This is a genomic window from Pseudodesulfovibrio mercurii (assembly GCF_000189295.2).
In the GTDB taxonomy this organism is placed as follows: domain Bacteria; phylum Desulfobacterota; class Desulfovibrionia; order Desulfovibrionales; family Desulfovibrionaceae; genus Pseudodesulfovibrio; species Pseudodesulfovibrio mercurii.
This window is the reverse complement of sequence record NC_016803.1, coordinates 170,594-228,264: the sequence shown is the minus strand read 5'-3', so window position 1 is coordinate 228,264 and position 57,671 is coordinate 170,594. Positions and strand designations below refer to the sequence as shown.

Annotated in this window: 51 protein-coding genes; 25 read left to right on the top strand and 26 right to left on the bottom strand. The window is 61.7% G+C overall.

The genetic code is table 11. The features are described 5' to 3' along the window. Window positions 1-44: 44 nt before the first annotated feature. The 4 genes from DND132_RS01030 (at window position 45) to DND132_RS01015 (ending at window position 4,135) form a co-directional block, all read left to right on the top strand. Window positions 45-782 (top strand): ABC transporter permease, encoded by a 738-nt coding sequence (locus DND132_RS01030; protein ID WP_041915650.1) that lies wholly within the window; start codon window positions 45-47, stop codon window positions 780-782. A 38-nt stretch (window positions 783-820) separates the two neighbouring features. After that, window positions 821-1,498, top strand: coding sequence for an ABC transporter ATP-binding protein (locus DND132_RS01025; RefSeq protein WP_190275294.1), 678 nt, complete (start codon window positions 821-823; stop codon window positions 1,496-1,498). Window positions 1,499-1,781: 283 nt separating this feature from the next. Continuing rightward, window positions 1,782-2,828 (top strand): glycosyltransferase family 4 protein, encoded by a 1,047-nt coding sequence (locus tag DND132_RS01020; RefSeq protein WP_420794995.1) that lies wholly within the window; start codon window positions 1,782-1,784, stop codon window positions 2,826-2,828. Window positions 2,829-2,929: 101 nt separating this feature from the next. After that, the gene (locus tag DND132_RS01015; RefSeq protein WP_014320848.1) at window positions 2,930-4,135 is read left to right on the top strand and encodes an FkbM family methyltransferase; all 1,206 of its coding nucleotides are present in this window, start codon (window positions 2,930-2,932) and stop codon (window positions 4,133-4,135) included. A 4-nt stretch (window positions 4,136-4,139) separates the two neighbouring features. On the opposite strand, the gene DND132_RS01010 is transcribed toward DND132_RS01015, so the two are convergent. From DND132_RS01010 to DND132_RS00995, 5 genes are all read right to left on the bottom strand, one after another. Next, the gene (locus tag DND132_RS01010) at window positions 4,140-5,072 is read right to left on the bottom strand and encodes a glycosyltransferase family 4 protein (protein ID WP_238528241.1); all 933 of its coding nucleotides are present in this window, start codon (window positions 5,070-5,072) and stop codon (window positions 4,140-4,142) included. A 200-nt stretch (window positions 5,073-5,272) separates the two neighbouring features. Then, complete coding sequence (locus DND132_RS18905) at window positions 5,273-5,746, bottom strand: integrase core domain-containing protein (protein WP_081475874.1); 474 nt, start codon at window positions 5,744-5,746, stop codon at window positions 5,273-5,275. Between the two features lie 340 nt (window positions 5,747-6,086). Then, on the bottom strand, window positions 6,087-7,082 hold the full coding sequence (locus tag DND132_RS01005; RefSeq protein WP_014320846.1) for a helix-turn-helix transcriptional regulator: 996 nt from the start codon (window positions 7,080-7,082) through the stop codon (window positions 6,087-6,089). 15 nt (window positions 7,083-7,097) lie between these two features. Next, window positions 7,098-8,351 carry an MBL fold metallo-hydrolase gene (locus DND132_RS01000; protein WP_014320845.1) on the bottom strand — a complete coding sequence of 418 codons (1,254 nt, stop codon included), beginning with the start codon at window positions 8,349-8,351 and terminating at the stop codon, window positions 7,098-7,100. Continuing rightward, window positions 8,351-9,316 (bottom strand): hypothetical protein, encoded by a 966-nt coding sequence (locus DND132_RS00995; RefSeq protein ID WP_014320844.1) that lies wholly within the window; start codon window positions 9,314-9,316, stop codon window positions 8,351-8,353. The genes DND132_RS01000 and DND132_RS00995 overlap by 1 nt, the downstream gene beginning before the upstream one ends. A gap of 424 nt (window positions 9,317-9,740) precedes the next feature. On the opposite strand from DND132_RS00995, the gene DND132_RS00990 reads away from it, so the two are divergent. The 11 genes from DND132_RS00990 (at window position 9,741) to DND132_RS00940 (ending at window position 21,804) form a co-directional block, all read left to right on the top strand. Next, window positions 9,741-11,102 (top strand): DnaB-like helicase C-terminal domain-containing protein, encoded by a 1,362-nt coding sequence (locus DND132_RS00990; RefSeq protein ID WP_014320843.1) that lies wholly within the window; start codon window positions 9,741-9,743, stop codon window positions 11,100-11,102. A 203-nt stretch (window positions 11,103-11,305) separates the two neighbouring features. Beyond that, on the top strand, window positions 11,306-12,898 hold the full coding sequence (locus DND132_RS00985; RefSeq protein ID WP_014320842.1) for an amino acid adenylation domain-containing protein: 1,593 nt from the start codon (window positions 11,306-11,308) through the stop codon (window positions 12,896-12,898). A gap of 763 nt (window positions 12,899-13,661) precedes the next feature. Further along, on the top strand, window positions 13,662-14,840 hold the full coding sequence (locus DND132_RS00980) for a hypothetical protein (RefSeq protein ID WP_148266918.1): 1,179 nt from the start codon (window positions 13,662-13,664) through the stop codon (window positions 14,838-14,840). Between the two features lie 5 nt (window positions 14,841-14,845). After that, entirely contained in the window at window positions 14,846-16,195 is a 1,350-nt protein-coding gene (locus tag DND132_RS00975; RefSeq protein ID WP_014320840.1) for a surface carbohydrate biosynthesis protein, read from the top strand. Then, window positions 16,185-16,931 carry a hypothetical protein gene (locus tag DND132_RS00970; RefSeq protein WP_014320839.1) on the top strand — a complete coding sequence of 249 codons (747 nt, stop codon included), beginning with the start codon at window positions 16,185-16,187 and terminating at the stop codon, window positions 16,929-16,931. The genes DND132_RS00975 and DND132_RS00970 overlap by 11 nt, the downstream gene beginning before the upstream one ends. Window positions 16,932-16,935: 4 nt before the next feature. Continuing rightward, the gene (locus tag DND132_RS17475) at window positions 16,936-17,739 is read left to right on the top strand and encodes an AAC(3) family N-acetyltransferase (protein WP_014320838.1); all 804 of its coding nucleotides are present in this window, start codon (window positions 16,936-16,938) and stop codon (window positions 17,737-17,739) included. Window positions 17,740-17,763: 24 nt separating this feature from the next. Next, window positions 17,764-18,357, top strand: a complete 594-nt coding sequence (locus DND132_RS00960) for a hypothetical protein (RefSeq protein WP_014320837.1) — start codon at window positions 17,764-17,766, stop codon at window positions 18,355-18,357. Further along, window positions 18,357-19,280, top strand: coding sequence for a ketoacyl-ACP synthase III (locus DND132_RS00955; RefSeq protein WP_014320836.1), 924 nt, complete (start codon window positions 18,357-18,359; stop codon window positions 19,278-19,280). Before DND132_RS00960 ends, DND132_RS00955 begins: the two co-directional genes overlap by 1 nt. After that, the gene (locus DND132_RS00950) at window positions 19,280-19,537 is read left to right on the top strand and encodes an acyl carrier protein (protein ID WP_014320835.1); all 258 of its coding nucleotides are present in this window, start codon (window positions 19,280-19,282) and stop codon (window positions 19,535-19,537) included. The genes DND132_RS00955 and DND132_RS00950 overlap by 1 nt, the downstream gene beginning before the upstream one ends. A gap of 726 nt (window positions 19,538-20,263) precedes the next feature. Beyond that, on the top strand, window positions 20,264-20,518 hold the full coding sequence (locus DND132_RS00945) for a hypothetical protein (RefSeq protein ID WP_014320834.1): 255 nt from the start codon (window positions 20,264-20,266) through the stop codon (window positions 20,516-20,518). 83 nt (window positions 20,519-20,601) lie between these two features. After that, complete coding sequence (locus DND132_RS00940) at window positions 20,602-21,804, top strand: hypothetical protein (RefSeq protein WP_014320833.1); 1,203 nt, start codon at window positions 20,602-20,604, stop codon at window positions 21,802-21,804. 208 nt (window positions 21,805-22,012) lie between these two features. Here DND132_RS00940 and DND132_RS00935 read toward each other — a convergent pair whose 3' ends face one another. From DND132_RS00935 to DND132_RS00920, 5 genes are all read right to left on the bottom strand, one after another. Next, window positions 22,013-23,128, bottom strand: coding sequence for a sensor histidine kinase (locus DND132_RS00935; protein WP_014320832.1), 1,116 nt, complete (start codon window positions 23,126-23,128; stop codon window positions 22,013-22,015). Then, entirely contained in the window at window positions 23,125-23,652 is a 528-nt protein-coding gene (locus DND132_RS00930; RefSeq protein ID WP_014320831.1) for a hypothetical protein, read from the bottom strand. The genes DND132_RS00935 and DND132_RS00930 overlap by 4 nt, the downstream gene beginning before the upstream one ends. Before the next feature lie 341 nt (window positions 23,653-23,993). After that, complete coding sequence (locus DND132_RS00925) at window positions 23,994-24,269, bottom strand: hypothetical protein (protein WP_014320830.1); 276 nt, start codon at window positions 24,267-24,269, stop codon at window positions 23,994-23,996. A gap of 57 nt (window positions 24,270-24,326) precedes the next feature. After that, a complete protein-coding gene (locus DND132_RS18405; protein WP_014320829.1) occupies window positions 24,327-24,497 on the bottom strand; it encodes a hypothetical protein in 171 nt (56 codons plus the stop codon). A 40-nt stretch (window positions 24,498-24,537) separates the two neighbouring features. Continuing rightward, window positions 24,538-25,980, bottom strand: a complete 1,443-nt coding sequence (locus DND132_RS00920) for a putative sulfate exporter family transporter (protein ID WP_014320828.1) — start codon at window positions 25,978-25,980, stop codon at window positions 24,538-24,540. A gap of 310 nt (window positions 25,981-26,290) precedes the next feature. Here DND132_RS00920 and DND132_RS00915 point away from each other — a divergent pair, with 310 nt between their 5' ends. The 3 genes from DND132_RS00915 (at window position 26,291) to speA (ending at window position 32,162) form a co-directional block, all read left to right on the top strand. Further along, window positions 26,291-28,687: a c-type heme family protein gene (locus DND132_RS00915; RefSeq protein WP_014320827.1), complete on the top strand. Its 2,397-nt coding sequence runs from the start codon at window positions 26,291-26,293 to the stop codon at window positions 28,685-28,687. Beyond that, window positions 28,684-30,087 (top strand): sigma-54-dependent transcriptional regulator, encoded by a 1,404-nt coding sequence (locus DND132_RS00910; protein ID WP_014320826.1) that lies wholly within the window; start codon window positions 28,684-28,686, stop codon window positions 30,085-30,087. Before DND132_RS00915 ends, DND132_RS00910 begins: the two co-directional genes overlap by 4 nt. 161 nt (window positions 30,088-30,248) lie before the next feature. Continuing rightward, entirely contained in the window at window positions 30,249-32,162 is a 1,914-nt protein-coding gene (gene speA / locus DND132_RS00905; RefSeq protein WP_014320825.1) for a biosynthetic arginine decarboxylase, read from the top strand. 159 nt (window positions 32,163-32,321) lie between these two features. Here the strand turns inward: speA and DND132_RS00900 are convergent, their stop codons facing one another. From DND132_RS00900 to DND132_RS00825, 16 genes are all read right to left on the bottom strand, one after another. Next, window positions 32,322-34,436: an FAD-dependent oxidoreductase gene (locus tag DND132_RS00900; RefSeq protein ID WP_014320824.1), complete on the bottom strand. Its 2,115-nt coding sequence runs from the start codon at window positions 34,434-34,436 to the stop codon at window positions 32,322-32,324. Between the two features lie 24 nt (window positions 34,437-34,460). Next, on the bottom strand, window positions 34,461-35,036 hold the full coding sequence (locus DND132_RS00895) for an electron transport complex protein RnfA (RefSeq protein WP_014320823.1): 576 nt from the start codon (window positions 35,034-35,036) through the stop codon (window positions 34,461-34,463). A 3-nt stretch (window positions 35,037-35,039) separates the two neighbouring features. Further along, window positions 35,040-35,732, bottom strand: a complete 693-nt coding sequence (rsxE, locus tag DND132_RS00890) for an electron transport complex subunit RsxE (protein WP_014320822.1) — start codon at window positions 35,730-35,732, stop codon at window positions 35,040-35,042. 13 nt (window positions 35,733-35,745) lie between these two features. Beyond that, window positions 35,746-36,315, bottom strand: coding sequence for an RnfABCDGE type electron transport complex subunit G (gene rnfG, locus DND132_RS00885; protein WP_014320821.1), 570 nt, complete (start codon window positions 36,313-36,315; stop codon window positions 35,746-35,748). A gap of 2 nt (window positions 36,316-36,317) precedes the next feature. Next, window positions 36,318-37,289, bottom strand: coding sequence for an RnfABCDGE type electron transport complex subunit D (locus tag DND132_RS00880; RefSeq protein ID WP_014320820.1), 972 nt, complete (start codon window positions 37,287-37,289; stop codon window positions 36,318-36,320). Window positions 37,290-37,341: 52 nt separating this feature from the next. Further along, a complete protein-coding gene (locus tag DND132_RS00875) occupies window positions 37,342-38,487 on the bottom strand; it encodes an electron transporter RnfC (protein ID WP_014320819.1) in 1,146 nt (381 codons plus the stop codon). Window positions 38,488-38,490: 3 nt separating this feature from the next. Then, window positions 38,491-38,967, bottom strand: coding sequence for a cytochrome c3 family protein (locus DND132_RS00870; RefSeq protein WP_041915643.1), 477 nt, complete (start codon window positions 38,965-38,967; stop codon window positions 38,491-38,493). 678 nt (window positions 38,968-39,645) lie between these two features. Beyond that, complete coding sequence (locus tag DND132_RS00865; RefSeq protein ID WP_014320817.1) at window positions 39,646-40,689, bottom strand: FUSC family protein; 1,044 nt, start codon at window positions 40,687-40,689, stop codon at window positions 39,646-39,648. Between the two features lie 130 nt (window positions 40,690-40,819). Further along, window positions 40,820-42,166 (bottom strand): sigma-54-dependent transcriptional regulator, encoded by a 1,347-nt coding sequence (locus tag DND132_RS00860; RefSeq protein WP_014320816.1) that lies wholly within the window; start codon window positions 42,164-42,166, stop codon window positions 40,820-40,822. Next, window positions 42,163-43,650 (bottom strand): PAS domain-containing sensor histidine kinase, encoded by a 1,488-nt coding sequence (locus DND132_RS00855; protein WP_014320815.1) that lies wholly within the window; start codon window positions 43,648-43,650, stop codon window positions 42,163-42,165. The genes DND132_RS00860 and DND132_RS00855 overlap by 4 nt, the downstream gene beginning before the upstream one ends. Before the next feature lie 132 nt (window positions 43,651-43,782). Next, on the bottom strand, window positions 43,783-44,469 hold the full coding sequence (locus tag DND132_RS00850; protein WP_014320814.1) for a hypothetical protein: 687 nt from the start codon (window positions 44,467-44,469) through the stop codon (window positions 43,783-43,785). Window positions 44,470-44,473: 4 nt separating this feature from the next. Beyond that, window positions 44,474-45,751, bottom strand: a complete 1,278-nt coding sequence (locus DND132_RS00845; RefSeq protein WP_014320813.1) for a sulfite exporter TauE/SafE family protein — start codon at window positions 45,749-45,751, stop codon at window positions 44,474-44,476. A gap of 60 nt (window positions 45,752-45,811) precedes the next feature. Next, window positions 45,812-46,195, bottom strand: a complete 384-nt coding sequence (locus DND132_RS00840; RefSeq protein ID WP_014320812.1) for a response regulator — start codon at window positions 46,193-46,195, stop codon at window positions 45,812-45,814. Continuing rightward, complete coding sequence (locus DND132_RS00835) at window positions 46,192-46,590, bottom strand: response regulator (RefSeq protein WP_014320811.1); 399 nt, start codon at window positions 46,588-46,590, stop codon at window positions 46,192-46,194. The genes DND132_RS00840 and DND132_RS00835 overlap by 4 nt, the downstream gene beginning before the upstream one ends. Before the next feature lie 16 nt (window positions 46,591-46,606). After that, on the bottom strand, window positions 46,607-47,038 hold the full coding sequence (locus DND132_RS00830) for a response regulator (RefSeq protein WP_014320810.1): 432 nt from the start codon (window positions 47,036-47,038) through the stop codon (window positions 46,607-46,609). Beyond that, window positions 47,031-48,746, bottom strand: coding sequence for a sensor histidine kinase (locus DND132_RS00825; RefSeq protein ID WP_014320809.1), 1,716 nt, complete (start codon window positions 48,744-48,746; stop codon window positions 47,031-47,033). Before DND132_RS00825 ends, DND132_RS00830 begins: the two co-directional genes overlap by 8 nt. 575 nt (window positions 48,747-49,321) lie before the next feature. Between DND132_RS00825 and DND132_RS00820 the strand changes: the two genes are divergently transcribed. The 7 genes from DND132_RS00820 (at window position 49,322) to DND132_RS00790 (ending at window position 57,659) form a co-directional block, all read left to right on the top strand. After that, the gene (locus tag DND132_RS00820; protein ID WP_014320808.1) at window positions 49,322-49,690 is read left to right on the top strand and encodes a response regulator; all 369 of its coding nucleotides are present in this window, start codon (window positions 49,322-49,324) and stop codon (window positions 49,688-49,690) included. A gap of 187 nt (window positions 49,691-49,877) precedes the next feature. Next, window positions 49,878-52,061, top strand: coding sequence for a malate synthase G (locus DND132_RS00815; protein ID WP_014320807.1), 2,184 nt, complete (start codon window positions 49,878-49,880; stop codon window positions 52,059-52,061). 23 nt (window positions 52,062-52,084) lie between these two features. Beyond that, window positions 52,085-53,446, top strand: coding sequence for an L-serine ammonia-lyase (locus tag DND132_RS00810; protein ID WP_014320806.1), 1,362 nt, complete (start codon window positions 52,085-52,087; stop codon window positions 53,444-53,446). Between the two features lie 166 nt (window positions 53,447-53,612). After that, the gene (locus DND132_RS00805) at window positions 53,613-54,341 is read left to right on the top strand and encodes an amino acid ABC transporter ATP-binding protein (RefSeq protein ID WP_014320805.1); all 729 of its coding nucleotides are present in this window, start codon (window positions 53,613-53,615) and stop codon (window positions 54,339-54,341) included. Between the two features lie 75 nt (window positions 54,342-54,416). Beyond that, window positions 54,417-55,241: an ABC transporter substrate-binding protein gene (locus tag DND132_RS00800; protein ID WP_014320804.1), complete on the top strand. Its 825-nt coding sequence runs from the start codon at window positions 54,417-54,419 to the stop codon at window positions 55,239-55,241. A 71-nt stretch (window positions 55,242-55,312) separates the two neighbouring features. Then, window positions 55,313-57,076 carry an amino acid ABC transporter permease gene (locus DND132_RS00795; RefSeq protein ID WP_014320803.1) on the top strand — a complete coding sequence of 588 codons (1,764 nt, stop codon included), beginning with the start codon at window positions 55,313-55,315 and terminating at the stop codon, window positions 57,074-57,076. Between the two features lie 196 nt (window positions 57,077-57,272). Continuing rightward, entirely contained in the window at window positions 57,273-57,659 is a 387-nt protein-coding gene (locus DND132_RS00790; RefSeq protein WP_014320802.1) for a cytochrome c3 family protein, read from the top strand. The last annotated feature ends 12 nt before the right edge of the window (window positions 57,660-57,671 follow it).

Here is a 57,671-nt window from a genome sequence, read left to right as displayed (position 1 = left end):
ATTGTTACATGAATTATACGGTTAGTCATTTCATTCGGGTCGTGATGGGACTGGCGAAGTGCCAGTTCATCCTGCGGTATCGCAACGCGATGCTGGGGTTCTTCTGGGCGGTCGGCGAACCGTTCATGTTCCTGGGTGTGCTCTCCATCGTCTTCGCGCAGATCAACAAACAGCCCTTGGCCGAGTATGCCCTGTACCTCTTCAGCGGCCTCATTCCATGGAAATTTCTGGAGAGCACCACGCTCAACGGGATGGAGTCCATCGTCGGCGGCCGCTGGCTGCTGACGCAGATGGATACGCCCGCTGTGACCTTCCCCTGCGTCAGCACCGTCATCGGGGTGTGGGACCTGCTGTGCACCTTCGCCGTGGGGTCCGTCTTCTTCCTCCTCCTCGGCACCCCGGCGGGCGGTCCGCTACTCGTCCTCCCCTTCGCCTTTCTCGTCTGGCTCGTGCTCGCCAACGGGCTGGCCATACTGTCGGCGACGATTTTCGTCTTTGTCCGCGACATAAAGCCGATAGTCCAGATGGGACTGATGCTGCTCTTCTTCTCCTCGATCATCCTGAACATGGAATCCAACATCGATCCGCATTCGCTGTACGGCCAGCTATTGCGGTTCCATCCGATGACGAGTTTCGCCCACCTTTTCCAGGACCCCCTTTATTGGAAACGATTCCCGAGCCGGGCCGACTGGCTGATCTCATCCGGCATTGCGGCAGGTGTATGGTTGTGCAGCGCGGCGTTTCTGCGCAGGGTCCGCTCGAAAATCTATTTTTACCTATGAGATATACACTCGATAACGTTTCCGTCAGATACTCTCTGGTGCGCAACAAGGGATGCGGCACACTTCTGTCGCGGGTGTTCCTGGGGAGGAAACCAGCCTACCACGAGGCGCTGAAGTCGCTGAGCCTTGAGATCGACGACCATGAGATCGTCGGCGTCATCGGCCGGAACGGGGCGGGGAAAAGCACCCTGCTACGGCTGTTGTCCGGGATCATCAACCCGACCTCCGGGACCATCCGCCGCCAGAAGGACGCCAAGGTCGTCCCCCTGCTCTCACTCGGCATCGGGTTCCACCCCGAGTTGACCGGGCTCGAGAATTGCCGGTTGTCCGGGCTGCTGATGGGGCTGGGCAAGGCCGAGCTGGCCCGGCGGATGGACGACATCATCGAATTCGCGGACATCGGCCGCTTCTTCCACGAGCCCGTGAAGACGTACTCGTCGGGCATGTACGCCCGGCTGGCCTTTTCCCTGGCCACGTCCGTAGACCCGGACGTCCTGCTGATCGACGAGGTGCTCGGCGTGGGCGACGCGGCCTTTGCCCAGAAATGCACCGGCCGGATCAACAAATTGCTCAAACAGGGGACCACGGCTATCATCGTCTCCCATGACCTCCATTTTCTCATGGGGAATTGCAGCCGGATGATCCTGCTGGACAAGGGGCAATGCGTCGCGGACGGCGATCCCGCCGACGTGGCCGGGCAATACGCGAAAATCTAGGAATCCGGCCGCACCAAGTGGATATCCCGCATGGCTGCACCATGGACTCGAAATGAAAATATTGGTGGACGGACATAAATTGGGCCAACCGGAGGGAACCGGAATCTCCACCTATGCCCGGAACCTGACGGCGTCCCTGACGGCCCTTGGGCACGACATGTCCGTCCTGTACGGCTACCACGCAACTCCGGGAAGCGGCGGACAAGGCGGCCCGCTTGATGAAATCTCCTTTCACGCCCCCCATGCGTACACGGGATTTTCCACTGCGACGCTCCGAGAGAAAATGGATATCCTGAAGATCTCGTTCAGGGACCTCGTTCGCGGTGCGACCTGCCATGAGATCAGGACGGACGGGTCCGCCGACAAGCGGCCCCATGAAGGCCGGGTGCCGCCGCATTGCCGAGTGCTGAGCAGCACGGCGGTGTACACGGCCGCCTGGGCCATCTTCTTTCTGACCGGGCGATTCCTGACCATCGACGTACCCGGCATCGATGTGGCCCACTGGACCTCCCCCCTGCCCATCAGGCTGGCCAACGGGCGCAACTACTACACCATCCACGACGTCATCCCGGCCAAGCTGCCGGACACGACCCTCGACGACAAGCCGCTGTACATGCGACTGCTGCGCAGGATCGTCAAAACGGCGGACAAGATCATCACGGTCTCCGAGAACTCGAAAAGGGACATCGCCGCCCTGTGCCCGGAGGCCGGGGCCAAGACGCACAATACGTACCAGGCCGTGGAGATACCGCCTTCCCTGATCCGGGAGGAAACGGCGCTGGCCCGGTTTCTCGACGGGACGCACGGCCTGTCTCCGGACGGATATTTCATCGCCGTCGGCGCGATCGAGCCCAAAAAGAACCACGGGACACTGATCGAGGCCTATCTGGCCGCGAACGTGCAAAGCCCGCTGGTCATTGTCGGGCCGTTCGGCTGGAAATATGAACGGGAGAAGCGGACAATGGAGGCGCATGCGCCGGGGCGGAAGATCATCCACCTCGAATACGTGCCCTTCGACGCCCTCGTCGCCCTGATCCAGGGGGCCAGGGGACTCGTTTTCCCGTCACTCTACGAAGGGTTCGGGCTGCCGGTGCTCGAGGCCATGTCCCTGGGCACGCCGGTGATCACCTCGAACACGAGTTCGTTACCAGAAGTCGGGGGCGACGCGCCGCTGTATGTCGATCCTTATCGGCCCCGGGAGATCACGGACGCCATTCTTGCCTTTGAAAACGACCGCGAGCTGCGGGAACGCTGCATCGCCAAAGGGAAAAAACAGGCCGGGCGGTTCGCTCCCGAACGATACCGGGAGCGGCTGGCGGCCCTGTACTGACGGCATGCGGCCCGTCGCCCGCCGCTTCGATGCGGTCGGGGCGATGGCTCCGGGCCGGGCATGACACAATAAACGAAAACCTTAAAGAACAGGAAGATGCGGTGAGTATTATTCAAACGATGTGGCAGAACGAAGTGGAACGGAAGCTCGACCGGATATTGAACGACGTCGATTTCATCAAGAACCGGACGTCGTCCTATCTGGGCAGGAATGAATCGCTGACCTACCTGAAGGATGAGACGCCGATCTTCGTGAACACGGACGACATCGGCTGCCCGCTCAACTTCATCAACGGCGGCATGTATGAAGAGGAAGAATGGGGAGTATTTCTTTCCTACCGCACGCCCGACGGGATCGCCCTGGACGTGGGGGCGAACCTCGGGGTCTACTCTCTCCGGCTGGCGCCGTATCTCCGCCAGGGCAGGATTCACGCCTTTGAGCCCAACGACAGGATCCGGCAGCTGTTTTCGCGCTCCGTCTTTCTGAATGGGTACACGCACATCATCGACATCAACAGCTGCGCCATCTCCAACCGCGACGGCGAAGCCAGCCTGTCGCTGCCCAAGGACCACGCCGGCGGGGGAAGTCTCGAAGGCGGCGACGGCAACGGCGACGTGGTCCAGGTCCGCACCCTCGACAGCGTCCTGCCCGAAGGCACGAGCGTCAGCATGATCAAACTCGACGTCGAAGGCCATGAGCTCAAGGCCCTGACCGGCATGCTCCCCGTGCTTGAAAGATCCCCGAAAGCGGTTCTCCTCTTCGAAAAGCTGGCGGCCGACAGCGACATCGCCGACGATCTGTTCGAGCTGCTCGGTTCCCTCGGCTACCAGATCTACGCCATTGCGGGGACGACCATCCGGCGGACCGACCACGCCGAGTTCACGACCACCGGAGGGTATTTCCTGGCCGGACGCCCGGAACGGATCGAGGAAGGCGGGCTCGAAAGAAACTTCGTTGATATTTTCCCGTGCGATTTCAACATCCTCAATGGCGGCATGGAAAACGGAGCATACCGTTCGCAGGCCAGGGACCGCCGCGAGGGCGATATACTCTTCCACGGTCCGTACTGGTATCTGCCCAGGGGAGCCTATCGGCTGACCATCGACGGCGAAATCAACGGCTCCTTTGATCTCGATATCAGCGAACGCTTCGGCTACAAGGTCGAATCGCTGCACCTGACCCCGGGCCGGAACGAATACGACTTCATCGCCTACCGCGACCTGACGAAGTTCGAGTTTGTCCTGCGGACCGGCAACAAGAGCGGAGAGTTCTCGCTGAACAAGATGCGCTTGCGAAGGATGGGGTAGACCGTCACGGGTGCTTCGCCCTGTAGGCGGCCAGGATGGCCTCCTTGGTCAGCAGCGCTGTCCGCTCCCAGGAGAAGAGTTCGGCCCGTTCCAGGGACGCGGCCGACTTCTCCCGGCGGAACGCTTCATCCGTCCCGAGCCGCTCCATGATGGAGACGAGCTCCTCCACGGCGCGGGGGCCGCTCAGGTAGCAACCGGCCTCCCCGGCCACCTCGGGCAGGCTGGCCTCCCGGGTCAGGACAACGGGACAGCCGCAGGACATGGCCTCCAGCACCGGCAGGCCGAACCCCTCGTAGAGGCTGGGATAGACCAGGGCCGTGGCCCCGCTGTAGAGGCAGGCAAGGGTCTGGTCGGAGACATAGCCCACATCGCGAACTCCCCCGGGGAGCTTTCCGCCCCAACCGGACCAGCCCGCGATGACCATCTGCGTGTCCGGGCTCCCGTGAACGGCCTCGAAGATGAGGGGGAGGTTCTTCCTGGGGTCGTTCGTGCCGACGGACAGGAAGTAGTCCCCGCGTATGCCGAGCTCCCGCTTGACCGCCTCGACTTCTTCCCCCTGACGGTGGTGGAACAGGTCCTTGTCGCAGGCCAGCGGCGTCACCGCGACGGTCCTCGAATCCAGGTCGTGCGCGGACAGCAGCTCATGGCGGGTAAAGTCCGAAACCGACACGAACGCGTCGGCCAGGCGCAGCCGTTTGCCGAAAAATCTGTTGAAATAGCGAACCCGCTCGGCGGGATGGAACTGCGGATATCGCTCCAGGGAAAGATCATGCACGGTCAGCAGCGTGGCCACGCCATCCTGCACGCGAAAGGGGAACATGGCCGTCTCGTGGTAGACGTCGAACTTCCTTGACAGGGACAGCAGCCTGCGTTCGCGCACGTGGTGCAGGGCCAGCCGGATCAGAAACGATAGCGACGGCGGCAGTTTCCAGAACAAGGCGGCCTTCGAGGACCAGTGGTCAAGGTCCCGTGCCCCGGAGGGAAGGGAACTTGCGGCACCGACGCCGTCGAAATAGCGGAACTCGAACAGATCCGAATACTGTCTCTCCATCGTCGAGTACAGCGATTCAACGTACCGTCCGATCCCCGTCTTCACGTTCATCAATGGGATCGCGTTCACAATGACACGAATCTTCTTCACAGACAAAAACCGTCCACATGTTGACCTGTCCCCGGTTTATGGTCCGGGCTTATGCCAGTCTGCACTCTTCCTGCCGAGGTTGTCCAGCCCGAGCCCAACTCCACCCCGAGGGGCGCGACCGACGCTGGGGGTTGGTATTCCAATGAGCCGTGAGGCCTTATCGTGTCGTATTCCCGCCGCCGATTTTCGATCACGATCTGTGCTTCTTTCAACGAACAGAGAAGCTCTCCGTGAATCCATCCCTCCGGCAATTTGCCATTGAAGCTTTCGCTATAGCCATTCTCCCCAGGGCTACCGGGTTTAATGGATGCAGTATTGACTCCGACATCCTTCAACCATCCGCAGAGGGCTTCAGCCGCGAACTCGGAGCCGTTGTCGGATCGCAGATAGTCTGGCTGTTCTCTCGTCGTAAACAGAGCAGCCAGAACATGCGTTACATCTTCATTCGTTAGGCTTCTCGCAATGGGCATCCCGGGACATTTCAAGAAGGAATCGCTCAAATCATTTGCCCCCACCAAGGAGGAACGGCACTCACGGTATCCCCACACATCAAACTCCCCCCAAAACCACGAGAATGGTTTCCGTCACATGTCTTGTCGCATTTGGGATCCGGTTTATGGGTATTTCCCATGTGACGAATAAACTTAATCATTACAAGGAGACACGAAAAGCATCCCGCTCGGGCCCCATAGATCGGGGGTTCAAAGCCTCTCCTCCCGCCCAGAAAAGGCAAGGGGTTAGGACAACTCGGCGAATCCTTTTTCGTTTTTGCGGACCTTTTGCTCGGACGTGCAGTGCGCCTCTCGGGAATCAGTACCCCGACAACGTCGCTTCAAGCTCTTTCTTCACATCAGCCCTGAGTTCGGGCGGTCCAAGCACTTCCGCCTGCGATCCCAACGAGAGTATCCATTTGACAACGTCGTGACGGCCGGAGGTGTTCAATTGGACGATGACCGCGCCATCCGATTCCTCCGCCACGACCCGTTCTCGAAAATACGGGCGCTCCAGTAAGTACCGGGCTTGATCGGCCGACACGCGAACCGTCGCTTCTATGGGGTCATCGGCTATGATGCCGAACGGTTCGCTGAGCCGGGCCCGAGCATCGAAGTCCTTCGGCTCCTCGAATCCGTCACTGGTCGGGGCGACCTCCCGAACCCGTTCAAGGGCCAGAATCCGGATGTCGTCATAGGCGGTTGTCCTGACGAAAAGATACAAGCCGCCCGAGTATTCAAAGAAATACAACGGATCAATCTTGAACCGCGTCTCCCTGCCCTGTTGAAAGGAGTGATACCTGACGAGGCAGGTCCTGCGCTCGAGCATGGCTTCGACAAGCGAATCCAGTATGCCCTCCTTCCCCGAATAGTCTTTCGCCCATTTATTGGAAGACCCGAACAAAGGCCCCAGCTTGCTCAACGAGGCGAACAACCCTTCCGGCACAAATGCATCGAGCCGCGAAAACAGCCGATTGAGAGTGGTCTCAATTTCCGTTCCTTTGAATACCGTGGCTTGAGACCGCAGCAATTGAAGGGCAACGATGTCGGGAAGCGATATGGTGAAGTCGGGCAGGTTCAATCCGGCCAGCTTTTGCCGGGAAGTCTCATCGATTTTCCATCTCTTGGCGCGCTGGCCATGTATTTTTTCTTCATACACCGGCACACCGATCCCCTGAATGGTCTCGAGCATGCGGTAGGCCGCTTTCCTGTCGTTCCTGCCGAGCACTTCCATGAGCTCATTGATGGTCGTGCCGTTGGTCTTGCTCAGGGCCTGGATGCCCTTGAAAAGCTGAATTATCTGTGTCCCGCGCATTCTGCCGCCATGTAGCTAAAGTTCGAAAACTTCCCCGTCATCCAGGACATGAACATTGGGGAAATACTCCGCATACGCGTTCTTGTGCTCGGTATGGAGCGGAATGACCGTTTGAGGCTCGACGGAACCGACCAGCCGCATCAAGTCCTCGCGCACGGCGTGTCCGCTGGTATGGATCAGCCTGAACGTCGAGTTCTCGCGCCCCTTCAGGCTGGCCGCTTTTGCATTGTACTGCGGCGTCCCCTCCTCAAGATATCCGGCCCACTGCGAATAGATGATGGTCGAGGATATCCCGGGAAGCCTGTCGAGGATGTCGGCCAGCCAGTAATCACTCAACTTGATGAGATATTTCGACGGAGAATCAACGAGGTTCTGCACCCAAAGCTCATTCCCGGAGTTGTAGAGGTCCTGGAGGAAGCCGCCAAAGAACTCGGCGTGCTCCTTCACATTGCGATAGTACCCGGCCGCGGGCCTGTTATGGGAAAGCACGCGCATGCCGTCCCAATTGATGTCGGGGATGTTGGCTGATAGCTGTTGGGCCAACCTCAGGATCCACGCCGTGTAGATGTCCACGACAAGGATTCTGCCGGACCGCTTGGCGGCGCGGAATGCGGAAACCATCCGGTCGATATTCTGAGCCGAACAATTGAGGCACACTATTCCGCTTTCCGCACGAATGGCTTCGACCATGCCTTCTTCCACTTCACGCTCACTGGCGAACGCAGAATTCCCTCGATCCATCATGGTCCCTTCAAGAAGGATGGCGTCCATTTTCCTCGGCAGACGGGAACACAGGTAGTCGAAGGTCTTGGACTTTCTCCCGTGAGCGCGAAAATCGCCGGTGTAGTAGACGACGCGCCCTCCCGCCTCCAGCAGGAAACCAAAGGCATCGGGAGAGGAATGGTCGGCCAGGTATGGAGTGACGGAGATATCTCCAACCCGAAACGTTTTACCAGCTTCCAAAGGGATGGGATTGTGCGTCAGCAAATCGCCGGTCTTCGTAAAGAGCCTCAGGCTTTGCGCGAACTGCCAGGCGACCTTCCCCATGTACAGAGGGACATCTTCCGGCAATCTTTCGACCAATCCGTAGTGGTCCTGATGGCTGTGTGAAATCAGCACGCCCGCATAGGCGTCGATGTCGGCGGGAAGTGCGGCCGGGGAATCATCAAGAGGCGTTCCGGCATCAAGCAGGAGCCGAGTGCCGTTGTATTCGACTTCGACACAACTGCCGCCGATCTCGTTGGTCCCGCGGTGGATGGTTATACGCATCAGGCGGACTGCCTTGCCAAGGTTGATTTGAATTCGTTCACGTCCAAAAGGCACTCCTCGAACAGCCCATAGCCCATGAAGGACGATATTGCGAAACGGATATCCGCATATTGCCGCAGCTCCGCAAATGCCGTCTTGAATGCATCGGATGCAAGTTCAGTGGCCAAAGTGGTGGACGCCGGGTCGTGATTGGCAAGCAGAAAGATAAATTCGGGCCGGTCATCAAGCGCAACGACTTCGTTTGTGTTCCCCCCCTTTGAGAAGAGGACGAGCCCAAGCTCCCGCTTCTGGTTGAACTGGGTCAGAATCGTCGCCTTGATGTCTTCGGCGACCCGTTGATCCCGCAGACAGGAACAGGTCTTTTCAAGATGGTCAACCAGCCCCGCAGCCCCCGTCAACGCGCTGTCGCCATACTTCACTTCGACAATCGCCAACTTCGGCCTGTACCCCTTGGAGAGTTTCCGCGCCCCGGAAGTGCTCACCCATTTTATCGCCATCACATCAAACTTCGTCGTGACGGCACCCACATTCTTCTCGAACTCCACATCCACGACGAAATAGTCCGTAGCGTTTGATACCGAAGAGTAGCTGTTCTCGCGAGAAATCAATTGTTGGAACTCGCGCTCGGTTTTTTTGTATTTGGAAAAGTTATAATCCATGGCCAACTTCATGGATTGGAATTGCGCGACACATTCATTTGCTGTTTGTACATTTGTTATGGGGGGCACCAAGGGGATATCCAAATGAAAATCATTGAGATAGCTTTTATCAAATGAAACGTCATAGGAATATGCGGAGGATTTCGGCGCAATGCCTACAAGTTTGCCGCCACGGTAGTATACATGGATTTCGTTATTGCGGATTTGTAGATCCAACGTATGGTCTTTCTTCACCCGTTCCAAAACAGGCACCAGTTTCCCGGCATTCAGATCATCAATAAAAAATCTCTCCAAACCTCTGCCCATGGCTGCCTCGCTATATATGTATTTGCCTTTGGTTGCTTAATAAGGAGAATGGCATTCTCCCTGCGTCCCTTCAACGGGACCATGCCAACCCTGATCTTGTGACATCGGGACGTCCGACCGGTACGGCCGGGCCGGCGACACCATCTCAAGCCACCCCAGCCGGAACTGGAACGACATTTCCTTCTTCGGCGCGTTTCAACCGGTTGAAAGCGCATGTCCGGTTACCCGGCAGGTGACAACCATGCCGATGCTTCCATGGATTTGCCGGATTGGATCATACAGACCAACTGAGGCGATTTCGGCCCCACAAAAAACTTTTTTTGTGGGGCCCGAAACGCCCCACGTAGTGGCTAACCTGTCGTTCATAGGCCCAACAACGTGCTCCTCGAACGAGCCGTTGGACGCATCACGACAGGAGATCAACATGCCGATGGATTTTGAAAGCTTGGCCCACGGGAAAATCCCGCCATTCGACCTGCTCGCCGAACACGCCGTGCTTGAAGGTGTACTGCGAAACAATGCGATATTCCATGAGATTATTGATTTATTGAATCGACAATCCTTCTACCATCCCGACCATGGGGCCATATTCGCTGCGATGACAACGTGTTACGACAACAACGAACCCATTGACGCGAATACTGTCCAAACGGCCGTGGAGGCGGAAAATCGGAACATTTGTCTCAGGGAGTATTTACATACCTGCACACCTGAGGGCGGTTCATTGTCGCCTCGCGACATAGTAAAATACGCCGAACAGGTCCGGGACAAGGCAACTCTGCGCAGCCTTATCCAATTAGGTAATAAGATAGCAACCATGGCGTACAATTCTCAGGCTCCGCTGGTCACGTTGAATGAGGCTGAAAAAGAACTATTCGAGCTCAAACGAAAGACCAAAACCTTCGACAAACCAGCAGCGAGTGAAGTCATAATGTCTGTCCTTGACACCATTAACAGCAAATTCAAACAGGGTAATGCGGGGCCGGGACTCAAGACGGGATTCGAGGATTTGGACTCCCTGCTGTCGGGCTTGAGAAAAGGAAGCCTGACGGTCCTCGCGGGACGGCCAGGCAACTGCATACAACCCTTTGCGCTCAATGTTGTTCTGAAGGCAGCGTTGTCAAACGTCCCTACATTTTATGTTTCACTCGACAAGCATCATGACCGGATAATGGAAAAGCTGCTTGCGATACATGTGGGTATCCCGATCATGAAGATACAAACGGGACAACTCGTTGAAGACGACTGGCTTGAACTGTACAAATCCGCCGGCAGGATATCCCGAAGCGGTTTGTTTTTCGACAGCGCCCCGGCGTTGTCTCCATTTGAGATATCCTCGCGCATCAGGCACATGAAAAACGAACATGACATCGGCCTTGTCGTCATCGACCGTGTGCAGCTGATAAAAGACATGGAGCATCCGGCGGGCGGTCTGGAGCAGGAAGCTGCCGCAATCTCTCGGGCACTGAAACATCTGGCTTCCGAGTTGAACATCTCCATCCTTGTTTTGTCGGAACTCAATTCCGAAGTGGATGAGCGCCAGGACAACGAGCCGAAACTGTCGGACCTCCTTTGCCATGGAGCCTATGAACAGGCCGCGGATACCATCCTGCTGCTCTACAGGGATGCCGAATATTACGAAGGCGATGAATCCTTGACGGACGGTGTGGATGTTCACGTCGCCAAGAACCGTTACGGGCTCTGCGGCAAGATTGAATTGCTCTTCCACCGCGATTGTCTGCGGCTTCGGGATCTGGGCACGGGTGATCCCCTTTTCAACGGCTGAGCACTTGTTGAATGTCGAAAGAGGCCCGGAAGAGCGGCGCAACCCCGAACACGTCCACCCTGAAACCGTCGCGGTGATCCGGACAACCGGGACCGCTTCTGTTGACGGCCGATTGTCCTCTTGGTACCAAATCCAGGCTTTCGATTGGGATCCGAGTGAAAAACCACACGCATCCTGCGGACCGAAAAACCAGGGTATCCATCTTGAAAACCGACTCCCTCATCAGCGGCTTCATCAGAAGCGCCGATTCATATCCCGATAATCTCGCCCTTTTTGTGGACGACACGCCCTATACCTACAGGGAATTGGCGTCCCGCGTTCAATGCATCGCCCATGAGATACTTGGGAAGGACAACGACAGCAGGCAGATCGGGATATACGCCTACCGCTCGATCCACATGTACTCGGCCATTCTCGCCGCCCTCCTGTCCGGGCATTGCTATGTCCCCCTCAGTCCGATCTTCCCGCAAAAACGCGTCCAGAACACCATCGCCAAAGCGGGCACGAAAATCATCCTGACCGACGGCGCGCACCTTGCCTCCCTGCTGGAACTGCTCGCCGAATCGGACGAAAGCCATTCGATCATCGTGCTCGGCGAACATGAAGAGGGGTTGCACATCCCCGATCAGATTTCGCTCACGAGCATCCCCGAGTCGCGGCTCAAGGCCCTGTCCGCCGAGGACGCCCCGCTCGGCATGCCGACGGTCGATCCCGGCGACATCGCCTATCTTCTCTTCACCTCCGGCAGCACGGGAGACCCGAAGGGTGTCGGCATCACGCACCGCAACGCCCTCAGCATGATCGCCGCTTCCATCGACCGATACCAGTTCAATCAGGAAGATTCGTTCACCCAACTCTTCGATTTCACTTTCGATCTCTCCGTATTCGACATCTTCGTGCCCCTGACCGTGGGCGGCTCGATCTTCTGCGTCCCCAAAGGCGAAATGATGCTGCCCCATCGTTTCGTCAACAAGCACAAGCTCTCCGTCTGGTTTTCGGTTCCGGCCGTGGCCGTTTTTCTTTCCAAGTTCAAACTGCTCAAGCCCGACAGCCTTCCGCACCTGCGGCTCGCCCTCTTCTGCGGCGAAGCCCTGCTGGAAAGCTCCGCCAGGGACTTTGCCCTGGCCGCCCCCAACGCGATTCTCGAGAATCTCTACGGGCCCACCGAAGCCACCGTGTATTTCACCTATTACACTTACTCGCCGGGCACGGAACTCGGCGCGGAGTACAAGGGGATCGTGCCCATCGGGAAGCCCCTCCCCGGCCTGGAGGCCGCGATCGTCGATCCGAACCTGAAGCCCGTTGCCGACGGGGAGGTCGGAGAACTGTGCCTCGCGGGTCCGCAACTCGCCCCGGGCTATTGGCGCAATCCCGGCCTCACGAACACCAAATTCTGTCCCCTGAACACCTCGGCCCGCGAACAGGACAACCGTTGGTACCGCACCGGCGACCTTGCCCGGCTCGACGCGAACGGCGACATTGTCTTCATCGGCAGGATCGATGACCAGATCCAGATCGCGGGACACCGGGTCGAATTGGGGGAGATCGAGCATCTCTTGCGGAAATCGGCCCGCCTGGAGCATCTGGTCGCCATCGGCCATAGGCCCACCCCGGACATTCCGTATGAAATACTAGTCTTTTACAGCGGCAGCCCGGAAACGGACCTCGACGCGGTCTGCAAGGAGAACCTGCCGACGTACATGCAGGTCAAACGGTTTTACCAGGTCGAGACCATGCCCCTCAATGCAAACGGAAAGGTCGACAGAAAGGCCCTGCTGGCCCGATTGGCTGAATGATATCGGGTCGATCAGGCCCCCCGCCTTCGGCCAAGGCGCGGAAACGCCGTTGTCCGATCGACGACATGAGGGAAGCCGCCCCTATCACATCGGATTTGTTGAATCCGAATCCGGGGGGTATTGACTTCGAAGAAAATTAGAAGCAGTTTTCGATCAACGTTCGCGTTGACGCATTGCGAGTAAGGTTGTTCAACAATTTTTCCATCGCCGAACAACTCAAAGGTAGTACCGCATTCCACACGATTGCAACGGACAGAGGCCAGACCGCCCTCGTATCGGGGCGAACCGACCGGAGAGTCGCCGCTGGTATTCGGCTCCATCCCGGTCCTCATGGAATGGCCTGTTTTTATGAGAAAAACCGAGCGCAGGCCGGTACCGGATCACATTATACCTGGAAGGCTCTCCGTCGTTGCCCGATCACCTGTTCACCGGGATCACACAATGCATTACGATTTCAGATGGCAACATCGACTCTCCCGAAAATGCATACCCTCCGGCAACAACGCCCTGACCGACAACCATCCGCAATCCGTTCACGAACGATCCGGAATACAATTTTAACCCGCCCGCAAAGCGTATAATTCCCATGAAAGAACTATTCCTCGTACATTGCGTTGATACGGAAGGTCCTCTCTATGAGTCTTTGACGGCGACTTTCGAACGGATCAGACAGACATTCGGTCTCAACTTCAAGCCCTCGACGAATCAGCTGAATCGCCTGAAGGCGGGAAAAGACGTCCCCGAGGCATTGCGGGCCAACGTCATGGATTTCGTTTCCGACGCGCGGCTCGACTACAACGCCACCTGGACCGAAGTCGATGCGATGCTTCATGAACTGATGTCGGACGACTGGCGCATGCGGCACGCGGACGACTTCGGCAATGGATACGTCTTCTCCTGGTTCGTCATGGACCACGTGGGATTCACCACGAACCCCCGGCAGCGCGCCCTGGGATTCCATGCCGTCTACGAGCATTACCAACAGATCCTGAGCGAATACACGCCGGAACACGATGCCCTCTATTGGCATTTTCACCCGGTGCCGTTTTCCCATGCGGCCAACAGGGCGTCCTGCAATTACAGCTTCACCAACTGCCACATCGAATCCATCGGCCGCCGCCTGCTGGACCACCTGGATTTCCCCTCGGCCTTCCGGCCCGGACTCCATTGCGAACGCCCCGACATCCACCTGTTCCTCGAGATGTGGATTCCCGTCGATTTCGGCAACCAGGCCATGCCCGAACGCGCCGAGGACGCCATCCAGAAGGATGTGAGCGGCGGCAGGTTCGGCGACTGGCGCCGGGCGAAATCCACGTGGGGCGTCTACCACCCCGACTGGTACGACTACCAGAAACCGGGGGGCATGAAGCGGTACATCGCCCGTTGCCTCAACCTGAACGCCCGCATCCGCCCCATCACGCGGGAGGAGATAGAGCGGGCGTTCCGACAGGTTCGGAATGGCGAGCCGACGATCCTGTCCGTCACGAGCCACGACCAGAACAAGATGGGCGCCCCCATCACGCGCTACATGGACCTGATACGGGACGTGCAGAAACAGTACCCCGAGGTCCGCATACGCCACGCCAACGCCGTCGATGCCGTCCGGCGGGTCTGCGGCGTTCCCGAGCAGTCCCCTGTCCGCTTCGACATTGCGTGGACCGGAAACCGGGTTGACGTCCGCGCCGACAAGGACATCTGGGGACCGCAGCCCTGGATGAGCTTCAAGACTCTGGATCAACGGTATCTGCACGAGAACATGGACAGGCAGGACGGCAACCATTGGAGCTTCACCTTCGACGCCGACTCCATCCCGCTGGGGAGCCTCGAAGCGATAGCCTTCGCCACCAACGACAATTATTTCAATTCGTCCGCGTACCGTATTCCCATCGTTGACGGGAAGCCCGGCGAACCGGAAAGCAGCTTTCGCAACCACAAGGAATAATTGTATTGAATCTATACATTACGGTTGAAATAGCATCTCGCGAACTCGAAGCGAAGACTTTCCTGGCCTGTTGTGCGGCCCAGGAGGGTTTTGATGTCTATATCGGCGCCGAAGACATGATCCGGCGGCTGGCCGTCCTCGGAGAGCCCGGCATACTCCTGGACAAAAGCATCCACTCGGAATACCCCCCGCTCTTCAACTTCCTGAAACGGCTGGGACATCGCATCGCCGTCAACGACGAAGAAGGCCTCTGCATCAATCCCAAGCAATACAGCCTGTTCAATCTGACCCCGGCGGTTTCGGAGAGCGTGGACATGTTTTTCGCATGGGGCTCCCTGCAAAGGGATCTGATGGTCAGCCGTCTGCCGGACATGGCCGACCGCGCCCACGTCACGGGCAATCCGAGGCTGGACCTGCTCCACCCCCGGCTCAGGAAATTTCACGAACGGGACGTCCGGGCCATACACGACACGTTTGGCCGGTTCATACTGATCAACACGCGCTTCACCACCAACAACAACACCATCGGCGGCGAGGCGATGAAGGAGCGGTTCCTGTCGGGCAAGCACGGGCCGAACATAGAATACCTCATGAAACGCTACGAGGCCGATGAACAGTACTTCTACGCCTTGATCGACTCGCTGAAGCGCCTCTGCGTCCGGTACCCGTCCCGAAACTTCGTCCTGCGGCCCCACCCCGCCGAGAAGCTGGAGCCGTGGTTCGAACTCGCGCGGGACTATCCCAACCTGCACGTCGTCCGGGAAGGAAACGTGCACAAGTGGATCCTGGCCAGCGACCTGATGCTGCAAAACGGCTGCACCACGGCCATCGAGGCCTTCTTGCTGGGCACTCCATGCGTGTGCTATCGACCGGTGCAATCGGAACTGGATGAATGCTTGCCAAACAAGATTTCGTACCACATCCTCGACTTTGAGGAGCTTTGCCGCTGTGTCGAGGGAGAATTGGATGAACGGATCCGGTCCAAGCGGCCCGAGTGGGAAAAGGTCCTGGCTCCGTACGCCCATCGCAGCGGGGCGGAACTGTCCTCTCCGCTGGTGCTGGAACACCTGCGGGCGCTGGCCCGAATGGAACGCGCCAGGGAACCGTTTTTCAGTTTGCGGACGCGATTCGACGCCCGAATTCGCCACTGGAACCGGATGCTGAAATGGCAAATCAGAAAGATGAAATCACAACCTGACAAGTTGAACCCCAAATGGCCCGCCCTCAGCCTGGAAGCATTCAGGGAGCTTGCCAACCGCTTCGTTTTTTTCGACGATGGGTTTGCCTCTCTGGAGATCACCCAGGCCTACAAGGACTGCTTCAGGGTAACAAGAGTAGGAAAGCATGCTGCCTAAATTGACGCCGGAACAGTGGGCGGAACTCCACGCCCAATCATTTGTCGCCACGCCCCAATGTTGGCTTTCCTGTCGCGGCGGGTCCTGCTGCAATATGAATCTGGTGGACGACATTGCGTTCAACATGCTGCCGACCTCCGGGACGACGTTGATCTTCATGGGGGATGAGTATGACTACTTCAAGTCCAGGATCGAGGATATGGACCTCCCCGCCAAAGAGATGCGGATGGATTTCGGGGAGGATGAGGACCTGCGCATTGTCACGGCGCATTGCGGCCTGAACGGCAGCTGCTCCGAGTCCTTTCCCAAACCGCTGCTGTGCAAGATGTATCCGTTTGTGCCCATCGTGGGACTGGACGGTTCCCTGGAAGGCATCCTGAGCGGGTCGATATACGACTGGACCTACGAGGCCAAGGGATGGACATCCTTTTGTCCCTCAATGGAAAACAATGCATTTTTCCTGGACCAGTGGACGCGGTTGCTGAACGAGATCGACATCCTGTCGCATCCGTATATCATTTTTCATTCACAGGCGATCAAAGTCCTTTACACCGACTACGTCGAGCACCTGCGCGCCGACAAGCGCCTGATGGAGCTGGAAGGCGGCAGATTCTGGAAGAGCTGGGAGCTCGCCTACCTGACGGGCAAACTGTTCTCCATGGACAGCGTCAAGGCGAAAATCAAGGCCGTATACAGAAAGATTGTTCACAAGGAAACTGGCGCTGCCGGGGAATAATACCATGAATAAACCCTATACATACGACGACCTGATTGAAGCCTACAGCACCGTTGGAGTCCGCCGGGGCGCAACGGTCATCCTAAGAACCGACCTGCTCCGGCTGGGCCCTTACGAAAAACGGGATCGCAACAGCATCCTCGAAGCGCATTTCAATGCCCTGAGCGAGCTTATCGACTTGAAGCAGGGAACCCTGGTCGTCCCCACGGCGTCCTTGTCCCTGTGCAACACGGATATCCCGTACGACCCGGACAACACGCCGAGCGAAACCGGCCTGCTCACGGAATACATCCGCCGGAAACCGGAGGCCGTGCGCAGCTTCCACCCCTTCGTCTCCTACACCGCCATCGGCAAAAACGCCGACTACATCTGCAAGGACGTGTCCCGCCACGCCTTCGGGCCGGAGACGCCGGAAGCCCGCGTGGTGGAGCTGGATGGGCTCTGCGTCTGTCTCGGGAAGGACATCCGCAACATGGCCCTGATCCACCATGTCGAACATGTCATGGGGGTTCCCTACAGGTATACGAAAGAGTACATGCACCCGATCTCGATCAACGGCGAAGTCTCCATCCAGCCCTTTTACAGGCACGTCTGGTACGAGCACTGCGGCCTCAAACGCGATGGGGTGAGGAAGATCGTCGAAGAGCTGAAGAAAAGGGGAACCAGCATACTGAAGGCCCCCATAGGCAAGGGTTTTGTCTATTCGGTGGGCGCAAGGAATTTCTACGACGAGTGTACCAAGATTCTGGCCAAGGATATATACATCTGGCTGAGAGTGTTGCCGACTTCGAGGCCCTATCAAAAGTAACCGGATCAACCCCGGAGGGAACTTATGTCCAACGTAGCGAGATACACTTTCAAACGGCAGGGGAAACGTGACTACGTCAACAGCACGATGCTCCTTGAGGCCCTGCCGACCGTCCTGAAACAGCTTGATTTGCCCATGTACGATGAGGTACAGATCACCTTCCGTGGCGTTCTGAAGGCGCAAGTCGAGTTCAGAACCGAGATCGAACGCGACCAACCGGTGCTCATCACGCTGAAATCAGGTGACAAATCCTACAGGATCGGCGTCGTCGAGATTGACGAACCCCTGACCGAGATCGGTCCCGACGATGCCAAGCAATACCTCAAGAACGTGGTCATTGATTCGGACGAGGCCGTCCTCAGCGATTACCCGCCTCATTTGTATCCCGCCATCTGCATGGGCCTCGCCGACGCAATGATCGCGGAGTCCACGGATTCCTCGGACGGAGGCTTCTGGTGGCTCGCCAAGGTGACGTACTATGTCCCCCCCGCTTTCTTTGAGAGTGCCCCCGAGCTCCGTGGGTCTACCAAAAACATGATCGCCAACAAAATGATATTGAATGAAGTGAAGGCCAACGGCCGCGTTGTCGCAAGCATTTATTCCACAAGGACCAAATAATGGCGATTGCAGTCCACTCAATTGGGGTCCACCTCGCGGAAAACACCATCGACAATCTGGCGCGGGCGGAGGAACTGGGCGTAACCAGGGAATTCATTGAGCGAAAAGTCGGCTTTGAACAACTCCGTCGCCGGGGAAGCGAGGAAACCGTTGTTTCCATGTGCTGTGCGGCGGCGGAGGATCTCCTGGCCAAGTCCCCGATTGATCTCGGGCAGATCGATTTCGTCAGCGTCTGCACCCATCACCCCGACATGTACATCCCGCACATGTCGGCACGCGTGCACGGGGCGCTGAAGCTGAGCAAGGACTGCGCCACCTATGACGTGGGCCTCGCCTGCTCGGGCTACGTCTACTCTCTGGTGATGGCGAAGAGCTTCATGGAGGCGCAGGGTCTCAAGCATGGCCTCGTGTTCACCAGCGACCCCTACTCCGATGCGGTCGATCAGACCACCCGGAACGAAGACATCTTCGCCAGCGACGCGGCCACCGTGACGTATCTGGCCGAAGACGGCGTCTTCGACATCGGCCGCGGCACCTTCCACACTTTCGGAGAGATGGGAGACGCCCTGATCCACACCCACGACGACTATCTCAGGATGGACGGCTTCGGCATCTACACCTTCGCCTTGCGCAATGTGCCCCCCAACATCGAGGAGTGCCTCAAGGCAAACGGCCTGGAACAGGAAGACGTCGATTGTTTCGTCCTGCATCAGGCGAACAAGTATATCGTGGACTGCCTCCAAAAACGGATGAAGCTCAGACCGGAAGCGTGTCCTTTCCTGGCGAATCGCCATGGCAACACCTCGTCGTCAACGATTCCCATCGAGTTGTGCAGATTTTTTGAATCAAACGAAAACAACCTCATGCTGACGGGGTTCGGGGCCGGCCTGAGCATCGCCTCCGTCCCTTTAAGGAGAAAATAATGAGTTCCATAACACGGGAAGCAATCATCGACATCATCCGTACCGTTGATCCTTATGATGTCGATTATGATAATCTGGACTCCCAGAAACGACTTCAGGACCAGGGTATGGATTCACTCGACATGATGAATCTCTATTTTGAAATCGAAAACGTGTATGAAATTTCCGTCACCATTGATGAGGATGACGACGCCGCAACGAATTGGTCTTCCATAGAAAGCATCATCGCATCCATCGAAAAGATAAGGAATGCATAATGCGGCGGAGCATCCTCTCGCCACGAGACGAGGATGAATCGGTGCTTTCGAGGTAATATACCGGCAGGGACCTTCCGCAATATCGGGAGCCATTGAAAGCCCTTGCCCTCCGTTCGAATCGGATTTCGGAACCGGCCCGGACATCCGGGCGTTGCGCCGACGTGCCGTCATTGGAGGAAGGACCTCACGACCTCGAACGGGACCGCCGTTCAACGGGATGTTTGTCGAGTCGCGCCTCGGCGCCGCACTGCATGCGCGGCTCGTCCGCCGGAGGGTATCCCCCCTGCCGTCGTGGACGCGCCCACCATGAAGGCCCGCCGCGAGGGACACGTGACGGCGGGGACGGGCCATTTCGGAGGCGCTTCCGGAAACGAAAGGCGGCGCCTCCGCTGCCTCCACTCTCCCCCCTGCGTCCCGTCGTCCCGCCCACGGCGGCCCTTCAAGACCATTCTCGGCAACCGTCCCCTGGACCGGGACGGAACGACACCACTTGACGGGACGCAACGTATCTACGTATGGCCTCCATGATCATTATGATTGGAACCCCATCTCCCGACGGCGGCGGCCTCGAGGCAAATTCGATGCCCGCGAGTGGACCCGACATCCGAGCGACCACGCCGGAAAGATGACCATATCATCGATGAACAACAGCGATTTTCCATGATTGCGCTGGCGGAAGCGCCTTGAAACAAACGACATATAGCAATAAATCAGGATGGGTTACACATGTTGACGTATGATGAATTCAAAAACTTGTTTTGGAAGAACTTTGAAGAGCAATTCAAGAACGTGGGGATATCGAGTCTCGCCGTGTACGACGACACGTCCTCCATCTTTGAAGACAACATCATCGATTCCATTGCCTTGCTGCACTTCGCGATGGAGCTGGAACAGGACGGCTATACGTTCAATTTCGGAAATCTCGAAGAGAACATGACCATTTCCCTGGTGAATCTTTTCAAGGTGCTTGAAAAGGAATAGTCCGGCGTGGACATCGTATCGGCAACAAGAGCGCCCTTGCAGACAATTCAAACCGCACACGCTACCCCCCTGTAGGCGACACCATGCAATCCAACTTATTGATAATGCACATCGGGTTACATAAAACCGGAACGACCGCCTTACAGGAATTTCTCTCACTCAATCGGGATCAGCTCGCCCGGCATGGCATCGTCTACGGCACCAAGAACCATTTGCTTTCCGAATGCTGGCCTTCGGACGACGACTCCGACAGCCTGGTGGCCGAACGCTGGGAAAACACCCGGCAGGCGATCGCTTCCGCGACATCGGAGACGGTCCTCGTCAGCAACGAAAGCCTGAGCACACGGCTCTACGGCAACCCGGCGAGAATCGACCAGATCAGACAGTATGTGGGCTCGCCGCGCATCAAGGTGATCCTGTATCTCCGCAGGCAGGACACCCACCTCGAATCCATGTACCGGCAGGCGATCCGGGGCGGAAAGCGCGTGATCCCCTTCGGGACGTCGGCCATCGACGAACTCTTCCATCCCAACTACTACGACTATGAAACGATGGTCGATTTTTTCGCGGAACAGTTCGGAAAAGAAAATATTATCGTAAGGTGTTACGATAAAAAAGCATTTGTCGGCGGCAATCTTTTCACCGACTTCGCGGACGCCTTGGGCATTCAGTGGGACGACTCGTTCAAAAGCCCGCCGCGCGGCGTCAATACGAGCATGGACGCCCGACTGATGGAGTTCATGTTGCGGGCCAACGCCACCCTGCCGGAAGAGGGCGGCCAGTTGCGTGAATTCAAGGAACTCATCGACGTGGTGGAAAAGCTCCACTTCACGCCCCCCGAGAACAAGCTGCTGACGCCGCGGCAACGGATCGAATTTCTCCGTTCCTGCGAGGCCGGGAACAACGCGGTCGCCGTCAAGTATCTCGGCAAGGACGGTCCGCTCTTTTCCCCGCCGACCGAGGCCCAGCTCTCCCCGCCGGAACAACTGACGTTCGAAGACCTGTACGACCTGATCTTACGCCTCAACGATTGCTGGTGCGACGGTCTCGGCGCGGTGCCGTTTCCGGTCTACAACTATCTGAAGATGCAGCACCTGAAGAGAAAGATCAGACACGCCCCGCCGCTGAAGAAAGGGCTGCTCTCGCTTCAGCTGGCGCTCCATGGTCTGCTGCACGGCATCAAGCTCTACGTCGTGCCAACACGCTGGCCGGGAAAATCGCTGAAAAAGACGATCATGCGCTACATAACGAAAGACATCATTCTCACGAACCGGAAGAAAGGCTGAGGTATCCCCCGCTGGATCCCCAGCTTCCACGGTCTGCGGCTCACCTGCACGCCGCCGTGTTCGGGACGCGGACAAATCCTCCCATCGCGACAGGAAAAGACAAGGGTTTACGGAGATGCTCCGTAAACCCTTTTTGCATTCAGGCACACCGGAACAGGCCCCGAATGCGGAGAGGCCGTAACGCCGACTCTCCCCGGCCGCCCGCCTCTCATGATTCCTGGGCGCCATAGGCATGTTCCGCCTCGTCCGTGTCCAAAGGAAACGCGGCGATGGCCAGAGTCCCCTCGCCCGGCACGGACTCGATCTTGACCACACCATGATTCGCCTCCAGAATCTGCTTGGCATAGGCCAGCCCCAAGCCGGCGGAAAACTGTTTGGTGCTGAAACCAGGCTCGAATATCCTGGGCAGCGACTTCTGAGGGATGCCTTTCCCCCTGTCCGAAACACGAAAGACGGCCATATTGTCCTCGCGGAGGACGGAAATGTCGATCGTATCCCCTTCGGAAGAGGCTTCGATCGCATTCACGATGAGTTCGGTCAGGCCGCTCAACAGGCTCCGGATGTCGAGGAACAGCCAGAATTCCTCCTCCAGTCGGGCCACGCGTACCCCAACCCCCGAGGCCTCCGCCTTTTTTATGCTGATTCCTTCCAATTCGGAAAGGACCTCTCTGCCGGAAACCCGTTTCATGAGTTGCGGCAGATCATGCCTCACCTTCATGATGCCATCGATAAGGCCTTCGAGCTTTTGCGATTCCTCGACGATGATCCTGAGATGCGCAGCCGAGGCCTCGTCGTTTTCGAGTTTACGAAGCAACAACTTGGCGAAATTGGCGATGGTGAAAATCGGATTCCGCGTTTCATGAGCCAGTTTCGCCGCCATCCTGTCGCATACGGCGTAGCGTTCCAGCAAAATGATCCGATCCCGGTTTCGCCGTATCTCGGCAAACGCCCCAACGAGTTTGGAGTTGGCCTGTCTCAACAGCAAGAACGCCTTTTCCACAAAATGATAGTAAAAGGTGATCGCTGCTATGATGACGAACGTGATGGTATTGAGCGCTCCGCTGTATGGACTGATGGACAGCCACAATTCCCGGTGTCCGGTATTGACCAGGACATTGCGCACGATATGTCCGACACCCCGCCCGACGGAAAAGGCCGCCAGCGCCAGCGTGAACATCAGGAGATACGACCACAACAACTGCCTCGGTTCTTCGCGCAACAACCTGTATGCATAGCCGATGGCGAGAAACGACAGCAGGATCATCGAGGACGATCCCAGGAAATCGACCAGGACAACAGGAAATTCGGGTAAATACTGATTCATTGGCGCTCCCTGGCAAAAGCCCTCAGCCCCAACAAAAAGTAGAGCATGGCGGGAACCGCCAACAGGTGATCGAATTTGCAGACATAGAGGACAAGCCCCTTCCACCCCGTGGCATCGGACAAGGCACGTTCCCAGCAGGTCGAACCGCCTGCAAAGACGGGAACGGACAGCATCTCCTCCAGGCAGTGACCCGTAAACGCCACCACATTCCAGCCGGCGAAAAGCAGACAGGATATGGTCACATAGCGCCATCCCCGGGACATGAATTCGGCTTGACCCCGCAAGCGGAAATACAAAAGGATCATCGCCACGAAAAACAACACGTGACCGAACTGATGCGCATACAGGCCTTCAGTCCCGCCATGTGTCTGGATCGCCAACGCCTCGGACGGGAAGATCAACGGCACCCAGGCGGCCAGCACGGGCAACAACGTCCGAATGCGCATTCGCGCGTTGCGTCCGTACCCCGCATGAAAACGCCCCGTTCGTATCCAGCAGCCATCTCCGTCGGAAAAACAAATCATGGTACCCACCTTCCGGATTATTTGGCATCTACACCAAATTACCGGCATGCAGAAGTGGCGACAATGATAAACAGCACATTCAACACGGAGACGCTCCCGCCGTTGACGCACCTGTATTCACGGCCAACACCGCAAGGCTCCAGACAGATTGCGAAAAGGACCGCAGGTGGTTTGCCGCCCGACGCGAATCGTGGGGGCGGAAAGACGCGATGCCTGATGGAGCTCGGCAAAAAGGAGGCGGGATGGATGCGTTCCGCATCCATCCCGCCTGGTAAACGCCGGTGCGCCCCCTGGGGTCGGAGGGGCGTCCGGAAGGGGACCGGTCCGGTTGAGGACCGGGGTTACTGCATGGCCTTCTTGATCACGTAGGCCAGTTCGAAGATGTCCTCGCCCACGCGCAGGCTTTCGGCGATGCCGCGCGAGTAGATGAACTCGGGCCCGCGCATGTTCACGAAGATGTCCAGATCCTTGAGAAAGCGATGCGCGGTCGGGCTGTCGGGACCCTCGGCCCCGGCCTGCTCGATCACGGCCTCCTCAATGCGTCGACGCATGACCGGACGCTGGTCCTCGCGGACCTGGTCCACCAGTTTGCTGACGATCATTTCACATTGTTGCATGTCGTTACTCCGGGAAAGGCGGCGGCCAGGGACGGACCGGGGCCGCCGCCGGATGGACTATGCGCCGTGCGCGGCGGGGAAGAAGGCTGCGCTGACGAAGTAGAGCACCACCAGGGACACGACCCCGATGATCAGGCTCCAGCGGATCAACTTGATCTCGATGGGCTGCAAAGGCTCATACTCCATTTTCCCCATTTCCTCGGCAATGTTGTGTTCTTCTACCGACATTATTTCGCTCCTTGTTCGTTGAAGGGGACGAAGTCCATTCCTAGGCGACCGGCGGCTTTACGCCGTGGAAGAACAGCCAGGAGATGAACAGACCGATCCAGATGATGAAGCCGCCCAGGCAGACGATGTAGACCGCCGCCAGCTTGCCGATGCCCTCGGCCCACAGCTTCTTGAAGTTCGAGACCATGCCGATGGTGAAGAAGGTCAGCACGAAGAACAGGCCCCGGAAGACGTGGGTCCCGGCGATAGTCGCCTTGCCCAGCGGAATGAGGTCCTTGTTCGTGGCGCAGATCAGCAGCATGACCAGGAAGGTGACCACGTAGCCCACGACGAAGCGGGGGAACCGGTCCAGGACCTCGCCGATCTTCATGCCGCCCTGGCCGGGCTTGCATTCGATGAACGTGCACCACACGGCGGCCAGAACGAAGGCCCAGATGCCGATGAACACGTCGATGAAGATCTTGATGGTCGTGGTGGCCATGGTGATCCAGCCGGCCTGGTACTGCACGCCGGTGTCGGCCAGGACCTTGGCGCGGATCAGCGCGTCGGTGATGGCGCCCGAGGCGACCGCGCCGCCGTCGGACTTGACCGCCAGGCCCATCCAGGCGCCGGCGACCATGGGCTCGCCGCTGAGCCACCACTGGGCCACGAAGGGCAGGACCAGCATCTCGATGCAGGTGAAGACGACCACCAGCGAGGAGACCATGATCGGCACGATGGGCCGGGCGCGGATGGAGCCGCCGGTGGCGATGGCCGCGGACACGCCGCAGATGGAGATGCCCGACGCCAGCGGCGCGGACCATTCCTTGCTGAACTTGAAGTACTTGCGCGAGACGTAATAGACCAGCGCCCAGTAGATCAGGTAGGCCTCGACGATGGCGCACAGGCCGCGGAAGATGACCGCGGAGGCCAACCCCATGGCGTCAACGGCCTTGACGCCGAGTTCGGCGCCCAGGATGACGATGGCGATCTTGATGTACATTTCGGGCCGCAGGGCTTCCTTCATCTCCTCGGCGAAGCCGGGGAAGAAGTTGCCGATGACGATGCCCACCACCAGGGCGACGATGAAGCCCGCCTCGCCGGTCAGGCCCATGGCCCAGGTCAGGCCGAACTTCTCGAGCTTGTCCGGGGTGGCGGCGATGACCGCGTAGTGGCCGAGCGCCCAGCAGATGATGCTCAGGAAGAAGACCACGGTGAAGGACTTGACGAACTTGGGCACGTCACCGCCCAGGAACTTCACGCCGAAGCTCAGGAACAGGGTGATGAACGCATAGGTCAGGAACAGGGACGCGTACCCGTTCAATCCGCCGTAATCGGCCTTGGCCGTCACGGAAAAGATCTGTCCGGGGGTTATCCAGGTGTTCGTGCTGACGCCCCAACCCAACAGGTCCACCCCGGCAAAACTGAACATGCCGAGCCCAAAGAGAATAAGCCCCATTATCAATGCGAGCTTGTCCTCGGTAAGCCACCGTTTTTCCGCCATAAGAACCTCCTCATTGTCACAATCGGTTGACGATGGTTGTGAAAGCATACCTCCGACCCCTGCCCCGTCGCCGGGGCGAAGGATCAACGAAAGCCGATTCCGTCGGCTCTGAAGCGCCAGCAAAGCAAAAAGGGTTCCAATGAATCTGATTTTTCAACGCATTAAAATACTACAATATTTTTGAATGAATCCGACCGTGGGTGCTGCCTTGCGGCTACACCCTGCCACCGGAAGGACGCAGCCAGGCCCGCCCAAGTTGCATTCGATCCCCCGCCCGCATATGCTTCCCGCAAATCGGAGAGGGATACCCATGCGCCGGCTCATGCCGCACAGCCTGCAAAGCAAGTTCTTTACCGGATTGTTCCTGCTCATGACGGGCCTGGTGGCCTTCTTCGCCGTGGGCCTGAACATCCATCTCAACCGTCTCATGGAGGGAGAGGCGAGGGAAAAGGCCTCGCTCATCCTGGCCCAGGTCGAGGCGGTGCAGCGTTACGTGCGCAACACCCTGCGCCCGGTCATGTACAAGACCCTGCCCAGCGACCAGTTCGTGCTCGAGGCCATGAGCGCCTCCTACGTGACCAGGGCGGTCATGAGCGACCCCAACCTGGAGCACGACAGCTTCGTCTACCGCCGCGTCACCGAGGGCGCGCGCAACCCCGACTCCGAGGCCAACGCCCTGGAACGCGAATTCATCGACCGCTTCCGGGCCGACCCCGAGCTGAAGCACCTGGAGGAGTTCCGGGAAACGGACGGCGAACGCTACTTCATCACGGTCTACGCCCAGCGCTACGACGCCTCCTGCATGCACTGCCACGGCGACCGGTCCGAGGCCCCGCACGAACTCATCGAACGCTACGGAGGCGAGCGCGGCTTCGGCAATCAGGTGGGCGGCCTGGCGGGCATCGACATGGTTCGGCTGAAGGTCGAACGCGACCTGGGGGGCATCCGCGACGCCACCCTGTCCTTCGCCCTGCTGTTCGCCATGGGCATCCTGGTTCAGTTCCTGATCATCCAGGGGTTCTTCCACCGCCTGGTGGTCCACAGCCTAAACCGGGTCACCGGGGTCATGCACCGCCTGTTCCCGGACGAGGCGCCCCTCCAGACCGAGCCGTTCCTGTCCCAACAGGACGAGATCGAGGGGCTGCTGCACGGCTTCGAGCTCTTTGCCGAACATCTGCGCCAGGCGCGCGTGGACCTCAAGGAATACGCCGCCACCCTGGAGGACAAGGTGGCCGAGCGCACCGTGGACCTGACCCGGCTGGCCGACGACCGCCGCGCCGACGTGGCCCTGTTCGTCTCGCTCCTGAACAGCCTGAACCAGAGCCAGACCAAGCAGGAGCTGCTCCTCGCCGGACTCGAACTCATCGCCCGGCGCTTCGGCGCGTCCAGGGCGAGCTACGTCTGCGTCCTGGCCGCCACGGACTACGCCTCCTGGCCGGACCCCGGCGTCCCGCCGGAACTGCCGGAGGACTGGCACGACCTGGTCACCGGGATCGAGCCCAGGATGGGCGACCTGTCCTGGCACATCCCGGTGCAGACCTCGGGCACCAGCCGGGGGCTCCTGAGCCTTTACTGGGACAAGCCGCGCGAGCGCTCGGACCGGCTGGTGGACCTGGCCCGGGCCATCGGCCAGCAGATGGGCATCGCCATGGAGAACATGGAGGCCCTGGACGGGCTCCTGACCCAGAACGCCCTGCTCTCCTCCCTGATCGAGGGCACCGCCGACCCGCTCATGCTCCTGGACGCGGGCGATGCCGTGCTCCTGGCCAACTCCCCGGCCGTGCGCCTGGCCGAGACCCTGGACGAGCCCGGACTCGCGAGCCTGCTGGACATAATCCAGGACGCCACCCGCGACACGGGCTGCGGCGAATTCGAGCTGCCGGACGGGCGCATCTTCCTGGCCCATCTCTACCCGCTCGAGGAGACCGGCGGCCGCCGCATCGTGGCCTCCCTCCGCGAAGTGACCATGGAGCGGCGCATAGAGGACCAGATGGTCCGCAACGAACGCATGGTCGCCGTGGGACAGCTCGCGGCCGGGCTGGCGCACGAGATCAACAACCCGCTGGGCGTCATCCTGTGCTACGCAGAACTCCTGGCCGCCTCGCAGAAGAATGGCCAGGCCCAGGCGGACCTGGCGGTGATCATCCGCCACACGGAAATGGCCCAGCGCGTGGTCCGCGACCTCCTGGACTTCAGCCGGCCGCGCCCCGTCTCCCTCGAACCCGGCGACCTGACCGCCATGGCCTCGGCCACGGTGGACCTGCTCCAGCCCAGGGCCAAGTCGTGCGGAGCGGAACTCCACCTGGAGGCCGCCACGGACATACCGCCGCTGCGGGCCAGCGACGACGCCCTTGAGCACATCCTGACCAACCTGATCATGAACGCCCTGGACGCGGTCAACGGCCTGGAGGAAAAGGAAGGACGCACGGGCGAGGTGCGCGTCATCATCGCCGCGGGCGACCGCTTCGCCGACATCACCGTGGCCGACAACGGAACCGGCATCCTGCCCGAACACCTCAACCGCGTGTTCGACCCCTTCTTCTCCACCAAGGAGGCGGGCAAGGGAACGGGGCTGGGCCTGTCCGTGATCTACAGCCTGATCCGCGATCTGGGCGGCGACATCGAGGTGGAAAACAGGCCCGGCGGCGGCGCGCTGTTCCGCGTGTTCCTGCCCCTGGCCGTCAAGGAGAACGAGGAAACCGAATGAGCCAGCGCATATTGATTGTTGACGATGAACCCGATTTCGCCCAGGGGTTGGCCCGGCTCATCGCCTCGGGCTTTCCCGAGGTGGAGATATCCCTGACGGGCGACGGGGCCGAGGCCCTGGAAATCCTGAAGTCGAGCGGCGTGGACCTCATGCTCTCGGACCTGCGCATGCCCCGGCTGAACGGCCAGGAGCTTCTGCACCGGGCCCTGGAGATCGAACCCGGCCTGACCGTGATCCTGGTCACCGGCTTCGGCAGCGTGGAGGCCGCCGTGACCGCGCTCAAGGCCGGGGCCTACGACTTCCTGACCAAGCCCGTCAAACGGGACGAGCTGTTGCGCTCGGTGCAGAAGGGCCTGGAACGCGGGCGGCTGCTCGGGGAGAACCGCGCCCTGCGCGCCCTGGCCGGACGCTGCGAATCCACCCTGGTGGGCAGGGCCCAGGCCATGTGCCGCCTCAAGGAGTCCATCGCCGCGGTGGCCGCCTCGGACTACAACGTGCTGATCTGCGGCGAATCCGGCACGGGCAAGGAACTCGTGGCCGGGAACATCCACCGCCTGAGCGGCCGGGCCAAGGGCCCCTTCGTGGCCGTGAACTGTCCGGCCATCCCGGAACAGCTGCTGGAGAGCGAACTCTTCGGCCACGTCAAGGGCGCCTTCACCGGGGCGGACAAGGCCCGCCAGGGGCTGTTCGTCTCGGCCTGCGGCGGCAGCATCCTGCTCGACGAGATCGGCGACATCTCCATGTCCATGCAGACCAAGCTCCTGCGCGTGCTCCAGGAGCGGGAGATCCGGCCCGTGGGGGGCAACGCGGCCGTCAAGGTGGACGTGCGCATCCTGGCCACCACCAACCGCAACCTGCCGGAACTCATCAGCGAGGGCGAGTTCCGCGAGGACCTGTTCTACCGCCTGAACGTGCTCACCGTGAACACCCCGCCCCTGAGGGAATCCCGCGAGGACATCCCGCGCATGGCCGCGCACTTCCTGAACCAGACCTGCCTGGAGATGCACCTGGCCCCCAAGACCCTGAGCCCGGAAGTACTCGCCTGCCTGTGCGAACGGCCGTGGCACGGCAACGTGCGCGAGTTGCAGAACACCGTCCGCCGCCTGACGGTCTTCTGCCCCGGCAACCAGGTGGAGATGGTCCATCTGCGGCTGGCCGAGGGCCGGCTGTCCGGTCCCAACGGGACATGGCCCGGCGGCGGGGAGACGGACGAGGGCGGCATCGACGCCTACAAGGAGGCCAAGGCGCGGGTGCTCAACGAATTCACCCGGAACTACCTGGAGCAGATTCTGGCCAGAACCGGCGGCAACATCTCGGAGGCGGCGCGCCTGGCCGGGCTTGAACGGGTCAGCCTGCAAAAGATCATCAAGCGGAACGGGGCGTCCTCCCCGACGGATTGAGCCGGAGCGCGGCCCGATCCCCGGCCGACGTGCCTGTCCTTTTTTTTGGTCACAATGGACCGCCGTGCGGACATTCGGGTTGACATTCCTGGCTCACGCCCCTACATGCCGCCCACATACGGCGAAGTTGCCGACGTCCACGCATCGAGGGAGGATGGGACATGACCCAGGAACAGGAAAAATGGACCGTTGAACGGTCCGAAAGACTCTATCGCGTCCGGGAATGGGGCGCGGGCTTTTTCGGCGTCTCCGAAAACGGGGATTTGCAGGTGACCGCCCGGCCCGACGACTTCTCCGAGGCGGTGTCCATCCCCGAGATCATCGCGGGCATCCAGGCGCGCGGCCTGGACATGCCGGTGCTGCTGCGCATCGAGAACCTCCTGGACACCCAGATCACCCTGCTCAACGAGAGCTTCCTCCAGGCCATGAAAAAGCTCGCCTACCGGGGGTCCTATCTCGGCGCGTACCCCATCAAGGTCAACCAGCAGCAACAGGTGGTCGAGGCCGTCACCCGCCACGGCCGCAGGTACCACCACGGGCTCGAGGCCGGGAGCAAGGCCGAACTCATCGCCGCCCTGGGCATGCACAACGACCCCGAGGCCGTGCTCGTGTGCAACGGCTACAAGGACGAGGAATTCGTGGACCTGGCCCTGCACGCCGTCCAGCTCGGCTTCCAGTGCGTGCTGGTCGTGGAGATGCCGAACGAACTGCCGCTGATCATCGAGCGCTCCAAGGCCCTGGGCGTCAAACCCATACTCGGCGTGCGCGCCAAACTCTCGTCCCAGGCCACGGGCCAGTGGGCGGAGTCCGGCGGCGACCGCTCCATCTTCGGCCTCAACGCCACCCAGATCATCGAGGTCATCGACCGCCTGGGCGAGGCGAACATGCTCGACTGCCTGCAACTGCTCCACTACCACCTGGGCTCGCAGATTCCGAACATCCGCGAGATCCGCGCGGGCGTGGCCGAGGCCAGCCGCATCTACGCGGGGCTGACGGCCGAGGGCGCGGGCATGCGCTACCTGGACCTGGGCGGCGGCCTGGCCGTGGACTACGACGGCACCCGGACCAGCCTGTCCAGCAGCCGCAACTACTCGGTCCACGAGTACTGCGCCGACGTCATCGAGGGGGTCATGACCGTGCTCGACGAGCAGGGAGTGGACCACCCGACCATCATCACCGAATCCGGCCGGGCCCTGGTGGCCTACTACTCCGTGCTCCTCCTGAACGTGGTCGATGCCGCGCGGTTCGAGCCCGAGCCCCTGCCCGAAGCCCTGCCCGAGGACACCAACATCCACATCCGGCACCTGCACGAGACCATGCTTGCCCTGACCCGCGACAACGTCCAGGAGAGCTTCAACGACGCCCTCTACTACCGGGACGAGGTCCGCCAGGCCTTCAACCAGGGGATCATCTCCTTCCGCGAGCGCGCCCTGGGCGAAAACGTCTTCTGGCTGACCGTGCGGACCATTGCGGCCCTGACCCGGAACCTGCCCAGCCTGCCCCTGGAGCTGGAGGGCCTGGCCCGCACCCTGTCGGACATCTACTACTGCAATTTCAGCGTGTTCCAGTCCCTGCCCGATGCCTGGGCCATCCATCAGCTCTTCCCGGTCATGCCCGTGCACCGGCTGGACGAGGAGCCCGCCCGCGAGGGGTCCCTGGCCGACATCACCTGCGACTGCGACGGCAAGATCGACCGCTTCATCGAGGGCGCGGGGGTCAACCGGACCATGGCCCTGCACGCCCTCAAGCCGCTGGAGGAGTACTACCTCGGCGTCTTCCTGGTGGGCGCGTACCAGGAGACCCTGGGCGACCTGCACAACCTGTTCGGCGACACCAACGTGGTCACGGTCCGGATTCTCGAAAACGGCAAGTACGACTTTGTCGGCGAACTCGAGGGCGACACCGTTGAGGACGTCCTGTCCTACGTGGAATACGACACCAAGGCGTTGCTGACCCGCTTCCGCGAGACCGCCGAGGCCAGCGTGCGCAAGGGGCTGATCACCCCGGCCCAGCGGCGGGAAATCCTTCAGGCCTACCGCAACGGCCTGCACGGCTACACCTACCTCGAACGGTAGGCGCGCCGCCTCCCCGACCCCAAAAAATAGCAGCCCCGGACACGGTATGATGTCCGGGGCTGCGGCTTCATGCGCCTGTCCAGCGGGCGACAGGGGGCGCTATCCTCGAAGGGTGAGGCGCATGCGGGCCCGATCGGGAGATCATTCGGATGGTCTTGCTTACTCCCTGCCCGCTTCGGCAATGACCTTGACGTCGGCGTCCCGGGTGTATTCGGCCCCGGCGTCGGCGTCGTAACAGGTCAGTCCGCATCGCAGGCAGCGGCTCGCCTCCTTCCGAGCCGTTTCGTAGGTGATGGAACCGGCCACTTCCTCCTTGAAGGTGTGCTTCCGCTCCTCCACGCTGACCAGAGGTTCTTGGACCCTGGGGATGGAGTATGTTACGTGCATGTCCTTGAGAATCGATTCCGGGATGACCTGGACCTGCTGATTGTCCGGTTCCGGCACCGTTCCCTGGGTGACGTAGAAGTGGATGGAGCGTGCGGCACGGCGTCCGTCGGACACCGCCTGTATGAGGATGTTGCGGCCGGTGTGGACTTCTCCGCCCACGAACACGTTGGGGATGTCGGTTTGCAACGTGGTCGGGTTTGCACTGATCCCACCGGTCTTCTTATCAATCTTGAAGAGAGGCTTGCCGTCGGCGTCGCGCAGCAGGCTGTCGTCCACCAGACGGTCGGTGGCCGCGATAACCATGTCGGCAGCCACGAAGGACTTGGTCCCGGCGACGGGGTTGGGGCCGCCCTTGGCCTTTTCCGGGTCGTCGTAGGCCAGGTCGCAATAGGTCACGCCGCACACGGCCCCGTCCTCGGCCACCAGGCCGATGGGCGCGGTCATGTAGCGAAGGTCGGCTCCGATCTCCACGGCGCGCTGGATCTCCTCCTTGTTGGCGGACATCTTGCGCTGGATGCTCGGCACCAGGGCGATGGCCGTGGCGCCGAGGCGGATGGCGCTGCGGACCACGTCCATGGCGGTGTTGCTGCCGCCCACCACGACCACGGTCTTGCCGCGCAGGTCGGTATATTCCCGGCCCACGCCGTAGAGGAAGGAGATGGCGTCCAGCACGCCCTCGGCGTTGTCGTTCTCGATGCCGAGCGGGGGCACCTTCCAGGCGCCCGTGGCGATGAAGACCGCCTCGAACCCCTCCTTCTCAAGGTCGGCCAGGGTCACGTCCCGGCCGAAGGCCACGCCGGTGCGGGTCTCCACGCCGAGGTTAAGGATGGTCTGGACCTCCCAGTCCACGACCTTCTTGGGCAGCCGGTATTCCGGGATGACGCCGCGCATCATGCCGCCGATGTGCTGACGCTTCTCGAAGATGACCGGCTCATGCCCCACGCGGCGCAGGAAGTAGGCGCAGGACAGCCCGGCGGGACCGCCGCCGATGATGGCCACCTTGTGGCCGCTGGGCGGATTGCAGTGCAGGACCACGCGGGTCCCCGAATGCATCTCCCAGTCCGCCACGTACCGTTGCAGGGTGTGGATGGCCACGCCCTCGTCCACGATCTTGCGCCGGCAGATGTTTTCGCACGGGGCCGGACAGACGCGGCCCACGATGAGCGGCAACGGGTTGTGCTCCTTGATGGTCAGAAGCGCGCCGCGCATGTCGCCCTGCTTGAGCTGCTGGACGTAGCGGCGCACGTTGATCTGGGCCGGGCACTTCTGCATGCACGGGGCCAGGCAGTCGTCGGTCTGGTTGAGGTGCAGGAGCACGCTGGTCACGCTGGAGATGCGGATGGCCCCGGTGGGGCACGCCTCGGCGCACTTGCCGCAGGACCGGCAGGCGTTCCAGTCCACCACGGGCAGTCCCGCGTCGCTCAACCGAATGGCGTTGAACGAACAGACCTTGACGCAGGTGCCGAGCCCGATGCAGCCGATGCCGCAGGACTTCTCGCCGCCGTAGAGCAGCGCCTCGGCGCGGCAGTCCTCCACGCCCTTGTAGTCGAACAGCAGGTTGGCCCGGGAGCCGCCGCTGCATATGTTCGTGGCCACCTTGGGCTCCTTGAACTGCACCTCGGCCCCCATGATCCCGGCGATGCGCGCCGAGGTCTCCAGGTTGGCCACCACGCAGACCTCGGGCGGAGCGTCGCCGCTGACCACGGCCGCGGCCGCCGCCGAGCAGCCCGGATAGCCGCAGCCGCCGCAGTTGGCGCCGGGCAGGCAGGCTTCGACCCTGGCCACGCGGGGGTCCTCCTTGACGTAGAGAATCCGGGAGGCCACGGCCAGAATGGCGGCCGCCGTCAACCCCAGAAGAAACAGAACCAATATGGATGAGGCTACCATAATCTCGTCCTTGTGCTTGTACGGTTACGCGGCCATGCCCTGGAAGGCGAGGAAGACCAGCGACATGATGCCCGCCGTGATGAGCGCCACCGGAATACCGCGGAAGACCACCGGCACCGGGGAGACGTCGAGCCGCTCCCGGATGGCGGAGATGATGACCAGGGCGATGAGGAAGCCGACTCCAGAGGCAAGGGAGAAGGCCATCGCCTTGACGAACGAATAGTTGCTGCGCTGGACCATGATGGCCACGCCCATGACCGCGCAGTTGGTGGTGATCAGGGGCAGGAACAGACCGAGCGAGGCATGCAGGGGCGGGATGACCTTCTTCAGGAACAGTTCCACGAACTGGACCAGGGAGGCGATGACCAGGATGAACACGATGGTCTGGAGGTAGCCGATGCCATAGGGGGTCAGCACGTAATGCTGGAGGGGCCAGGTGAAGGCCGTGGCCATGAGCAGGACGAAGATGACCGCCGCGCCCATGCCGATGGCCACGTCCGTGGACTTGGACGTGCCCATGAACGGGCAGGTGCCCAGATACTGGACCAGGACGATGTTGTTGATGAAGATGGCCGAGATGAACAGCATGAAGTAATCCATGATCTACCTCTCCCTCTTGGCCGTGATGCACAGGTTGCAGCCCGCGCAGGACGCGCAGGCCGTGTTCTGCGGCTCGGTTTCCGGCTCGCCCTTGCGGCGGCTCAGGTAACGGTTGAGCGCGTTCATGCTCGCCAGGATCAGTCCCAGGCAGACGAAGGCGCCGGGGGCCATGACCATGAAGTGGGCGGGCTGGAAGGAGTCCCAGGCCACCGGCACGCCGAAGACGGTGCCGTTGCCGAACCCTTCGCGCAGCGCGCCCAGGAAGGTCAGGGACATGGTGAAGCCGAGCCCCATGCCCAGGCCGTCGGCGATGGACGGCAGGACGGGATTCTTGGAGGCGAAGGCCTCGGCCCGGCCCAGGATGATGCAGTTGACCACGATGAGCGGCACGAAGATGCCGAGCCGCTGATACAGGGAGTAGGTGTAGGCCTGCATGAGCAGTTCCACGGCCACCACCAGGGAGGCCGCGATGACGATGAAGCAGGCGATGCGCACCTTGGACGGAATGACCTTGCGCAGGCCCGAGATGATGGCGTTGGACAGGGTCAGGACGAAGAGCACGGCCATGCCCATGCCGAACCCGTTCTCCGCCGTGGAGGTCACGGCCAGGGTCGGGCACAGCCCGAGGACCACGCGGAACGGCGGCAGCTCGTCCCACAACCCCTTGAGGAATTCCTTCTTGAGGGAAGCACTCATTGTATCGCTCTCCTTAGGACGCCGGCCAGAGGTCGGCGATTTGCGGCTTGATGCCCTTGTACAGGTCGAGGGCCTTGCGCACCGCGTCCACCGCGCCGGTGGACGAATAGGTCGCCCCGGCCACGGCGTCGATGTCGCCGTCCTTGGAGCTCAGGGCCATGGAGTCGAGCTTGTGGCCCTTGAACTGCTTGAGGAAGGCGGGCTTCATGATGCGCGTGCCCACGCCCGGGGTCTCGGTCTGGGTGGTGACGCCGATGCCGATGAGCCGGTCCGCGTCCACGTCGAAGCCGACCATGACCCCGACGTCCCCGGAGTAGCCGGGGGCGAAGGTCTCGAAGGCCACGCCCACGAGCTTGCCCGCGCGGCGGGCCGGGAACACGGTCACCCCGTCCACGATCTTGCGCTCGGCGATGGGGTCGTTGTCGCACCCGGCGAGCACGGTCATCAGGGCCGGGCCCTGGACGTTGACAAGCACCTGTTGTTCGATCTTGTCCTTGGTGGCTCGCTTCAGGTTGACCAGCAGGGTCCCGGAGGCGGCGCAGATGAGCGACAGAACCACGATCATATTGATGATTTCACGCATGATTATCTGACTCCGAAGAACTTGGGACGGAGGCGGTCCAACAGCGGGCTGAGCAGGTTCGCCACCATGATGGCGAAGGGCACGCCGTCGGGGTACACCCCGTACACGCGGATGATCACGACCATGGCTCCGGCGATGAGGCCGAACACGGTCTGGGGAATCTTGCCGACCGGGCTGGAGGCCGCGTCAGGCGCCAGGAAGAAGGCCCCGAACACGGTGCTGCCCGCCAGCAGGTGGAACATGGGATCGGCGTAGACCGTGGGGTCGATGGCCCAGTACACGGTCGCCGTGCCCGCCACGCCGATGAGGAAGCCCACCGGGATGAACAGGCGGATCCAGCGGGCGGCGAGCAGGAAAATGCCGCCCGCGGCCAGGGCCATGACCTGTGACGAACCCAGGCCGCCGAGCTGCCGCCCGGTGAACAGGTCCATGTAGTCGAACTGGAGGAGGCTGCCCACTCCGAAATGCATGAGCTGATCCACTGGGCTGTTGGCCACGTAGTTCGCCAGGTTGAGGTCAATGTCCATGGCCGCGGGCCAGGAGAAACGACACACGGCCCAGGCCACCAGCGGGGCGCAGACCGGGTTGCAGCCGAAGCCGCCGAAAACGGTGCGCCCCAGGGCGATGGTCAGGATGCCACCGATGGCCACCAGCCACCACGGCGCGGTGACCGGGAGCAGGAAGGCGAAGAGCACGCCCGCGTAAAGGGCCGAATAATTGTCCACGTCCACGTCCCGCTTCTGGAGGCGCAGACAGACCACTTCGGTGAGCACCGCCGCGGTCCCGGCCAGGCCGATCACCGAGATGGCGCGGTAGCCGTACATGATCACCGCCGTGACCACGGCCGGAAGCAGGGCCAGCAGGTGCGCCTGCATCATGCCCTGGATGGTCCGCCCGCTACGCCAGTGCGGCGGCGGCGAAACCGTCAGCCTGAGCGATACGTCGGACATTGCTTTGAGAATGGGAGGATTCATATTGTTCATCATCCTTGTGTTGTCGAACTTCGTGATTGTTCCCCGTACCGGCTCAGGCCTGGGCCCCCTGCCCCTTGGCCTTGAGCTGCGCCTTGGCGAAGCGGATGTATTGGAGCAGCGGCCGTCGGGCGAAGCAGTTGAAGGCGCACAAACCGCACTCGAAACAGCTGTTCAGGCCGTACCGCTCGGCCTCCTCGAACCGTTCGTACTCGGCGCAACGGCTGATGAGGTGCGGCTGGACCCTGGCCGGGCATTGCAGGACGCACTCCCCGCAGTTGATGCAGGCCGCGTCCTGGACCGCCGGGATGGCGTCCGAAGAGGTGATGAACAGGCCGTAGTCGGTCTTCTTGACCCCCTCGTCCAGGCTGTAGATGGCCTCGCCCCGGAAGGGCCCGCCCAGGACGATGGAGTCGCCGGGGTGGGTCTCCAGGCCGAGGACAGTCAGGATGTGCCGCACGGGCGTGCCGATGGGCACCCGGTAATTGTTCCCGGCGATGGTCATCAATGTCTCGGTGATGGGCAGCCCGGTCAGGCTCACCCGGCCCAGGTCGTAGAGGTCCATGACGTTCATGACCCGGGTGTCCTCGGGAAATTCCCGGCCGGTCACGGCCCGGACCACCAGGGCGTCCAGGGAGTACGGGTACTTGGCCCGGACCTGTACGCTCTCGGCGCCGGGGATGGTCACCTCGTCGCCCTTGGGCACGGCCAGGACCGTGCGGTTGGGCGAGAGCAGCCTGCGGGCCAGGGCCAGACCCGCGGCCAGTTCCTCGCGGCCGTCCCGCAGGAGTTGCTGGGCCACGGACACGCCCGGTTCCGGGTTCAGGCCGTTGATGACCAGGACCTCGGCCTTGCCCGAGAGCTGGCTCACGCCCACGCCGAGTCCCTGGAGGACGCGCAGCAGTTCCGCGCCCTTGCCCATGGAATTGACGTCCACGGGGGGAACGACGTCATCGCCGCCCGTGCAGTTCACGATCAGGCTGTGGTAGTTGACGCCCGTGACCTTGCCGCCCACCGCCGCGTGGTAGGCCCCGCCGCCCGGGGCGGGATGTTCGGCGATGATCTCGCCCTTGGTCAGGACGCTGCCTTTCTTGGTCTTGACGACGAGATTGCGCACCTGAAAGTGCAACTCTTCCGGGAGCGCCATGTCGCGGATGGAATTGGTCAGCTCCAAATCAAGTGAATAACGTATCTTGAGCATGGATTACCTCGCGTGACACTGGTAGCAGGCGTCGTCGCCGTAGGGACCGCCGTTTTCCTCGTGACATCCCATGCACAGGGAGTGGAAGGCCTCGCCCCGTGTGGGAATGGACTCGACGTCCGGCCATTGGTCTTCGGGCAGGGGGCCGGCGGGCACGCCGTCATGGCAGCGCAGGCAGGCCTTCTGATCCGAAAACGCCTTGGGATGATTGAGGCGGAACTGCTCGTCGAACTCCGCCGGATGGCACGCCCCGCACGGCAGGTAGCTTTCGCCCTCAACGCCGTCATGGTGGCAGTCCACACAGTCGCCCCCGTACTCCACGGCGTGCGCCTGGTGGGCGAACACGATCCGGCCACCGGTGTTGTCCAGGATGACCCGAGCCGGGACTTCCTGTTTTTCCATCGGTATGGCGTAGCCGACCACTGCCCCCGCGAACAGGAGCGCAACGATGGCTGATATGATGAAATATCTGTTCTGCAACTGGCCAATCCTCACTCGAAAAAGGGTTTTACACACGCGGGATTTGCTCCCGTCTTTTTTTCGCCCGGCTTCATTCCCACGTTTAGATTGATTAGTCAATCAATTTGCCAAAGAGCAGAAAGCATGCCATCCGCCACAGTATTGCCCCAGACGGGAAAAATAATTCTATCTACTCGTTATAATGAAACTTTTTTTTGCAATCGAAATGCTGTGGCCAGAGAAAAAATCTCGCAAACCTGTTTCGGATCGCCCTTCCCCATCCAGTGAAGGTGGATTGAGAAGCAGGCAAAGCGTCCCTCCCGGACAATGTCTCCGGCCTCCACCACTACGGTGTGTATATAATAATATCCAATATCACTATTATGTTATGTACAATTTCAGATGTGGAAAGTCGTATTTGCCGGATCGCCGCTCGCCATCTCGCAATACGATGAATCGCGCAAAACAGGGGCCGCCCCACTGACGCGGGCCGACCGGGGAAAAATTCCCCGGTCGGCCCATTTATCCAATCTTTTCTATGCGGGTTGCCGCGCACAATGACCGACGAACGGGACCGGAACATGGCCGGAAAGGCGGAAAACCGGGGCACCGGGACAGCGGCCACAGCCGAAAATCATGAAAAAAGGGACGCGCGAAACAGGTTCGCGCGTCCCTTTTTCATGGCCGGCCGCAGTTGCGTCAGCTGGGCATCTGCGGCTTGTTCAGGACCACCAGAAGGAATTCGCCCAGGTGCTGGGCGGTGTTGATGAAGCTCATGACCTGGAAGTAGCGGCGCACCTCGAAGCGCTCGATAACGCCCTGTTCGCGCAGTTCGATGAACCGCTTCTCCACCCCGTCCACGGCCTTGGCCAGAGGATGGGGATCGTAGTGGACGCCCCGGCCGATGGCCCGCAGGGCGTCGGCGATTCCCTGGGCCAACTGGGTCAGCTCCGGGGCCATGATGATGTCGAAGCCGTCGCCCTCCACCTCGTTGAGCAGGCTCGGCGTGGACTGGATCCGCTCGACCACGGAGTTGAGCGTGTTGACCTGGAGGGCGAGGAGGTCCATGTCGTCGCGGAAGACGCGCCGCTCGGTGGCGTAGACCTTGTTGTACAGCTCCCGGTTGGCCTGGACCTCGCGGGCCAGGTCGAAAAACAGATCCGGGTCGGTCCTGCGCTGGAGATGCAGGAAGTTGTCCATGATCAGCAGGAAGTTGTCCGCCACCTGGTCGTACTGTTTGCGCAGCCGTTCCAGGAGGACCGAGGTGGTCCTGTTGGGCCAGACCGCCAACGAGACCGCAAAGGCGCAGAGCACGCCGATGCCGATCTCGGCCACCCGGAACAGGGAGTATTCGATGCGGTGCTCCTCGTGCAGGCTGGACAGGAAGACGATGGCCAGGGTGATGGCCGCCATGCGGTAGCGGGCGTCGTAGCGCGTCAGGTAGGCGCAGATGCCCGTGCCCACGAACACGGCGATGAGGGTGTAGAAAGGGGTCGGCGGGAAGATGAGGATCATCAGGATGCCCATGCCCGCGCCGATGGCCGTTCCGGTGAACCGGTACAGGCACATCTGGATGGAGTCGGCCACGTGCATCTGCATGACGATGACCGTGGTGATGACCGCCCAGTATCCGTAGGGAAGTCCGATCCAGCCCGCCGCCAGATAGGCCAGGACGCTGGCCAGGCCGACCTTGAGCCCGTGCCGGACGTGACTGCTGATGAGTTTTTCCGCGTTGAAAGCCATGCTGCGCCTTTGGGGTAACTGTATGCCGACCATACCCGTATGAACGGGCAGGTCAACGCCGACCGGCCCTTTCGCATAAAGGACCGGGCCGGGTCAACCCCGAAGTTGCGCACCCGAGGGCCGGGAGAGGCTATTCGCCCTGCTTGGCCATCCCTTCGAAGCGCTTGAGCTTTTCGCGCAGGGTCTTGCGGTTGATACCGAGGATTTCGGCCGCGCGGGTCTTGTTGTCGCTGGTCATGACCAGGACGTTGCGGATGTGTTCGAGCTCCACTTCCTCCAGCGTCCGGTTGACGCTGCCCTCGCGCGGCAGGCTGAAGCGCATGGTCTCGGGCAGGTCCGTGATGCCGATGGTGTCGTGGTCCACGATGACCACCAGGCGCTGGATCAGATTCTCCAGCTCGCGGACGTTGCCGGGCCAGTCGTAGCGCCGCAGGGCCTGGAGGGCCTCGTCCGTGAGGGTCGGCGGCTGGCGGTGCATGCCCCTGGAGAACTCGGCCAGGAAATGGTTGATGAGCACGAGCAGGTCGTCCCCGCGCTCGGACAGGGGCGGCACGTGGATGTCGATGACGTTGATGCGGTAGAAGAGGTCCTCGCGGAAGGTGCCCTCATCGACCATGCGCCGCAGGTCCTTGTGGGTGGCGGCCAGGATGCGCACGTCCACGGTCCGGACGATGCTCGACCCCACCTTGCAGAACTCCTTGGACTGAAGGACCCGCAGGAGCTTGGCCTGCATGGTCGGGCTGGCGTCGCCGATCTCGTCCAGGAAGATGGACCCGCCGTTGGCCACCTCGAAAAAGCCCGCCCTGGACTCCTTGGCCCCGGTGAAGGCCCCCTTGACGTGGCCGAAAAGTTCGCTCTCGACCAGGCTGTCCGGGATGGCCGTGCAGTTGACCGGCACGAAGGACGCGGTCCGCCGGTCGCTGTTGTAGTGCACGGCCCTGGCCACCAGCTCCTTGCCGGTGCCGGACTCGCCGCTGATGAGCACGTTGGCGTCCGAGGCGGCGGCCTTGCCGATGCGCTGGAACACGTTCTCCATCTCCGGCGAGGTGCCGATGATGCCGAAATTGTCGGGCGGCGTGTCGGCCGAGGAAAGCACCCGCCTGCGCTGCAACCGCTCCACGATGCGCCCCACGGACGAGAGCAGCTCCTCGGTGGTGAACGGCTTGGCCAGGTACTCCCCGGCCCCGTCCTTGATGGCCTCCACCGCTCCGGGGATGGACGGGTAGCCGGTTATCATCATGATTTCCACGTCCGGCAGGTTGGCCCGCACGTGCTTGATCAGGTCCAGGCCCGAGGCCGCCGGCATGCGGTAGTCGGTGATGACCAGGTCGATGACCACGTCCTCGAGCAGGGCCACGGCCTCGTCCACCCGGCCGCAGGTGAAGACGTCGTAGCCCGCGGGCACGAGATTGCGCTTGAGCACTTCCAGGGTCGATTTGCTGTCGTCCACGGCCAGTATGCGGATATTCCTGCTCATGCCTCATCCTCCGGGGCGCGCAGATGGCAGGGCAAGGCGACCTCCACCCTGGTCCCCGCATCCGGCGAGCTTTCCACCTGAATGAATCCCCCGTGGGCCTTGACGATGCCGTGGATCACGGACAGTCCCAGACCCGACCCCTGGTCCACGTCCTTGGTGGTGAAAAACGGGGTGAAGATCATCTTCAGAACGTCCGGGGTCATGCCGGGCCCGGTGTCCTCCACCACGAGGTAGGCGTCGTTCTCGTGGTTGATGGTCCGGATGGTCACGGTGCCGCCCTCGGTCATGGCCTGGATGGCGTTGACCACCAGGTTGACGACCACCTGCTTCATGTGCTGCGGATCGGCCAGAATCTTCGGCAGGCTGCGGTCGAAGTCGCGGACGATCTCGATGTCCCCGCGCCGGGCCCCGGACTCGGTGATGCGCAGGGCCTGCTCCACGGTCTCGTTGAAGTCGATGAACGCGGGCTGGGGCGGCAGCTGGCGCCCGAAGAACATGAGCTTGCGGATGATCTCCCGGGCGTGCAGGGAGGAGTCCACGATGTTGTTCAGGTCCGTGGTCACCTGCTCGGGCAGGCCGGGGGTCTGGAGGGCCAGTTCGGCGAACCCGAGGATGTTGGCCAGGGGCTCGTTGATCTCGTGGGCCACTCCGGCCGAGAACTGGCCGATCTTGGCCAGCCGGTCCGACTGCCTGAGCTGGCGTTCCAGCTCCTGCTTGGCCAGCCTGGTCTCCCGCTTGGAGACCAGAATGACCACCTGCTGGACCACGGTGGTAAACAGGTCGCGCTCGTCCTCCAGGAAGCCGGGCCGGGCCGCGTCGTCGCGCACGGCCACGCTGAGGGACCCCCGCTTCTCGTTGTTGATGACGATGTCGGACTTGAGCATGTGGTCGCTGTCCTCGAAGCCGGGGGTCTGGAAAATCTTGTGCCCGAGGCGGAGCCGGGCGTAGGTCATCTCCGGGTTCTGGAAGGCCGCCGGAAGGAGCTCCACCACCTGGTTCAGGAGGTCGTCCATGGACCGATGGATCTCGCCCATGAGCTGGCTCAGGGAATAGAGGCAGTTCAGTTCCTTGTTGCGCTCGAGCAGGGTGAAGCGCTCGCGCAGCAGCCCCTTTTCGCGCAGGACCAGGTCGGTCACGTCCTGGCCCACGCACAGCAGGCTGACCACCTCGCCGTTGGAGTCGGTCAGCGGCTTGAGGTTCCAGTTGACGTAGACAGTGTCCCCGTCCTTGGCCCGGATGCGCCCGGCAAAGGCGGTCACGCCCCGGCCGTGGACGCCCTCCAGCAGGGCCCGGCGGGCCATGTCCCGCTCGTCCCTGGGGATGAAGACCTCGAACCAGTCGCGGCCCGCCAGTTCCTGAAGATGATAGCCGGAGAGGTGTTCCAGCTCGGAGTTCCCGTGGATGATCCCCCCGTCCAGATCGAGCGAGACCACGATGCCGTGGGTCAGCTCCATGACGGTGTCGTAATAATTCTGGAGATTCATGCACGCTTCCTCATTCGGAGAAAATATAATCATTTCGGCCAGGAGTAAACCCTTGTGGATCGGGGGGCGCGATCCGGCGGCCAAAAGGCCGCCGGACCGCGCGGGGCTAGGGTATGATGCGCATTCCGTGACTTAGTGACTGAGCTTGAGTCCCCATCCCTCGAAGACGAACAGGATGGCGAAGCCGTACCACAGGGTGTAGAGCACGTAGAAGACCAGGGAGAAGATCACCAGGCCGATGTCGTCGGTGATGCTCTGGGCCTCGACCCCGAAGTAGTTGTAGGAGGCCTCCACCGCCTTGGTCTGGACCGTGTCCACCGCCTTGGCCGCCGCGAACTCCTTCTGGTTGCTCAAGGCCTTGTTCATCAGCTTGAACGAGGTCCACCAGTTGAACAGGACGCGACGCGGCTCGATGCCGTACTTGGACTGTATGACATCGCCGTTGTTGTCGTACATGACCTGGGCGTCGTCCAGGCTGCCCTTGAGGATCGTCCCCAGGGAGCCGGTCAGATGCAGGGCCTTGCCCTCGGCAGTGGCCTGCGCCCCAGCCTTGACGAATATCTCGGCCGACTGGGCGGCCTGGGCCTCGGAGCCGTAATTCATGGTCACGTCGATGGCCTTGCCGTCGAACTCGGCCATGTCAGCTTTCAACTGCCCGGAATAGTTGATGGACCCCTTGGAGATGGAGTTGTAGAGGTTGTCCAGGAACTGCATGCCGTTGTGCCCGTGATAGATGGGCTGGAACATCATGAACAGAACCACGAAGAAGACGACCAGCAGGCTCGCGCCCGTATAGAATTCCTTCTTGTTGTAGATCATGGCCCTACGCCTCCTTTCTCTTCAGCTTGGAGATGTTCATCAGGAAGGTCCCCACCACCCAGACGGAGAACCCGCCGATGACGATGAAGAATGCCCAGATGCCGATGGTGTTGAGTATGGACCCCATGCCCGGCGAGAGCGAGATGATGTCCATCTCGGCCAACTTGCTCGGCAGGGCGAAGATCCGGTTCATGAAACCGGCCAGCACGGCCATGGCGTAGAAGCCGCGGATGGTGATGCCGGGCACGATCTTGGTCACCAGTGCGCCGATCTGGATGCCCAGCAGGGAGCCGATGAGCATGCCCATGGCCAGGGTGTAGAAGATGAAGCCGTAGATGGCGTACTGGGTGATGGAGGCGAAGCCCGCCGTGAACACGATCTGGAAGATGTCGGTGCCCACCGTGGTCATGGAGGAGACGCCGAGCACGTAGACGAAGATCGGGAAGGTCAGGAAGCCGCCGCCCACGCCCATGATGCCCGCGGCCAGGCCGACCAGCGCGCCGGACATGACCAGGAAGATCCAGGAGATCTGACGGCCGCCGGCCACCAGGTCCTGGTCGAACTTGATCATGGGCGGGCACTTGACGTCCTGGAGGTTGCGGCACAGGGCGCCGATCTCGGCCCCTTCGGCACCGCCGTGGGCGTCGCCGCCCTTGTCGGCCTTGCGCGAGCGCAGGAAGTCGGTCAGGGCGTAGAAGCCCAGGAAGCCGAGCATCAGCGAGTAGACCGTGGTGATGAAGGCGTCGCTCAGGATCGGGTTGATCTCGTACAGCACGCGGTTGATCACGCCGCCCGCCGTGGCCCCAAGGATCGCGCCGATCAGGAAGACCACGGCCAGGGACACGGACACGTTGCCGAGCTTGCGGTGGATGACGCTGCCCATGATCGCCTTGGCGAAGATGTGGAACAGGTCGGTGCCGACCGCCAGGATGCCCTTGATGCCCGCGGACATGAGCGCCGGGGCGATGATGAAGCCGCCGCCCGCGCCGATGCAGCCGGTGATCAACCCCGCGCCCACGCCGATGGCGATGGAGACCATGAAGATGCCCAGGCTGTAGAAGGCCGGGCTGTAGGCCTTCTTGCCGCCGAGCAGGGCGGGCAGGGCCGGCCCGATGTCGTCGGCGAAGGCAACGCCGATCAGGATGATGGGAATGATCATCAGCCCGATGAGCAGCAATTTCTTGCGGCTGCTGACGATGGATTTGGCGTTTTCTATCTCCCACTGGGCAAGGGCTCCGGCCCCCGCCATCATGAATCTACCCCATTGACTGAAAAATCGCATGATTATCCTCGCTTCCTCTTGTTTTGTTCAACCCGTCCGAAGCACCCACCCTCGGGCCGATCACTTCGAATTGCTTCGCTTCCTCATGGCCGCATCTTCGATCTTGCGAACCAGTTCCTCCACATCCGCCGGCTTCAGAAGGTAGTCGTATGCCCCCATGGCCAGGCTGGAAATGACGATGTCCGTGTTGGCGTGGGCGGTCAGCATGACCACCTCCACCTCGGGATGACGTCGCTTGATGGCGCTCAGGGTATTGATGCCGTCCATGCCCGCCATCTTGATGTCGAGCAGGACCACGTCAAAGGGCGCGCCGTCCATGATCTCCAGGGCCTGAACCCCGCCGGACGCGGTCGTCGCCGACAACCCCCGGCGGTCCAGACGCTTGGCCAGGGCATCGGTGTACCCGGCCTCGTCGTCTATGAGCAGCACCCTGATGTCGTTCATGCCCGCACGCTCCCCGCGCCCAGTTCGAGCGCCTTGTCGAGCAGCCTGTCGAATTCCACGGGCTTGGAGAGATAGCCCGCCGCACCGAGTTTGATGCACTCGTCGCGGGCCTCCTCGCTGCCGTGGCCGGTGAGCATGAGCACCGGCATGTCCGGGGCCATCAGCCGAAACACCTTGAGGATCTCGATCCCGTTCATGCCCTGGAGCTTGAGATCCACGATGGCCACGTCGAACTCCTCGCGGCGAAGCAGCCGCACCGCTTCATCGCCGCTGGCGGCCGACGCCGCTTCCACGCCCCGTCGGCGCATGCGCTTGCACAGGACCTCGGCGAACCCGGTCTCATCGTCCACGATGAGCAGGCGCACGACGCGCCCGGCGCCGCCGACGTTGTCCATGGTCCTGTCCACGCCGCTACCCCATGCGCCCGGCGATCTTGCTGAGCCGGGCCTCGATGGCCGCTTCCTCGTTCTCGCCCTTGAGCGCTACGGCCTCGGCGATCTTCTGGTTCAGGTCCTCGAAGCTGCACGGCTTCATCAGATAGTCGTACGCTCCGTGCTGGATGCCCTCCACGGCCGAGGGGACCGTGGCGTGACCGGTCAGCATGATGACCTCGACCAGGGGGTGCGCTTCCTTGATCTCCTGCAACACGACAAGGCCGTCCTTGCCGGGCATCTTCATATCCAGGATGACCACCTGGATGTTCGGATGTTCCGCCAACCGGACCATGGCCTCGTCACCGTCGAAGGCTTGGAAAACGGTCATGTTGCGCTTTTCGAGCCGCTTGGCCATGGTCTCGACGAACCCCCGTTCGTCGTCCACGATCAAAACAGTGGCATCAGTCATGTCGAATCTCCTGTCGCGTTTCAGGTTGCCTGGCGGGCATCGGCAGCGGCAGACGGATGGTGAACCGCGTGCCCTTGCCCACAGTGCTCTCCACATCTATTTCTCCACCCATCTGGTGGATGATTCCGAAACATATGGACAATCCGAGCCCGCTGCCCTTGCCCACGGGCTTGGTGGTGAAAAACGGGTCGAAGATGCGGGCCAGGTTGGCGGCCGGGATGCCGGGCCCGGTGTCCTCCACGGTGATGGCCGCCTGGCCCTCCTCCACGCCGCAGCGGATGAACAGCTTGCCGCCGTCCGGCTCCATGGCCTGAATGGCGTTGTTGACCAGGTTGAGCAGGACCTGCTGCAATTCCGTGGCCGAGGCCGAGATGCGCGGCATGGACTCGTCCAGGTCGAGGTCGAAATCCACCTGGGCGAAGCGTGCCTGTTGCATGGAGATCTCCACCACCTCGCGGATGAAGTCGGGCACGGACATCTCGGTCGCCCTGGTGTCGGACTGCCGGGCGAACGACAGGAGCTTGTGGGTGATGTCCTTGCACCGCCGCCCCTGGTTGCCCACCTGGGTCAGCGCCCGCTTGATCTCGCCGTAGGACGGCAGGTCCTGGCCCTCGTCCTCAAGGAGGTCGCTGACCCAGCCCGCCTCCTCGATCATGATGGCTACAGGGTTGTTGATCTCGTGGGCGATGCCCGCGGCCAGTTCGCCGATGGCCGCCAGCTTGCCGGTCTCGACGATCTGCTTGCTCATGAGCTCGGATTCCTGGTCGATGGCCTGGAAGCGAAGCACGAGCTTGCGCGAAATGATCAGGGCCATGGCCACGATGGCCAGGCCGCCGATGAGAAAGATGCCCAGGGTGACGTACTCGGTGCGGGTCATGGCCGAAAAGGCGTCCGAGGTGTTCTGCTGGTAGACCAGCTTCCAGTCGCCGCCCTTGAGGGGCGCGGTCACCGTGACGTAGGTGTCGCCGCCCTTGTCCACGGACTCGGCGATGGACACGCCGGGCACGGAGTTGAAGTCGGCGATCCGGCGGCGCGGGGTCAGCTCCAGGTCCTGGTTGTGCTCGTCCTTGGGCCGGGTCTGGTACACGCCCCGGCCATTCAGGATGTAGGCGAAGCCGGTCTCGCCGATGCGGATGTTCTGAACCAGGTAGCTGAAGGACAAGAAGTCGATGGTCGCCCGCAGGGTCCAGCGATCCTCGCCCCGCCCCTGGCTGACGGAGATGATGAAGTGGGGGGACTGGCGCAACCCCTCGAAGACGTCGCTGATGATGGCGTCGCGCTCCTTGGAGTTGCGGAACCAGTCCGCCCCTGAATAGTCCGCGCCCAAAAGGCTGAACGGACCGGCATAGGCCACCTGGCGGCCGTGGCTGTCGACCACGCCCAGATCGACGAAGATGCGGCCGTACTGCTGCTGCATCCCGCGCAGGGCCTTTTCCAGGTGGTTCGAGGTGGTCAGGTCTTGGAAGGTGGAGGTCCGGCTGATGTACTGGACCTCGGTGAGCTTGTCCTGCAGAAAGGTGTTGATGTCGGCCGCGTGCTTGTCCACCACCTCGGCCAGGTGGGCGAAGACCTTTTCGGTGTATATGGAACGGAACTGATGGAAGATGAGGCCGCCCACCAGGATCAGCGGGGCAAAGGACACCGTGATGACCGTCAGCGACAGGTTTCGCGACAGGTTGTCGTAGGATGACTTCCGCTCCGGATGCATGGCCCCACTCTCGGTTATGGTCTCGGCCTTGACGGCCGCAGGAAATGCCCGACACCTCTCCAGCTGAGGCCCTATGAGCAAATCGTGTGCCACAGCCGTCACCGCGCGAGCTGGATGACGGCCGCCGCTACTTTTTATAACTTTTTGAAATAACTATATTATCAAAAAACATCCTCTTGCCGTCCGCAGCCCCTCGCGGACCAATATGGACCCTTTCTGCACCCTGTTTTTTGCTATTTTCATGAAGTAAGTGGTACTTTTCCTCCCAGTGATACAAAATGTACCGATACCCTTTTACCACCCTGAAACCCCGTAGAAAGGGACCCCCGAAACATTCATATCACAATGCGGGTAAAAACACCCCACTTATCCCTTCATTGCCTTGAATCCTTATGGCAATTTATTTTGTGTTCCCTGTTGCAGCGGGTGGTTCCTTCCGAACCATTGTTACTCAACATCCTGAAATTACAGTTTTTAATTTGTCATCGACAAGCGGAGAAAAAAGTATCAAGACGTGGTGCGCATGCAACGGCTGGCATGTTCATTGAAAGGAACCAACACAGGAGAAACCAGGCATGACCGATCCCGTCCGCATACTGCTCGTTGACGACGAGGCCGCCTTTGTCGCCGCCCTGTCCCGGCGGCTCGGCCACCTCGGGGCGTCCGTGCGCACGGCGGAAGGCGGCGTGGACGCCTGGGCCGTGCTGGAATCCGGCCCCGTGGACGTGGTCCTGCTGGACATGAACATGCCCGACCTGAACGGCATCGAGACCCTCAAGATCATCCGCAAGAACTTCCCCGAGACCGAGGTCATCGTCCTCACGGGCGAAGGCGACATGACCCGGCACATGCAGTCCCTGGACGCCGGGGCCTTCGACTACCTGCTCAAGCCCGTGCCCCTGGAACGGCTCTGGAAACGCATCCTGGACGCCGCCGGACGGTAGCCGCCCTCCCTTCCGAATCCCCCTGCGCGCGGCCCGGCACCCCCCCGGTCCGGAAACAATCCCCTGATATGCAAAACGCGGTGTGAAAAAAGTCGATGGGGGTTGCATTGCTCCACGACTCCGGGCAATCTGGTAAGAATGTCTCCCTTGGAGACCGTTCCGTAACCCAGCCCCATCAGGAGTGAATGTGACGCAAAGAATAGAGATCGGCGGCCTGTCCATAGACGGGAATCTCGCCGAAGCCGTCAGGACCATATCGGCAGGAACCGGACTGGATGAAACCGCCTTCTGGACCGGAGCCGAAAGCGTGTTCCGGGCCTTTGCCCCGCGCAACCGCGAACTGCTGGCCGAGCGCGACCGCATCCAGGCGGCCATGGACGAATGGCACCGGGCCCATCCGGGCCAGCCCGGGGACAAGCGGACCTACCACGCCTTCCTGCGCGAGATCGGCTATCTCGTGCCCGAGGGCGGGGACTTCACCATCACCACCGAAAACGTGGACCCCGAGATCGCGACCATCGCCGGGCCGCAGCTGGTCGTCCCGGCGACCAACGCCCGCTTTGCCCTGAACGCGGCCAACGCCCGCTGGGGCAGCCTGTACGACGCCCTGTACGGCTCGGACGTCATCGAGAAGGACGCGGTCCCGGCCAAGGGGTACGACCCCCGGCGCGGCCAGCAGGTCATGGCCTGGGCCGCCGCCCACCTGGACACGGCGGTGCCCCTGGCCGACGGCGCCCACCGCGACGCCACGGCCTTTGCCGTGACCGACGGCCCGGCGGGAAGGACCGTGGCCGTGACCCTGCTCGACGGCCGGACCACCGCCCTGCGCGACCCGGACCAGTTCGCGGGGTATGTGGAGGAGAACGGCGCGCTCAAGTCCCTGCTCTTCGTCAAGAACGGCCTGCACATCGAATTGCGGTTCGACCCCGAGCACCGAGTTGGCCGCGACCACCCGGCGGGCATCAAGGACGTGGTCCTGGAGTCGGCCATGTCCACCATCCTCGACTGCGAGGACTCCGTGGCCGTGGTGGACGGCGAGGACAAGGGACTGACCTACCTGAATCTCTTCGGCCTGGTCATGGGCGACCTTACGGCCAGCTTCGACAAGGGCGGCCGGACCGTGACCCGCACCCTGAACGACGACCGGACCTATGCCGCGCCCGGCGGCGGGACCGTGACCCTGCCGGGCCGGAGCATGCTCCTGGTCCGCACCGTGGGCCACCTGATGACCACTGACGCGGTGCTCATGGACGGGCCCGACGGCTACGAGGAGGTGCCCGAGGGCATCCTCGACACCCTGGCCACCGGCCTGATCTTCCTGCACGACCTGAACGGCGACGGCCGCTGGCGCAACAGCAGGACCGGCAGCGTGTACATCGTCAAGCCCAAGATGCACGGGCCCGCCGAGGTCGCCTTCACCCGCGACCTGTTCGCGGCCGTGGAAAAGGTCCTGGGACTGCCCGCCCTGGCCCTCAAGGTCGGCATCATGGACGAGGAGCGGCGGACCACCCTGAATCTCAAGGAGTGCATCCGGCAGGCGGCCGAACGGGTCATCTTCATCAACACCGGCTTCCTGGACCGCACCGGCGACGAGATCCACACGGCCATGGAGGCCGGGCCCATGGTCCGCAAGGAGGCCATCAAGGCCGAACCGTGGATCGCGGCCTACGAGGACTGGAACGTGGACATCGGCCTGGCCTGCGGCTTCTCGGGCAGGGCCCAGATCGGCAAGGGCATGTGGGCAAAGCCCGACATGATGCGCGAGATGGTCGAGACCAAGGGCGTCCATCCCAGGGCCGGGGCCAACTGCGCCTGGGTGCCTTCGCCCACGGCCGCCACCCTGCACGCCCTGCACTACCACCAGACCGACGTGTTCGCCCGCCAGCGCGAGCTGGCCGGGAAGATGCGCGCCTCCCTGGACATCCTGACCACCCTGCCGCTCATGCGCGGGGAGCGCCCCTCGGCCGAGGACGTGGCCCATGAACTGGCCAACAACTGCCAGTCCATCCTCGGCTACGTGGTCCGCTGGGTGGACCAGGGCGTGGGCTGCTCCAAGGTCCCGGACCTGAGCGGCACGGGCCTCATGGAGGACCGGGCCACCCTGCGCATCTCGAGCCAGCACCTGGCCAACTGGCTGCGCCATGGGATCTGCACCGAAGAGGCGGTTCTGAAGACCCTCAAGGCCATGGCCGAGGTGGTGGACCGCCAGAACCAGGGGGACCCGGCCTACCGGCCCATGGCCCCGGACTTCGACGGGAGCTTCGCCTTCCAGGCGGCCCGCGACCTGATCTTCAAGGGCGCGAGCCAGCCCAACGGCTACACCGAACCGATCCTCCACGCCCGGCGCCGCCAGGTGAAGGCCGCCGCGTAACCCGTCAACCAGGAGACACGAACATGGTGCCCGTCACCACCTCCATCTTCGAACTGCTCAAGATCGGCCCCGGCCCGTCCAGTTCGCACACCATCGGCCCCATGCGGGCCGGATTCGACTTCATGCGCCTGATCCGGGAGCTGCCGGACGAGAACCGCCTGGCGGCCGACGACCTCGAAATCAGGCTGTTCGGCTCCCTGTCCGCCACGGGCGAGGGCCACGGCACGCCCAGGGCCATCCTGTCCGGGCTGCTCGGCTCCCAGCCCGACACCTGCCGGGCCGACACCCTGGAGCAGTTCATGGACAAGGACAAACCCTTCGACCTGGACCTGGGCGGCCGGACCCTGGCCTACGCCCCCGGCCGGATCATCATGGACGCCATCCAGCACGACTACGCCCACCCCAACACCATGATCTTCCGGCTCAAGGCCGGGGACCGCGTCCTGCTGGAGCGCATCTACTACTCCGTGGGCGGCGGATTCCTGCGCTGGGAGGGCTGGGAGGAACCGGACCGGGGCGAGCCGGTCCACCCCTACTCGACCATGGCCGAGCTGAAGAAGCACCTGCGGGACAAGTCCCTGCGCCTGCACGAGCTCATCCTGGCCAACGAGATGGCCATCACCGGGGCCACCGAGGAGGAGATCAACCTCGGGCTGGACCACATAGTCGCGGTCATGGAGCAGGCCGTGGAGAACGGCATCCGGACCTCGGGCGTGCTGCCCGGCCCCATCGGGCTCCAGCGCAAGGCCGCGGCCATGTACGACCGCGCCCGGCAGGAGTACTTCCAGGGACCGGGCTTCATCAAGGCGCTCAACGCCTACGCCCTGGCCGCCTCCGAGGAGAACGCGGCCGGTCACTGCGTGGTCACCGCCCCCACCTGCGGGGCGGCGGGCGTGATCCCGGCCATCATCTTCATGCTCAAGCGCCACACCGGGGCCCTCCAGGCCGAGGTGCGCGAGGGACTGCTGGCCGCCTGCGCCATCGGCTTCCTGTGCAAGCACAACGCCTCCATCTCCGGGGCCGAAGTGGGCTGCCAGGGCGAGGTGGGCGTGGCCTCGACCATGGCGGCGGCCATGATCGCCTACGCCCGGGGCTACCGCTTCCAGGTCACGGAGAACGCCGCCGAGATCGCCCTGGAGCACCACCTGGGGCTGACCTGCGACCCGGTGGGCGGGTTCGTCCAGATCCCGTGCATCGAGCGCAACGCCATGGGCGCGGTCAAGGCCTTCAACGCCTACCTGATCGCCTCCACCCTGGACGAGAGCTACCAGAAGGTGGACCTGGACAAGGCCATCCGGGCCATGGCCCAGACCGGCCGGGACATGTCCAACAAGTACAAGGAGACTTCCGAGGCGGGCCTGGCCCTAAGCTTCACGGAATGCTGACGATCCGCCGGGCCGACCGGTCCGGCGCCCCCGTTCTCGCCCCCCGGCCGGACGCTGAACAAGGTTCAGCGGCACCGGCCGGGGGGAGAATTTTGGTTGCTTTTCAGCCATTTCCCTGCTAAAAAATGCTCTTGGCTTTTGCCCATTTTTCTATTGGGAGTTCGCAGTGATTTCTTTCAGAGGCGTCAACAAATGGTATGGGGACTTCCAGGTCCTCAAAAACATCAATCTCAGCGTGACCAAGGGTGAAGTGGTCGTGGTCTGCGGGCCTTCCGGGTCCGGCAAATCGACCATGATCCGCTGCATCAACCGTCTCGAGCCCATCCAGGAAGGCGACATCCTGGTGGACGGCATGAACGTCTCCGACCCGCGCACGAACATGACCCTGCTGCGCGCCGAGGTCGGCTTCGTCTTCCAGCAGTTCAATCTCTACCCGCACATGACGGTCATGGAGAACATCACCCTGGCGCCGACGCTTGTTCGCGGCATGAGCCGGGGCGACGCCACGGCCATCGGCATGGACCTGCTCGGCAAGGTCGGCATCCCTGACAAGGCCGGGGCCTACCCGTCCCAGCTCTCCGGCGGCCAGCAACAGCGCGTGGCCATCGCCCGAGGACTGGCCATGCAGCCCAAGATCATGCTCTTCGACGAGCCCACCTCCGCCCTGGACCCCGAGATGATCAACGAGGTCCTGGACGTCATGAAGTCCCTGGCCCGCGAGGGCATGACCATGGTCTGCGTCACGCACGAGATGGGCTTCGCCCGCGAGGTGGCGGACCGCGTCATCTTCATGGACGAGGGCAACCTGGTCGAGGAAAACACGCCCGAGGAGTTCTTCCACAATCCGCAATCCGACCGGACCAAGGACTTCCTGAGCAAGATTCTCAGCCATTAAAGGCATCAGCGCCCTTGCCGGACACGGTGTCCGACAAGGGCTTTTTCATAGGAACTCAACAATCAGGAGAGGTACATGAGAGTTCTCAAAATCACCGCCATGGCCGCGCTGCTGGTCCTGGCCGCTTCCTTCGCGTACGCCGGTCCCACCTACGACCGCGTCATGTCCACGAAGACCCTCAAGGTCGGTCTGTCCAACCAGGGCATCCCGTTCGGCTTCATCGACGACAAGAACGAGTGGGTCGGCTTCGACGTCGACATGGCCACCGAGATCGCCAAGCGCCTCGGCTGCAAGCTCGAGAAGGTCGTGGTCAACAACAACACCCGCATCTCCTTCGTCCAGACCAACCCGCCCAAGGTGGACATGGTCCTGTCCAACATGACCCACAAGCGCGTGCGCGACGAGAAGATCGACTTCTCCATCACCTACTTCTTCGACGGCCAGAAGTTCCTGGCCAAGAAGGGCACGGTCAAGGACGTCAAGGACCTGGCCAACATGAAGGTCGGCTCCATGCAGGGCACCACCTCCATCGTCAACGCCACCGCCTACCTGAAGGAACTGGGCAACCCGAACCCGTCCGTCACCGGGTATGACGGCGAAGTCGCCATGTTCGAGGCCCTGCGTTCCGGCCGCGTCCAGGCCATCACCACCGACTCCACCATCCTGCTCGGCTACGCCGCCAAGGTGCCCGGCCAGTTCGAACTGGTCGGCGACTTCATCTCCGACGAGCCCTACGGCATCGGCCTGCCCCAGGACGACTCCGCGTGGCGCGACACCATCAACTTCACCCTCCAGGACATCTGGAAGGACGGCACCTACAAGCAGATCTACGACAAGTGGTTCGGCCCGGATTCCCAGTATCCCTTCCCGCTGACCTCCAAGATCGAGATGTGGCCGTAGGCCCCGTCGAGAAGCATGAAACGGGTCCCGGAGCCAACCGCTCCGGGACCCTCTTCCTGTAAAAGAGCACGATGATAAAACGGTATTTCGAGAAAATCTGGGTCCAGAACCTGACCCTCCTGGTCCTGACGGGCCTGGTCGTCTATTATTTCGCCTTCATATTCGAGTTCAAGTACGACTTCGACTGGGCGGTCTTCGCCGTCGAGGGCCAGTACGGCCACATGGGCCACCTGATGCTCAACGGCATCAACACCACCCTGACCATCACCGTCTACTCGGCGGCCATCGCCCTGGTCATGGGCACGGTCTTCGGCCTGGCCCGGCTGTCCTCCTTCAAGCCGGTCTACTGGTTCTCCACCTGCTACGTGGAGCTCTTCCGCAACACCCCGCTGCTCATCCAGCTCTTTTTCTGGAACTTCGCCCTGCCCTACGCCTTTCCCGAGGAACTGCGCCTCAAGCTGTTCGACATGAACTTCGAATTCTGGTGCGCCACCGTGGGCTGCGGCATCTTCACCGGCGCGTTCATGGCCGAGATCATCCGCGCGGGCATCCAGTCCATTCCCAAGGGGCTCCTCGAAGCCGCCTACTCCTCGGGCCTGACCTTTCCCCAGACCCTGCGCAAGGTCATCCTGCCGCTGGCCTTCCGCGAGATCATTCCGCCGCTGGGCAGCGAGTTCCTGAACAACATGAAGAACACCTCCCTGGCCATGACCATCGGCGTGACCGAACTGTGCTGGTCCATGACCGAGGTGTACTCCCTGACCTACCGGACCTTCGAGGCCTTCTCCGTGGCCACCGTGGTCTACCTCGGTCTGTCCCTGTCCATCGCGGGCATCCTCTACATCGTCAACGAGCGCCTCAAGATCATGCCCCGCGACCGCATCACCCCCCTGCGCAGGGTGGCGGACGTCCTCTTCTGGCCCTTCGACTTCCTCGGCCGCAAGCTCGAATACGTCTTCTGGTATTTCCGCAAGAGCCCGGACCAGCGCACGGTCTCGCCCCTGCGCGGCGCCCTGCGCCAACTCGCCAGGCAGTGCATCCTGGCCCTCAAGATCCTCTTCGTCGCCGCCCTGGCCTACGTCCTCTACAAGATCGCCGTGGCCCTGGTGCACTTCAACTGGGCCATCATCGGGGCCAACCTCAAAACCCTGCTCATCTGGCGCTTCCCCAACGGCGACGAGACCGAGTTCTGCTACGGCCTGGGCGGCCTGGCCGGCTCCCTGCTCATGGCCGCCATCTCCATCACCGGCAGCTTCTTCATCGGCCTTGTGGTGGGCATGGGCCGCACCGCGCACAACCGCGTCTTCCGCATCCCCTGCCTGCTCTACATCGAACTCATCCGGGGCGTGCCGCTCATCCTGGTCATCCTGTGGTTCTACCAGGCCATCCTCGAATTCGTCTTCAAGGTGGACGTCCAGGCCTTCTGGGCCGCGACCATCGCCATGACCTTCTTCTTCGGCGCCTACATCGCCGAAACCGTGCGCGGCGGCATCGAGAACATCCCGCCCGGCCAGGTGGAGGCGGCCAAGGCCTCGGGCCTGACCTACCTCCAGACCATGCGCAAGATCGTCCTGCCCCAGGCCCTCAAGCAGATGCTCCCCGCTCTGGTCGGCATGTTCATCGCCGCCTTCAAGGACACCTCCCTGGCCTACATCATCGGCGTCATGGAGCTGACCCGCGCGGCCTACGCCATCAACAACCGGATCATGGTCTACCCCTTCGAGATCTACACAACCGTGGCCGTGCTCTACTTCGTCTTCAGCTACTTCATGAGCCTCTACGCCAAACGCCTCGAACGCAAACTCAGCCCCGAGACCGTGCGCATCGAGATGTAGCCGGTCCCGGAACATGACCAGACAAGGGGGGAGCGCTTCGGTGCTCCCCCTTTTTGCGTTCCCGGCGCCAAACGTGCGCAACATGTGCGCATGCCCGCAACGGACGTATTTTTCCTTTCAAATATTTCAGCCGGTTGTAAATGGCACACGCCTTGCGATGCGTACAGTAACACGAACGCAAACCATTGGAGGCATCATGCGACGTATTCTGATCACCCTGACGGCCCTGTGCTCCCTCGGACTGGCCGCTTCGGCCTGGGCCGGGCCCACGGCCCCGGACACCCTCCGGCTCGAACCGCCCAAGACCATGGAAGCGGTCAAGTCGCCGGTGGACTTTCCCCACGGCGCTCACCTGAACCGGGCCGCCGACTGCACCACCTGCCACCACACCTGGGACGGCAAGTCCGACATCAGGGCGTGCGGCTCCTCCGGCTGCCACGACCAGCCCGGCAAGAAGGGCGAGACCGCCTTCTACACCGCCTTCCACGGCAAGGACACCGACCGCAGCTGTCTGGGCTGCCACAAGACCGCCAAGAAGGACGGCAAGCCCGCCCCGGCCTCCTGCAAGCAGTGCCACCAATAACCTCCATACCCC

Excerpts from the sequence above, each read along its gene's own strand:
- DND132_RS01030 (WP_041915650.1), top strand. The coding sequence starts at position 45 with ATGGGACTGGCGAAGTGCCAGTTCATCCTGCGGTATCGCAACGCGATG.
- DND132_RS01020 (WP_420794995.1), top strand. The coding sequence starts at position 1,782 with ATGGATATCCTGAAGATCTCGTTCAGGGACCTCGTTCGCGGTGCGACC.
- DND132_RS18905 (WP_081475874.1), bottom strand. The coding sequence starts at position 5,746 with ATGCCCATTGCGAGAAGCCTAACGAATGAAGATGTAACGCATGTTCTG.
- DND132_RS01005 (WP_014320846.1), bottom strand. The coding sequence starts at position 7,082 with ATGCGCGGGACACAGATAATTCAGCTTTTCAAGGGCATCCAGGCCCTG.
- DND132_RS01000 (WP_014320845.1), bottom strand. The coding sequence starts at position 8,351 with ATGCGTATAACCATCCACCGCGGGACCAACGAGATCGGCGGCAGTTGT.
- DND132_RS00995 (WP_014320844.1), bottom strand. The coding sequence starts at position 9,316 with ATGGGCAGAGGTTTGGAGAGATTTTTTATTGATGATCTGAATGCCGGG.
- DND132_RS00990 (WP_014320843.1), top strand. The coding sequence starts at position 9,741 with ATGCCGATGGATTTTGAAAGCTTGGCCCACGGGAAAATCCCGCCATTC.
- DND132_RS00980 (WP_148266918.1), top strand. The coding sequence starts at position 13,662 with ATGGATTTCGTTTCCGACGCGCGGCTCGACTACAACGCCACCTGGACC.
- DND132_RS00970 (WP_014320839.1), top strand. The coding sequence starts at position 16,185 with ATGCTGCCTAAATTGACGCCGGAACAGTGGGCGGAACTCCACGCCCAA.
- DND132_RS17475 (WP_014320838.1), top strand. The coding sequence starts at position 16,936 with ATGAATAAACCCTATACATACGACGACCTGATTGAAGCCTACAGCACC.
- DND132_RS00960 (WP_014320837.1), top strand. The coding sequence starts at position 17,764 with ATGTCCAACGTAGCGAGATACACTTTCAAACGGCAGGGGAAACGTGAC.
- DND132_RS00955 (WP_014320836.1), top strand. The coding sequence starts at position 18,357 with ATGGCGATTGCAGTCCACTCAATTGGGGTCCACCTCGCGGAAAACACC.
- DND132_RS00950 (WP_014320835.1), top strand. The coding sequence starts at position 19,280 with ATGAGTTCCATAACACGGGAAGCAATCATCGACATCATCCGTACCGTT.
- DND132_RS00945 (WP_014320834.1), top strand. The coding sequence starts at position 20,264 with ATGTTGACGTATGATGAATTCAAAAACTTGTTTTGGAAGAACTTTGAA.
- DND132_RS00940 (WP_014320833.1), top strand. The coding sequence starts at position 20,602 with ATGCAATCCAACTTATTGATAATGCACATCGGGTTACATAAAACCGGA.
- DND132_RS00935 (WP_014320832.1), bottom strand. The coding sequence starts at position 23,128 with ATGAATCAGTATTTACCCGAATTTCCTGTTGTCCTGGTCGATTTCCTG.
- DND132_RS00930 (WP_014320831.1), bottom strand. The coding sequence starts at position 23,652 with ATGATTTGTTTTTCCGACGGAGATGGCTGCTGGATACGAACGGGGCGT.
- DND132_RS00925 (WP_014320830.1), bottom strand. The coding sequence starts at position 24,269 with ATGCAACAATGTGAAATGATCGTCAGCAAACTGGTGGACCAGGTCCGC.
- DND132_RS18405 (WP_014320829.1), bottom strand. The coding sequence starts at position 24,497 with ATGTCGGTAGAAGAACACAACATTGCCGAGGAAATGGGGAAAATGGAG.
- DND132_RS00920 (WP_014320828.1), bottom strand. The coding sequence starts at position 25,980 with ATGGCGGAAAAACGGTGGCTTACCGAGGACAAGCTCGCATTGATAATG.
- DND132_RS00915 (WP_014320827.1), top strand. The coding sequence starts at position 26,291 with ATGCGCCGGCTCATGCCGCACAGCCTGCAAAGCAAGTTCTTTACCGGA.
- DND132_RS00910 (WP_014320826.1), top strand. The coding sequence starts at position 28,684 with ATGAGCCAGCGCATATTGATTGTTGACGATGAACCCGATTTCGCCCAG.
- speA (WP_014320825.1), top strand. The coding sequence starts at position 30,249 with ATGACCCAGGAACAGGAAAAATGGACCGTTGAACGGTCCGAAAGACTC.
- DND132_RS00900 (WP_014320824.1), bottom strand. The coding sequence starts at position 34,436 with ATGGTAGCCTCATCCATATTGGTTCTGTTTCTTCTGGGGTTGACGGCG.
- DND132_RS00895 (WP_014320823.1), bottom strand. The coding sequence starts at position 35,036 with ATGGATTACTTCATGCTGTTCATCTCGGCCATCTTCATCAACAACATC.
- rsxE (WP_014320822.1), bottom strand. The coding sequence starts at position 35,732 with ATGAGTGCTTCCCTCAAGAAGGAATTCCTCAAGGGGTTGTGGGACGAG.
- rnfG (WP_014320821.1), bottom strand. The coding sequence starts at position 36,315 with ATGCGTGAAATCATCAATATGATCGTGGTTCTGTCGCTCATCTGCGCC.
- DND132_RS00880 (WP_014320820.1), bottom strand. The coding sequence starts at position 37,289 with ATGAATCCTCCCATTCTCAAAGCAATGTCCGACGTATCGCTCAGGCTG.
- DND132_RS00875 (WP_014320819.1), bottom strand. The coding sequence starts at position 38,487 with ATGCTCAAGATACGTTATTCACTTGATTTGGAGCTGACCAATTCCATC.
- DND132_RS00865 (WP_014320817.1), bottom strand. The coding sequence starts at position 40,689 with ATGGCTTTCAACGCGGAAAAACTCATCAGCAGTCACGTCCGGCACGGG.
- DND132_RS00860 (WP_014320816.1), bottom strand. The coding sequence starts at position 42,166 with ATGAGCAGGAATATCCGCATACTGGCCGTGGACGACAGCAAATCGACC.
- DND132_RS00855 (WP_014320815.1), bottom strand. The coding sequence starts at position 43,650 with ATGAATCTCCAGAATTATTACGACACCGTCATGGAGCTGACCCACGGC.
- DND132_RS00850 (WP_014320814.1), bottom strand. The coding sequence starts at position 44,469 with ATGATCTACAACAAGAAGGAATTCTATACGGGCGCGAGCCTGCTGGTC.
- DND132_RS00845 (WP_014320813.1), bottom strand. The coding sequence starts at position 45,751 with ATGCGATTTTTCAGTCAATGGGGTAGATTCATGATGGCGGGGGCCGGA.
- DND132_RS00840 (WP_014320812.1), bottom strand. The coding sequence starts at position 46,195 with ATGAACGACATCAGGGTGCTGCTCATAGACGACGAGGCCGGGTACACC.
- DND132_RS00835 (WP_014320811.1), bottom strand. The coding sequence starts at position 46,590 with ATGGACAACGTCGGCGGCGCCGGGCGCGTCGTGCGCCTGCTCATCGTG.
- DND132_RS00830 (WP_014320810.1), bottom strand. The coding sequence starts at position 47,038 with ATGACTGATGCCACTGTTTTGATCGTGGACGACGAACGGGGGTTCGTC.
- DND132_RS00825 (WP_014320809.1), bottom strand. The coding sequence starts at position 48,746 with ATGCATCCGGAGCGGAAGTCATCCTACGACAACCTGTCGCGAAACCTG.
- DND132_RS00820 (WP_014320808.1), top strand. The coding sequence starts at position 49,322 with ATGACCGATCCCGTCCGCATACTGCTCGTTGACGACGAGGCCGCCTTT.
- DND132_RS00810 (WP_014320806.1), top strand. The coding sequence starts at position 52,085 with ATGGTGCCCGTCACCACCTCCATCTTCGAACTGCTCAAGATCGGCCCC.
- DND132_RS00800 (WP_014320804.1), top strand. The coding sequence starts at position 54,417 with ATGAGAGTTCTCAAAATCACCGCCATGGCCGCGCTGCTGGTCCTGGCC.
- DND132_RS00795 (WP_014320803.1), top strand. The coding sequence starts at position 55,313 with ATGATAAAACGGTATTTCGAGAAAATCTGGGTCCAGAACCTGACCCTC.
- DND132_RS00790 (WP_014320802.1), top strand. The coding sequence starts at position 57,273 with ATGCGACGTATTCTGATCACCCTGACGGCCCTGTGCTCCCTCGGACTG.